51 protein-coding genes, 2 tRNA genes and 1 pseudogene (1 of these 54 running past the window's edge) are annotated in these 57671 nt (G+C 45.5%); 38 read left to right on the forward strand and 16 right to left on the reverse strand.

Going from position 1 to position 57671, the window contains the following annotated elements; all coding sequences use genetic code 11:
• The 4 genes and pseudogenes from F4V45_RS09675 to F4V45_RS09315 all read left to right on the forward strand — a co-directional run.
• Positions 1–797: pseudogene (locus F4V45_RS09675) on the forward strand (hypothetical protein); the annotation flags it as partial.
• A 13-nt stretch (positions 798–810) separates the two neighbouring features.
• Complete coding sequence (locus F4V45_RS02635) at positions 811–1902, forward strand: hypothetical protein (protein ID WP_150336942.1); 1092 nt, start codon at positions 811–813, stop codon at positions 1900–1902.
• A gap of 68 nt (positions 1903–1970) precedes the next feature.
• Positions 1971–3092 (forward strand): N-methyl-L-tryptophan oxidase, encoded by a 1122-nt coding sequence (gene solA / locus F4V45_RS02640; protein ID WP_150336943.1) that lies wholly within the window; start codon positions 1971–1973, stop codon positions 3090–3092.
• Positions 3093–3166: 74 nt separating this feature from the next.
• On the forward strand, positions 3167–9226 hold the full coding sequence (locus F4V45_RS09315) for a type ISP restriction/modification enzyme (RefSeq protein ID WP_170235136.1): 6060 nt from the start codon (positions 3167–3169) through the stop codon (positions 9224–9226).
• 248 nt (positions 9227–9474) lie between these two features.
• Here F4V45_RS09315 and F4V45_RS02660 read toward each other — a convergent pair whose 3' ends face one another.
• The 3 genes from F4V45_RS02660 to F4V45_RS02670 all read right to left on the reverse strand — a co-directional run bounded on the left by F4V45_RS02660 (position 9475) and on the right by F4V45_RS02670 (position 13238).
• Entirely contained in the window at positions 9475–10113 is a 639-nt protein-coding gene (locus F4V45_RS02660; RefSeq protein ID WP_150336944.1) for a uracil-DNA glycosylase family protein, read from the reverse strand.
• On the reverse strand, positions 10113–11525 hold the full coding sequence (aspA, locus tag F4V45_RS02665; RefSeq protein ID WP_150336945.1) for an aspartate ammonia-lyase: 1413 nt from the start codon (positions 11523–11525) through the stop codon (positions 10113–10115). The genes F4V45_RS02660 and aspA overlap by 1 nt, the downstream gene beginning before the upstream one ends.
• Positions 11526–11693: 168 nt before the next feature.
• Positions 11694–13238 carry a flagellin B gene (locus tag F4V45_RS02670; protein WP_150336946.1) on the reverse strand — a complete coding sequence of 515 codons (1545 nt, stop codon included), beginning with the start codon at positions 13236–13238 and terminating at the stop codon, positions 11694–11696.
• Between the two features lie 163 nt (positions 13239–13401).
• On the opposite strand from F4V45_RS02670, the gene trpC reads away from it, so the two are divergent.
• The 6 genes from trpC (at position 13402) to F4V45_RS02700 (ending at position 18691) form a co-directional block, all read left to right on the forward strand.
• Positions 13402–14178 (forward strand): indole-3-glycerol phosphate synthase TrpC, encoded by a 777-nt coding sequence (gene trpC / locus F4V45_RS02675; RefSeq protein ID WP_150336947.1) that lies wholly within the window; start codon positions 13402–13404, stop codon positions 14176–14178.
• Between the two features lie 86 nt (positions 14179–14264).
• The gene (gene tgt / locus F4V45_RS02680; RefSeq protein WP_150336948.1) at positions 14265–15380 is read left to right on the forward strand and encodes a tRNA guanosine(34) transglycosylase Tgt; all 1116 of its coding nucleotides are present in this window, start codon (positions 14265–14267) and stop codon (positions 15378–15380) included.
• 28 nt (positions 15381–15408) lie between these two features.
• Complete coding sequence (locus F4V45_RS02685; protein ID WP_023929459.1) at positions 15409–15795, forward strand: group III truncated hemoglobin; 387 nt, start codon at positions 15409–15411, stop codon at positions 15793–15795.
• 9 nt (positions 15796–15804) lie between these two features.
• Positions 15805–17028 carry a DegT/DnrJ/EryC1/StrS family aminotransferase gene (locus F4V45_RS02690; RefSeq protein WP_150336949.1) on the forward strand — a complete coding sequence of 408 codons (1224 nt, stop codon included), beginning with the start codon at positions 15805–15807 and terminating at the stop codon, positions 17026–17028.
• A 9-nt stretch (positions 17029–17037) separates the two neighbouring features.
• A complete protein-coding gene (locus F4V45_RS02695) occupies positions 17038–18180 on the forward strand; it encodes a DUF354 domain-containing protein (RefSeq protein ID WP_150336950.1) in 1143 nt (380 codons plus the stop codon).
• Positions 18181–18325: 145 nt separating this feature from the next.
• Complete coding sequence (locus tag F4V45_RS02700) at positions 18326–18691, forward strand: hypothetical protein (protein ID WP_150336951.1); 366 nt, start codon at positions 18326–18328, stop codon at positions 18689–18691.
• 124 nt (positions 18692–18815) lie between these two features.
• On the opposite strand, the gene F4V45_RS02705 is transcribed toward F4V45_RS02700, so the two are convergent.
• From F4V45_RS02705 to lnt, 5 genes are read right to left on the reverse strand one after another with little or no spacing between them, the layout of a single operon-like run.
• Positions 18816–20903: an NAD(P)H-hydrate epimerase gene (locus F4V45_RS02705; RefSeq protein ID WP_150336952.1), complete on the reverse strand. Its 2088-nt coding sequence runs from the start codon at positions 20901–20903 to the stop codon at positions 18816–18818.
• A gap of 3 nt (positions 20904–20906) precedes the next feature.
• Entirely contained in the window at positions 20907–21842 is a 936-nt protein-coding gene (locus F4V45_RS02710) for a D-2-hydroxyacid dehydrogenase (RefSeq protein WP_150336953.1), read from the reverse strand.
• An 18-nt stretch (positions 21843–21860) separates the two neighbouring features.
• Positions 21861–22448, reverse strand: coding sequence for a queuosine precursor transporter (locus F4V45_RS02715; RefSeq protein ID WP_023929465.1), 588 nt, complete (start codon positions 22446–22448; stop codon positions 21861–21863).
• A gap of 18 nt (positions 22449–22466) precedes the next feature.
• Complete coding sequence (locus tag F4V45_RS02720) at positions 22467–23114, reverse strand: ABC transporter ATP-binding protein (RefSeq protein WP_150336954.1); 648 nt, start codon at positions 23112–23114, stop codon at positions 22467–22469.
• 1 nt (position 23115) lies between these two features.
• Positions 23116–24615, reverse strand: coding sequence for an apolipoprotein N-acyltransferase (lnt, locus tag F4V45_RS02725; protein ID WP_150336955.1), 1500 nt, complete (start codon positions 24613–24615; stop codon positions 23116–23118).
• Positions 24616–24693: 78 nt separating this feature from the next.
• Between lnt and F4V45_RS02730 the strand changes: the two genes are divergently transcribed.
• From F4V45_RS02730 to F4V45_RS02790, 13 genes are all read left to right on the forward strand, one after another.
• Positions 24694–25290: a CvpA family protein gene (locus tag F4V45_RS02730; protein WP_150336956.1), complete on the forward strand. Its 597-nt coding sequence runs from the start codon at positions 24694–24696 to the stop codon at positions 25288–25290.
• Between the two features lie 19 nt (positions 25291–25309).
• Complete coding sequence (gene lysS, locus F4V45_RS02735) at positions 25310–26893, forward strand: lysine--tRNA ligase (RefSeq protein ID WP_150336997.1); 1584 nt, start codon at positions 25310–25312, stop codon at positions 26891–26893.
• A 23-nt stretch (positions 26894–26916) separates the two neighbouring features.
• Positions 26917–28167 (forward strand): serine hydroxymethyltransferase, encoded by a 1251-nt coding sequence (locus tag F4V45_RS02740; protein WP_150336998.1) that lies wholly within the window; start codon positions 26917–26919, stop codon positions 28165–28167.
• A 9-nt stretch (positions 28168–28176) separates the two neighbouring features.
• Positions 28177–28719: a DUF1882 domain-containing protein gene (locus F4V45_RS02745; protein WP_023929472.1), complete on the forward strand. Its 543-nt coding sequence runs from the start codon at positions 28177–28179 to the stop codon at positions 28717–28719.
• 15 nt (positions 28720–28734) lie between these two features.
• Entirely contained in the window at positions 28735–29598 is an 864-nt protein-coding gene (locus tag F4V45_RS02750) for an SPOR domain-containing protein (protein WP_150336957.1), read from the forward strand.
• Between the two features lie 43 nt (positions 29599–29641).
• A tRNA-Glu gene (locus F4V45_RS02755) sits at positions 29642–29717 on the forward strand.
• A 157-nt stretch (positions 29718–29874) separates the two neighbouring features.
• On the forward strand, positions 29875–30324 hold the full coding sequence (gene flgB, locus F4V45_RS02760; protein WP_150336958.1) for a flagellar basal body rod protein FlgB: 450 nt from the start codon (positions 29875–29877) through the stop codon (positions 30322–30324).
• 10 nt (positions 30325–30334) lie between these two features.
• Positions 30335–30829: a flagellar basal body rod protein FlgC gene (gene flgC, locus F4V45_RS02765; RefSeq protein WP_023929475.1), complete on the forward strand. Its 495-nt coding sequence runs from the start codon at positions 30335–30337 to the stop codon at positions 30827–30829.
• A 78-nt stretch (positions 30830–30907) separates the two neighbouring features.
• Positions 30908–31222, forward strand: coding sequence for a flagellar hook-basal body complex protein FliE (gene fliE / locus F4V45_RS02770; protein WP_150336959.1), 315 nt, complete (start codon positions 30908–30910; stop codon positions 31220–31222).
• Between the two features lie 19 nt (positions 31223–31241).
• Entirely contained in the window at positions 31242–33014 is a 1773-nt protein-coding gene (locus F4V45_RS02775; protein WP_150336960.1) for a peptidoglycan D,D-transpeptidase FtsI family protein, read from the forward strand.
• A complete protein-coding gene (locus tag F4V45_RS02780) occupies positions 33011–33787 on the forward strand; it encodes a hypothetical protein (protein ID WP_150336961.1) in 777 nt (258 codons plus the stop codon). Before F4V45_RS02775 ends, F4V45_RS02780 begins: the two co-directional genes overlap by 4 nt.
• Before the next feature lie 9 nt (positions 33788–33796).
• Entirely contained in the window at positions 33797–34210 is a 414-nt protein-coding gene (locus F4V45_RS02785) for a type II secretion system protein (RefSeq protein ID WP_150336962.1), read from the forward strand.
• A 165-nt stretch (positions 34211–34375) separates the two neighbouring features.
• The gene (locus F4V45_RS02790; protein ID WP_150336963.1) at positions 34376–36601 is read left to right on the forward strand and encodes a TonB-dependent receptor; all 2226 of its coding nucleotides are present in this window, start codon (positions 34376–34378) and stop codon (positions 36599–36601) included.
• Positions 36602–36679: 78 nt separating this feature from the next.
• Here F4V45_RS02790 and F4V45_RS02795 read toward each other — a convergent pair whose 3' ends face one another.
• Positions 36680–37591 carry an NAD(P)H-dependent glycerol-3-phosphate dehydrogenase gene (locus F4V45_RS02795; protein WP_150336964.1) on the reverse strand — a complete coding sequence of 304 codons (912 nt, stop codon included), beginning with the start codon at positions 37589–37591 and terminating at the stop codon, positions 36680–36682.
• Between the two features lie 176 nt (positions 37592–37767).
• Here F4V45_RS02795 and argF point away from each other — a divergent pair, with 176 nt between their 5' ends.
• The 11 genes from argF to F4V45_RS02850 all read left to right on the forward strand — a co-directional run bounded on the left by argF (position 37768) and on the right by F4V45_RS02850 (position 45996).
• Positions 37768–38787 carry an ornithine carbamoyltransferase gene (gene argF / locus F4V45_RS02800; protein WP_150336965.1) on the forward strand — a complete coding sequence of 340 codons (1020 nt, stop codon included), beginning with the start codon at positions 37768–37770 and terminating at the stop codon, positions 38785–38787.
• A complete protein-coding gene (locus F4V45_RS02805; protein ID WP_150336966.1) occupies positions 38763–39209 on the forward strand; it encodes a DUF2603 domain-containing protein in 447 nt (148 codons plus the stop codon). The genes argF and F4V45_RS02805 overlap by 25 nt, the downstream gene beginning before the upstream one ends.
• The gene (gene hemN / locus F4V45_RS02810; RefSeq protein ID WP_150336967.1) at positions 39206–40603 is read left to right on the forward strand and encodes an oxygen-independent coproporphyrinogen III oxidase; all 1398 of its coding nucleotides are present in this window, start codon (positions 39206–39208) and stop codon (positions 40601–40603) included. Before F4V45_RS02805 ends, hemN begins: the two co-directional genes overlap by 4 nt.
• Positions 40600–42081: a (Fe-S)-binding protein gene (locus F4V45_RS02815; protein WP_150336968.1), complete on the forward strand. Its 1482-nt coding sequence runs from the start codon at positions 40600–40602 to the stop codon at positions 42079–42081. The genes hemN and F4V45_RS02815 overlap by 4 nt, the downstream gene beginning before the upstream one ends.
• Positions 42082–42337: 256 nt before the next feature.
• Complete coding sequence (locus F4V45_RS02820; protein WP_150336999.1) at positions 42338–43255, forward strand: DNA adenine methylase; 918 nt, start codon at positions 42338–42340, stop codon at positions 43253–43255.
• A gap of 1 nt (position 43256) precedes the next feature.
• On the forward strand, positions 43257–43862 hold the full coding sequence (locus tag F4V45_RS02825; protein WP_150336969.1) for a GIY-YIG nuclease family protein: 606 nt from the start codon (positions 43257–43259) through the stop codon (positions 43860–43862).
• 149 nt (positions 43863–44011) lie between these two features.
• Positions 44012–44263 carry a hypothetical protein gene (locus F4V45_RS02830; protein WP_150336970.1) on the forward strand — a complete coding sequence of 84 codons (252 nt, stop codon included), beginning with the start codon at positions 44012–44014 and terminating at the stop codon, positions 44261–44263.
• Positions 44260–44529: a type II toxin-antitoxin system YafQ family toxin gene (locus F4V45_RS02835; RefSeq protein ID WP_150336971.1), complete on the forward strand. Its 270-nt coding sequence runs from the start codon at positions 44260–44262 to the stop codon at positions 44527–44529. Before F4V45_RS02830 ends, F4V45_RS02835 begins: the two co-directional genes overlap by 4 nt.
• Positions 44530–44549: 20 nt before the next feature.
• Positions 44550–44744: a hypothetical protein gene (locus tag F4V45_RS02840; RefSeq protein ID WP_150336972.1), complete on the forward strand. Its 195-nt coding sequence runs from the start codon at positions 44550–44552 to the stop codon at positions 44742–44744.
• Complete coding sequence (locus F4V45_RS02845) at positions 44741–45124, forward strand: type II toxin-antitoxin system death-on-curing family toxin (RefSeq protein WP_150336973.1); 384 nt, start codon at positions 44741–44743, stop codon at positions 45122–45124. The genes F4V45_RS02840 and F4V45_RS02845 overlap by 4 nt, the downstream gene beginning before the upstream one ends.
• Positions 45121–45996, forward strand: a complete 876-nt coding sequence (locus tag F4V45_RS02850; protein WP_150336974.1) for a hypothetical protein — start codon at positions 45121–45123, stop codon at positions 45994–45996. The genes F4V45_RS02845 and F4V45_RS02850 overlap by 4 nt, the downstream gene beginning before the upstream one ends.
• A 47-nt stretch (positions 45997–46043) precedes the next feature.
• On the opposite strand, the gene F4V45_RS02855 is transcribed toward F4V45_RS02850, so the two are convergent.
• Positions 46044–46730 carry a 16S rRNA (uracil(1498)-N(3))-methyltransferase gene (locus F4V45_RS02855; protein ID WP_150336975.1) on the reverse strand — a complete coding sequence of 229 codons (687 nt, stop codon included), beginning with the start codon at positions 46728–46730 and terminating at the stop codon, positions 46044–46046.
• Positions 46730–47149 (reverse strand): hypothetical protein, encoded by a 420-nt coding sequence (locus F4V45_RS02860; RefSeq protein ID WP_150336976.1) that lies wholly within the window; start codon positions 47147–47149, stop codon positions 46730–46732. The genes F4V45_RS02855 and F4V45_RS02860 overlap by 1 nt, the downstream gene beginning before the upstream one ends.
• A 91-nt stretch (positions 47150–47240) precedes the next feature.
• Here F4V45_RS02860 and hemH point away from each other — a divergent pair, with 91 nt between their 5' ends.
• The 4 genes from hemH to F4V45_RS02880 are packed head-to-tail and all read left to right on the forward strand — an operon-like array spanning position 47241 to position 53447.
• Entirely contained in the window at positions 47241–48227 is a 987-nt protein-coding gene (gene hemH / locus F4V45_RS02865; protein ID WP_150336977.1) for a ferrochelatase, read from the forward strand.
• Between the two features lie 9 nt (positions 48228–48236).
• A complete protein-coding gene (locus tag F4V45_RS02870) occupies positions 48237–48821 on the forward strand; it encodes a SoxW family protein (protein ID WP_150336978.1) in 585 nt (194 codons plus the stop codon).
• Positions 48822–48841: 20 nt separating this feature from the next.
• Complete coding sequence (gene ccsA / locus F4V45_RS02875) at positions 48842–51928, forward strand: cytochrome c biogenesis protein (protein ID WP_150336979.1); 3087 nt, start codon at positions 48842–48844, stop codon at positions 51926–51928.
• A gap of 1 nt (position 51929) precedes the next feature.
• A complete protein-coding gene (locus tag F4V45_RS02880) occupies positions 51930–53447 on the forward strand; it encodes a hypothetical protein (protein WP_150336980.1) in 1518 nt (505 codons plus the stop codon).
• Between the two features lie 4 nt (positions 53448–53451).
• Here the strand turns inward: F4V45_RS02880 and F4V45_RS02885 are convergent.
• The 5 genes from F4V45_RS02885 to prpC all read right to left on the reverse strand — a co-directional run.
• Positions 53452–53542, reverse strand: a tRNA-Ser gene (locus tag F4V45_RS02885).
• 49 nt (positions 53543–53591) lie between these two features.
• Entirely contained in the window at positions 53592–54749 is a 1158-nt protein-coding gene (gene carA, locus F4V45_RS02890; RefSeq protein ID WP_150336981.1) for a glutamine-hydrolyzing carbamoyl-phosphate synthase small subunit, read from the reverse strand.
• An 18-nt stretch (positions 54750–54767) separates the two neighbouring features.
• Positions 54768–55319, reverse strand: a complete 552-nt coding sequence (locus F4V45_RS02895) for a DUF507 family protein (RefSeq protein WP_150336982.1) — start codon at positions 55317–55319, stop codon at positions 54768–54770.
• 146 nt (positions 55320–55465) lie between these two features.
• On the reverse strand, positions 55466–56920 hold the full coding sequence (gene prpD, locus F4V45_RS02900) for a 2-methylcitrate dehydratase (protein WP_150336983.1): 1455 nt from the start codon (positions 56918–56920) through the stop codon (positions 55466–55468).
• Between the two features lie 397 nt (positions 56921–57317).
• On the reverse strand, positions 57318–57671 hold the final stretch of the coding sequence (gene prpC, locus F4V45_RS02905) for a bifunctional 2-methylcitrate synthase/citrate synthase (protein ID WP_150336984.1). It continues 801 nt past the right edge of the window; only the last 354 of its 1155 coding nucleotides appear in the window; its start codon lies beyond the right edge, outside the window; the stop codon is at positions 57318–57320.

A 57671-nucleotide genomic window follows, 5' to 3' on the forward strand; every position in this document is an offset into this window, starting at 1 on the left:
TTACTTTAAGAAATCTTTTTATAGTCGCATTTTTAAGCGGAGTATGGCACGGAGCTGGGTGGGGCTTTGTGATATGGGGGAGTTTGCACGGGGTGGCAATGGTGGTGCATAGAATTTATATGCTTTTTTATAAAAAGCTAGATTCTAAGAGTGGGGATTCGGTCTTGGGTAGTCATTCCGCAGATTTTAGGGATTTGGAGACAACCGCAGACCTCAAGTCTAGCTCTGCCCCCAAATCCCCAAAAAACTACGAAAGCCCCACCGCAATTCCTAGAATCCGTGAAAAAGAAAGCCAAGCTGAGTGTGAAAAATCCGCCCAAATCCTAGAATCCCAGATCAACTCGCCTAAAATTGCTCAAAACAAGGGGTGGTATCTACGCTTTATGCAAACTAGAATCTATATCCTGCTTTGCTGGATTCTTACTTTTAATTTTATCAATATCGCTTGGGTGTTTTTTAGGGCAGAAAATCTACAAGGAGCGGTGAATTTATTACAGGGTATGTTTTTTGGCTCTTTGGTGCTGCCTAAAAGCCTAGAATCTCGCCTAGGATTCTTGCAGGGCTATGAGTTTGGCGCGTGGCTTGAGCGCATACAGGGAAGCTCTAGCACAATACTATGGATATTTCTAGCATTTATCCTAGCTCTAGGGTGTCAAAATAGCGTGCAGCTTACAGACTCTCTTGGCAAAAGGGCGGTAAATATCAAGCTAGCCTTAGCAGGAGTGGCGTTTGTATGGGTGATGTGTGTTAGCCTTGAGAGTAGCTATGTGCCTAAGTTTTTATACTTCAACTTCTAGCTAAAGGATAGCAATGAAAACATTTGGCAAGAGACAAGTGGCAGTGTATTTTGGCTCAGTGTTTTTAAGCGCGCTAGGGCTTACCCTAGTGGTGTGGGTATGCACTAGCAGCCCATCTATCCAGCCTATTTTCGCCCATACAGAGCTTTGGCTCAAATACACCTACGCCATAAAAGATACCATAAACGCACGCCCCACGCAAAGACAAAGGATCATAGTCATCGGCGGCTCTAGCAATCTCTTTGGCTTTAATGGCGCGATGATAGAGGCAAACACAAGCTACACCTTTATCAACTACGGCACACACGGCGGGCTTCCTGCAAACTACCACTTCGACAGGATTATGCAGCGCGCAAGGAGCAGGGACATCATCTTTGTATCGCTAAATTTTGACATTTATGGGCAGGGCAAGCCCACGCAAGACTTCTGGTATATCACCAATATGCTCTCGTGGGACAAAGAGTATCAGCGATACATTAGCACCCTAGACAAGCTCCAAGCCTACGCGCAGCTAAAGATTCTCCCAACCCTTGTGCCGCTAATCCACAGGCAGCTAGTAAGCCAAGCAGAGCTAGAGCAGTTTATACACAAGCAGATCCTAAAGCCAGATCCCACCCGATCGCCCATATCCTGCCAGAATCCAAACTTCCAAGGCTATAGCTACAAGTCTCTAAGCCCTACGGGGGATTTTTGCTCACAGAGTGGCTCACTGGTGCTAGACTCTACAAGCCCCTACTTAAGCAAGTATCTGCAGGTATCGGGCTTTTTTATTAGCGAGTATAAAAGGCTAGAGTCTTTTGCCAAGGCGCGCGATATCAAGCTTTTCCTCCTCTATCCACCCACAATGGAGAACCCACTCTTTAGCCTAGAAGACAAAGAAACCCACGCAAAAATGCACAACCTATCCTCCCAGCTAGCTGCGCATAATATCCACTTCGTGGGGGATTTTAGAGACTTTCACTATGAGAGAAAATATTTTTATGACACCCCATATCATCTTAATAGCGATGGAGCAAACCTGCGTAGTGCGAGCTTTATCAAGCTGCTATTACAACTAGAGAAGCAAGGACTCATCACGCCAAAATCCCCACCCAAGCCCAAATAGATTCTACAAGCTAGAATCTAAGCGCATATATCTGCTAGAATCTAGCATTTACATTTAGGGAGTGAGCGATGAAATATGATGTTGTAATTATTGGCAGTGGGAGTGTGGGGAGCTTTGCTGGGTATTATGCAAGTAAGCAGGGGCTAAAAGTCTGCCTACTTGATAACTTCCTGCCACCACACTCAAATGGCTCCTACCACGGCGACACGAGGATCTTCCGCATAGCCTATGGCGAGGGAGAGAAGTATATCCCGCTATTGCAGCGCGCGTTTAGGCTTTGGGGGGAGTTTGAGCAAGCAAGTGGGCAGAGAATCTTTGAGCGATGTGGAGTGCTAAACATCGGCGACCCTGCTAGCGAGTTTATGCGCAATGTCGCTAAAAGCAGCAAAGACTTCGCCCTAAATACAACGCCCCTTAGCCCTAAAGATCTTAGCCAGCTCTATGGGATCAATGTGCCCAGCGATTTTGTGGGGATTTTGGAGAGGGAGACTGGGTTTGTCTATAGTGATAGAAGTGTGGAGTCTGCTATAAGGCTTGCTTGCGAGCTTGGGGCGCACTTGCTTGTAGCACAAATCACGCGCATAGACAAAAGAGATGGGATCTACCATATCCACACAGATTCTAGCCAGATCCTAGCAGATAAGATTCTACTAAGTGCGGGGAGCTTTGCTAGTGAGATCCTTAGCGTATGTGAGCTTGATCTACCAAAAATCCCTGTAAAGCCAAAGCGCAAAATGCTTAATTGGTTTGACTCTAGCTCCTATCAGCTGCGTGATGCTATGCCGGCGTTTATTATGGAGTTTAATGGGGATCATTTCTATGGATTCCCAGACTTTGGCTCTGGGGTCAAAATCGGGCTTAATGTCTTTGGGCAGGATATTACCACGCGTGATGAGCTTGGGAGCTTTGGCGATATAGATAGCGATAAGCGTGCCATTAGTGAGCATATCCGCGAGTTTATGCCTCATCTAGGCGAGCTAAGTAAAGGAGCAGTATGCACCTATGCGATGACTCCAGATGAAGGCTTTGTCATCGAGTTTATCGACTCTTGTATGCTGTATCTTGGCGGGCTTAGCCACGGCTTCAAGTTTGCTCCAGCACTTGGGGAGCTAGGCATTAGCGCGCTGCAAAGCGGCGAGCTACCTAGCGAGATTTGCCGGCATTTCTCTCTAGCGCGCTTTGATAGCTAGAATCTTGCTTAACATAAAGCTATAATACCCGCACCAAATCAAGTAGAATCAAGCCAAATCAACAAGGAGAGATAATGTATTTTGAAGACATCATTAGCCAGATTTTTCAAGAGGACAGCCCGCACGCACAAGGCAGCAAGTTTGAAAAGCTTGTGAAAAAAATCGTGCAAATCGCCAGAGACCTGCCCCATACATTTGATGAAGTGTATTTATGGAGCGAGTTTAATGGCAAGTTTCAGCTAAAGCAAGGGGATTTTGGTATCGACATAATGGCAAAAAGCGGCGATGAGTGGGTGGCGATCCAGTGCAAAGCCTATCAAAAAGACACCCTAGAGCTAGAAGATTTGAAAAACTTCTTAGGCTGCCAAACGCTTCAAAGCAGCGATGGCACGCAGCATTTCCCCATAGTCCAGCACTATCTTTTCCACACCTGCAAAACCATAAGCAAAAATGTCCAAAAAGCCCTACTACAATGCCAAAATGCCCAGAGTGAGCCAGCCATAGCGTATGGATTCTATGAAATTAGTGAGCTTGGGATTGATTGGGGGAGCTGTAAAAATGGCGATATAGAGTCCCTACGCACAAGTGGCAAAAAGCAGCTGCGCCCCCACCAGAAAGAAGCCCTTGAGAAAATCCACAGCCACTTTATAGAGCAGGGTAATGCTAGGGGCAAGGTCATTATGGCGTGCGGCACGGGCAAAAGCCTGCTAGCTATCCGCACCATAGATAGCCTAGTGGATTCTGGTGAAATCGCGCTTTTCTTAGCACCAAGCCTAGCCCTAATTGATCAAATGATAAAAGAGTTTCGCAAGGAGTCCATCTCCCCTAGCTACAAACTCTTTGCCGTGTGTAGTGATAGCAAAGTCGGTGCAGAAAAAGGCAGCGAAGATCTCAACGCACAAGAGCTATCACTCGCGCCTACAACTGATCCAAATATGCTAGCACACGCGATAAATGCGATAATTTCTGGGGGGGGGGGGAGCAATGCGCATAGCCTAGAATCTAGCCCCAAAATTGTCATTTTCTCCACCTACCAAAGCCTAGATGTCATCATAGACTCCCAAAAGCTCTTCAACAAACCCCTTAAAATCATCATAAATGATGAAGCCCACCGCACCGCCGGTGTGCAAAAGCTCGATGAGACCGGCAATGTCAAAGAAATCAGCGTATGGCAGAAAACCCACGACAACGACCTGCTAAACGCCACCTACCGCCTCTACCTTACCGCTACGCCACGCATCTTCAGCGACAAGGCGAAAGACAAGCTCGCCAAAGCACGCAAAAACGACAATGCAAGCGAGCTGCTGCTCTTCTCAATGGATGATAAAAAGCTCTTTGGCAAGGAGATTTACTCTCTTAGATTCTCCCAAGCTATCGATCTTGGGCTTTTGAGCGATTTTCGTGTCATCATAAGCTATATCAACGAGAAATACCTAGCCGACTATACCAATAAGCTCACCCAAGCCCAAGAAAGCTCTAGCCTAACCCTAGAAAACGCAGGCAAAATGGTCGCTTTCACCAACGCTATGAAAAAGCGCAATGTAAGCTTCATCGATGAGCGCGGCAAGCAAGAGTCCTATACAGATACCAATCCTATGCGCAAGGCTCTGGCATTCCACTCAAGGATTAGCGACTCTACGAGAATGGCTGGGTATTTCAATGGCGAAAAAAGCGTGATTGATAGAGACATAGTTTTCACCCATATTGATGGCAAGGATAATGCCAGCACCAAGTCGCATAAGCTCGCTTGGCTTAGTGAAGCCCCTAAGGAAGAAGCGCGCGTGCTAAGCAATGCTAAATGCTTGACAGAGGGCATTGATGTGCCTAGTCTTGATGCGGTGTGCTTCTTTGACAAGCGGGACTCTGTGGTCGATGTAGTCCAAGCGGTAGGGCGAGCGATACGCAAGAGTGATGGCAAGAAATACGGCTATATCATTTTGCCTTTAGTGCTAAGTGATGAAGAGATCAAAAGCTATGACAAAACCCTTAAAGGCGATAAATTCAAAATCGTATGGCAGACGCTTAAAGCCCTTAGAAGCCACGATGAGCGGCTAATCGATGAAGCTAGGATCAACGAAGTAGTAAGCATTGCAGGTGGTGGTGGTGGTGAAGTGCCCTTGCCGCAAACAGAGCTTTTCACCCTAAGCGAGCTCTTTAATGAGATGAAAAACGCCGTGCCCAAAAACCTAGGCGACCTGCAGTATTGGGAAAACTACGCAAGCAAAGTCGGCGATATTATGCAAGCTCTCATACTGCGCATACAAGCCCTGCTAGATTCTAGCCCCGCTATACAGAAGCTCTTTAGCACCTTTTGCAAAGCCTTGCAGGGCAACCTAAACGCTAGCTTTAATGAAAACGAAGCCATAGCCCTAGTAGCCCAGCACATCATCACAAAGCCTATTTTTGAGTGTATATTCCCAAGTCTTGACTTCACCACATTTGACAAAGTCTCTGCCGAGCTAGAGAAGCTCCACACCAAGCTCCTAGAGCAAGGGCTAAACGCCGAGACAAAGACACTAGAGAAGTTCTACACCTCCGTGCGCCAGAGTGCCGAGTATGCCAAAAGCGACAAAAGTAAGCAAAGCCTTATCAAAAACCTATACGACACATTATTTAAGCAAGCGTTCAAAAAGACGCAAGAAAAGCTAGGCATAGTCTATACTCCCATTGAAGGCGTGGATTTTATCATTCATTCAACGCAATACCTTTTGCAAAAGCACTTTGGCAAATCTTTGAGCGATGAGCATATCCACATAGCAGACCCATTTACCGGCACAGGCACATTTATCACCCGCACGATACAAAGCGGCTATTTAGACTCTAGGCTAGAATCTAAATTTGCCAAAGAGCTGTGGGCAAATGAGATTACACTGCTGGGGTATTACATTGCGCAGATTAACATCGCCACCACTTACCACGAAAGACTCATTGCTTTGGGGGATTCAGCTTCGGGTAATCATTCCGCAGATTTTGGAGATTTGGAGGCAACCGCAGACTCTTGCTCTGCCCCCAAATCCCCAAAAAACTACGAAAGCCCCACCGCAAATCTTAGAATCCTTGAAGAAGAAAAACAGGCTTCAAAGTCATTGCGAGGCGATACAATCGCCGAAGCAATCCACAAATCCACGCAAGTGGATTCTAGTGCAAAAATGGATTGCCACGATTCTGCTAGCGCAGAATCTCGCAATGACAAAAATCTAAGCGAGCAAGCAAAGGATTCTAGGATTTGCGAAAATGCCCAAAGTGTAGCCAACTCACAGGCGGAAGCAAAAGCAGATTCTAAGATTTTGAGTGAGCGTGCAGAATCCGCACAATCCAAACAAGCACAAAGGCGGCAGGATTTTTGTGATAAAAATGGGGCTTTGCAAGGGCAGACTTGGGAGTTACCTAAAGCGGTAATGACCGCAGGCTCGCCGCAGCAATCGCCATTTTTAGCCAAAAAGCCAACGCCAGAGATAAAGCTTTTTGATAATCTATTATTTACTGATACTTTCAACACCTACGCCCCAGACTCCAAAGGCTTCAAAGGCAAGCAAGAAGACCCCAAACTCTTTGATAGCGAGTATTTAGAGAAAAACTACGCCAAAATCCAAGAGTTTAAAAACACCGAGTTTAAAATCTTCCTTACCAATCCCCCTTACTCCGCTGGGCAAAAAAGCGGCAACGACAACAACAAAAACGAAAGCTACCCCTTTATGGATAGCCGTATAGCAGAGTCCTATGTCGCCTTAACCAAAGCCCAGAAGTTTAAATACGACTCTTTCAAATACGCTATCCGCTTTATGAGCGATAGGATAGGAGAGAGCGGGGGGATTATAGGCTTTATCACTAATGGGAGCTTTATAGATGGGAAAAGCGATGATGGTTTGCGCGCGTGCTTGGCAGATGAGTTTGACTATATCTATATCATCAATCTACGCGGTGATATAAACAAGAATATGCAGGATAAAAATAGCGGCGAGGGGCAAAACTTCTTTGGTAACGCTTCTAAAACCCCTGTGGCGATATGCTTTTTTGTCAAACTAGATTCTAGTATGGATTGCCACGCAACCGCTACCGCGCTTGCTCGCAATGACGATAAAAAAGTGGATTCTAGTGGCAAAACTCGCAATGACAGAAATCTAAGCGACTCTGCAAAGGATTCTAGGATTTGCGATGAGAAATCGGGGCTTTGCGAATCGACACAAGGGCGCGCACTTGGCGTGCGTAACCGCAGTGGCGATGAAGCAATCGCCGATTTATCGCGCAAAGCCGAATCCACCAGCAAAAAGCCAAAACCAAAACCAAGCAAAGCCAAAATATATTACTACGACATCGGCGACAACCTCTCCACCCAGCAAAAGCGCAACATCATAGCCAACCTCCACAGCATACAATCCCTAGAATCTCAAGGGCTTTTCACTCTCATCACGCCAAACAAAGACTATGACTGGATAAACCAGCGCGATTATAGCTTTATGGCTTTTATGCCAATGGCAAATAAAAAGCTTAAAGAAGTCCCCCTACAAGCAATCCCACAGCTAAAAAATAGAGACAAAATCGATGCCGAAGTCTTTGCAGAAAATTATGTGGATATGTTTGAAATGTTTTCTATGGGCGTGGTGAGCAATAGAGATAGCTGGGTCTATAACTTCTCTGCTAAAAGCCTAGAATCCACTATGACAAGAATGATAGACAACTACAATGCCCAAGTAGAGAAGCACAAAGCAGATTCTACCTATCAGCCCATAATCGATGACACTAAAATCAAATGGACACGCTCCCTAGAATCTAGCTTTAAAAAAGGCTTGATATTTGACTTTAATGAAGCAGGGGAGATTATAGAGTGTGCTTACCGCCCCTTTACCAAATGCCACCTCTATCTGGCAAAGCATTTCAATGAAATGCTTTGCCAAATGCCACAGCTTTTCCCCGCGCCACGCACACAAGAGATAGAAATTTTGGACTGCGAAGCGGGCTTTAGCAAGAGTGCCAGAGACTTCTATGCCACTCATCGCTACTTGCCAAATATGGCGATATGTATTTTTGGTGGTGAAAATAGCAATTTTACTGCGTTAATGACAAAAATAATAAGGAGCAATGACGCACAAACCCAAACCCAATGCTTCCCGCTCTACTACTATGAGCGAGTAGAATCTAGCGTAGAAAATGGGCAGATGACTATGGACTATGACTTGGTAGAATCTATGGATTGCCACGATTCTGCTAGTGCAGAATCGCGCAATGACAAAAATCTAAGCGAGCAAGCAAAGGATTCTAGGATTTGCGATGAGAAATCGGGGCTTTCAAGCGATTGGCAAGGGAGTTACCTTAGCGGTAATGACCGCCGACAATCGCGCAGAATCCACGATTTATCGCGCAAAGCCGAATCCACCAGCAAGGCTACTGCCTACTATAAACGCAAAGACGCTATCCGCGATGAAGCCCTAGCATTTTTCCAAGCCGCTTATAATGACAGCACGATAAACAAAGAGGCGATGTTTTACTATATCTATGCCATTTTGAACCACAAAGATTACATCGCCAAATACAAAGACAATCTCTCCAAAATGCTCCCTAGAATCCCGCTTATGCAGGACTTCTGGGGCTTTGTGGCAAGCGGCAGGGCATTAGCACAGCTGCATTTAGACTATGAGAGCTTCTGCGATGTAGCGTCTATGAGCGTGGCTTGCGGTGCGTTTGCCTGCCTAAAGGGTGATAGAGACACCGCGAGCAAGGATCAAGGCAGCTTGTTTGAGCAAGAGAGCAGGGAAAAGGCTAGGCAGGACATAGCCCAGCTAGGTGATGGCGACTTCACGCTAATCAAGCCCATACACTTCCTAGCCAAAGGCTATAAACACACCATAATCTTTAACGACAAGCTAAGCATAGTCAATATCCCTGCCGCCGCCCACCGCTACCAAGTCAATGGCAAAAGTGCCATAGAGTGGATACTCGATCGCTACAAAATCAGCACCGATAAAGCAAGCGGCATAGTCAATGACCCAAATCTCTATGAAAGCACAAGCGGGGCATTATCTGGGCTAAAGGGCGGGCGATATGTCTGCGCACTGCTGCTATCCATCATCGAAATGAGCGCACGCACAAGCGAGGTCCTAGAATCTATGCCAGAGTATAAGCTGCTAGAGAGCTAGGCGAAAGAGCTTCCACTAGAATCCACTTTTTGTGGTTTGGGCGTTGGCTTTTTGCGATAAATCGTGGATTCTGCGCGATTGTCGGCAGTCATTACCGCCTAGGTAACTCCCTTGCCAATCGCTTGAAAACCCCGATTTCTCATCAAAAATCCTTTCGCCTATTTACTTGGTTACAAATCACAATTTCTGCTTTTGCGTTTTTTCAAAAATGGATTCTAGGAGTGAAGTAACTTTTAGGGCAAACGATTCTAAGGCTTGCAAAAGCCTAGCAGCAAGCGAAAATGCTCTAAAGACTCTTTCTTCAAGCTTGGGTTGCGCAGAAGGGCTGCGATAGAGTGTGTGGCGATAGCCTTCTTGCCAAAGGCATCAAGCAGCGCGCCCTTATGGCTAGAATCTAGCCCTAGCAAAGACTCTAGCACCACCTCGCCAAAAAGCACGAGACAAGAAGCATTTAGGGCTTGGATTTGGCTAATGAGATAGGGCTTGCATAGCTCGATCTCTTGGGGGCTTGGGGGGTATGGGGCGCATTTAAGCAGCGATAGCACGCTAAAGTGCTGAAGATTAAAGACTCTTTGGGCGATGTTGGTGAGCATTTGTGAAGCTTTAGAATCTACAAGCCCAGACTCATCGCCCATAGCAAGCTCCACGACAAACACAAGCGGTGAAGCTTGGATATAGCCCACTTGCGGGTGCGCGCCCTTGCTCCTTGGGCAGAGCTTGCAGTGGGCGATCGTGCTAGCAAGCGAGCTTTGGCGAGAGTCTATAAGCCCTTGCGCATTCGCAGATACTCTTTGCAAAGGCTGGACAAACTCCACCCCGCAAGCTCGCGCGAGATAGAGCTCATAGAGCTGTCGCTTGAGATCTAGGCTTGTAGCACTCTGGGGCATTAGCTTTTGGTATTTTGATACATATGGGGATTGAGCATATTCTCTAGGGTGAAGATTTCATCAAGCTTTTCCTTGCTTAAAAGCTTTCGCTCTAGGGCGATGTCATAGACTGACTTGCCTGTTTGCAAGGACTCTTTGGCAATGCTTGCAGAATTTTCATAGCCGATGTAGGGATTAAGCGCGGTAACAATGCCGATAGAGTTAAACACAAAATCCTTGCAAACTTGCTCATTTGCCGTGATACCATCGACACATTTATGCGCTAGCGTTACGATCGCGCGAGAGAGCATTTTAATAGAGCTAAATAGCCCATAAGCGATCACTGGCTCAAAGACATTGAGCTGGAGCTGCCCGCCCTCTGCTGCCATAGTGATTGTCATATCATTGCCAATGACGCTAAAGCACACTTGATTCACCACTTCTGGGATCACGGGATTGACTTTACCCGGCATTATGGAGCTACCGGGCTGCATTTTGGGGAGATTGATTTCATTAAGCCCGGCGCGAGGACCTGAGCTTAGCAGGCGCAAGTCGTTGCAGATTTTAGAGAGCTTGACACTCACGCGCTTTAGCACGCCGCTGATTTGCACATAGCCGCCTGTGCCTTGCGTGGCTTCGATTAAGTCCGTGGCGGTGATAAATGGGCGTCCGGTAACTTCTTGGAGCTTTTGCTCTACGATATTGCGATAATCTGGGTGGGAGTTAATGCCTGTGCCAATGGCTGTGCCGCCTAGGTTTATCACGCGGATAAGGCTTCTGGCATCAAGGATTCGCTCAATATCAATACGCACCATAGAAGCATACGCGCTAAACTCCTGCCCAAGCGTCATAGGCACGGCGTCTTGCAGCTGTGTGCGCCCCATTTTTAGCACATTTTTAAACTCCTCTCCCTTGCGCTTAAAGCTCTCTTCTAGCACCGCCATAGACTCACTAAGCATACTAAGCCGCTCATACAACGCCACGCGCAGTGCGGTGGGGTAAGCGTCATTGGTGGATTGAGAGAGATTGACATGGTCATTTGGGTGGCAGTATTGATACTCGCCCTTTTTATGCCCCAAAATCTCTAGCGCGACATTGGCGATGACTTCATTAGCATTCATATTGGTGCTAGTGCCAGCACCACCTTGGATCATATCCACGACAAATTGGTCGTGGAACTCCCCTGCGATGATTTTGTCGCACGCTTTGATAATGGCATCTTTGATACTAGAATCCAGCAAGCCTAGCTCGTGGTTTGCCAGCGCGGCTGCCTTTTTGACTTGGGCAAGGGCTGTGATAAACACAGGAAAATCGCTTAGCCGCTGCCCTGTGATGTTGAAGTTTTCTAGTGCGCGGAAAGTTTGCACGCCATAATACACACTCTCATCAATCTCAAGCTCACCGATGAAGTCGTGCTCTACTCGCTTTTTCATTTTAACTCCTTACAATATGGCATTTAAGCCCTGCATATTGGCAGAAGTTTGCTTAAGGTTTGATTGTATTGCGTTGTGTTGATTGTGCTGCGTGTATTATGGGGCTTTGTGGAGACTTAAGTGATAGTAGAGTAGCGCGCCTTTTAAGCGCATCGCAATAGTAAAGGACTATTGCAAGAGCCTAAGGACATTTTGCTGCACAGCGTTTGCTTGTGCCATAGCGAAGCTTCCGCTTTGTGCCAAAATGTTAAATTTAGAGAAGTTTGCTGACTCGCTAGCGAAATCCACTTCACGGATTTGCGATTCTGCGGCTTTGACATTGACTTGGGTAACAGAGACATTGTTGATAGTCGCTACTAGCTGCATTTGCACAGATCCAATGTCTGCGCGCACTTTATCAAGCTGTGTCCTAGCAGAATCTGCCATATCCATTACAAGCATAGCACCCTTCAAGCTTGTAACCCCAGCCCCGATACCTTTCCAGTTTAAATCGCTTTGCGCGGTGTTGGCGTTTGCCCCATAGGCACTTGCGACATTTGCCCCAAAAATCCCGCGTAGCTCGCGCAAGTTTGCGGTGTATTCTGCGATACCTTGTGCGGAGTGGAATCCTATGTGGCTGTAATTTACCCCACTCACAAGAATATCTCTAGCATCCGTGCGGATAAGCGTGAGCCGCCCAACGATAGCGTGATTGACCCCAGAGATACCATTAAAATCCCCACCGCCAAAGACTTGCGCCGCTTCGCCACCACCTTGGATTTGGATCGCGCGCCCATCTGGAGAGCTTAGGTTTAGCCGCCCTGTGATGTCAAGGTAGGCATACACACCTGTGCGCTCTTTGACACTATTGATCGCGTTAATGAGCCGTCCATCAGAGTCGTTTTTGCGCACATCGTTGATATTCCCAATGGTTGTGCCGTTAATCACCAAATCTCGCACCGTGCCAGACATCACCGGCAGTGAGCTTGTGGCTTGGACATTATAAGAAGCGCGGATTCCCAAAGTATCAGAAAACTTATTGATAATCTCACTTAGCGCGCCCACACCTGTGCCCGCTGAAGTGGAGATTTTGGCTGCTTCTAGCTGGAAAGAGTTCACCCCATCAGTCTGCAAGAAATTTAGACTTACTTCCGAGAGATTAAGCCCCCCAGCACTCGCTAGCATTCCCTCTCCTAAGATTGAAGAAGACTCCATACGCACGTGCCCGATTTTGTTGGAGTTGGTAGGACCGATAGAGGCTTTAACTGTGGTGTTTGAGTAAGCACCGATTTGGAACTCTTTGTTAGAGAAAGAGCCAGAGAGCATTTGCTGTCCGTTGAAGCTGGTGGTATTAGCGATATTATCAAGCTCTTCTAGCAAGCGTTGTATATCGCTCTGCAAGGCGCGGCGAGACTCTAGCGTCTGCCCATCTTGCGCGGCTTGGATAGCCTTTGTCTTAATCGTGTCTAAAATCTTTAGCTGCTCGTCCATCGCTTTATCTGCGACTTGGATCATACCAATGGCGTCATTAGCGTTGCGAATCGCCTGCCCCAAGCTCTCGCTTTGAGATCGCAAGCTATCGGCAATCGCCATACCAGAAGCGTCATCGGCAGCCTTATTGACCCGTAGCCCAGAGCTTAGCTTCTCTAATGACTGCCCAAGCTCTCTATTTACCTGCACTCCTGTGGTGTGCGCTGTCAAGGCGGCAATGTTTGTGTTTATCCTAAAGCTCATAATGCATCCTTTGCAATGTGATTGTGCAAAGGGTTAAGCAATCATTGTTCCAAAATTAAAAGTAAATGAAAATTTGCCGATTAGGGTGGGCTATGAGCAGGTGATAAAGATTGTGCTAGAATCCGCTTTTAGATTCTAGGTAAAGGGGCAGCAAAGGAGCGATATGATACTTGCACAAATTATAGAGAGCACTAAGGAGCGCGTAGCACAATGCAAAAAGCAGCTCCCACTAGAAGCCTTGCGTGAGCAGGCTGAAGCCCTGCATAAAGCCAAGCCCTATACAAGGAGCTTTGAAAATGCCCTGCGCACTGATGGCTTAAGTGTGATTTGCGAGATTAAGAAAGCTTCTCCATCAAAGGGCATTATCAATGCCTCTTTTCCCTACCTTGACATCGCTAGAGCATATAAGAGAGCTGGGGCAAATGCGATCTCCTGTCTCACAGAGCCGCACTACTTCCTAGGCAGTGATGAGATTTTCACACAAGTAAGAGAGATTTGCGCGCTTCCTATGCTCCGCAAGGACTTCACAATCGACCCATATATGATCTATCAGGCAAAGGCTATGGGCGCAGATGCCGTGCTGCTTATTGTGAGCGCGCTAGATTCTATGGAGCTTAGGGATTTCTACGCGCTGGCAGAGTCGCTTGGGCTTTGCGCTTTGGTAGAGACACACACAGAGCAAGAGATTAAGCAAGCCTTAGAGCTTGATGCGCGGATTATCGGCGTGAATAATAGAGACTTGCGCAGCTTTAGCGTAGATTTGCAGACAAGCCTAAATCTGCGCCCACTCGTGCCAGAATCTAAAGTCTTTGTCAGTGAGAGCGGGATAGGGAGTGTGAGCGACTTGCGCACTTTGCTAGAATCTAAAGTCGATGCTGTGCTTATAGGTGAGTGGTTTATGCGGCAAGGAGCAAGCGCGCTTAAAGAGCTTTATACCTAGAGACAAGCTGGGCGTGTGTCTTGCAAGCGGGAGTTTAGATTCTATAATGTATAATCTAGCTTAGTTAATCATTAAGGGCGTGGGAGATGTTTGAGCTTTTGCACACTGATGGCAGCGCGCGTGCAGGCAGGCTGAATCTAGCGCACTCTATCGTGCCTACGCCTGTGTTTATGCCAGTGGGCACGCAAGCTTGTGTCAAGGGGCTTGATGCCACAGATTTGCAAGAGATTCTACAAGCAAAGCTAATCCTAGCCAACACCTACCACACTTATTTGCGCCCGGGTGCGGAGATTATGAAAGAGTTTGGCGGGGTGCATAACTTTAGCGGATTTAATGGAAGCTTCTTAAGCGACTCTGGCGGATTCCAAGCCTTTAGCCTTGGCGCAAATGTGAAGAAAACAGATGAAGGCGTGTGGTTTTGCTCGCATATTGATGGAAGCAAGCATCTCTTCACCCCAGAATCCGTGCTTGATATGCAATACGCGCTTAATAGCGACATTATGATGGTGCTAGATGATCTAATAGCCCTGCCAGCCACACAGCAGCGACTAGCCCAAAGCGTAGAGACCACGACAAAATGGGCAAAACGCTCCATTGACTACCATAACGCGCAAAAATCCCAAGGCAAAGCTAGCACAAATCATCTCTTTGGCATTGTGCAAGGTGGGGTGAGTGAGCAGTTTCGCTCACAAAGCGCGCTAGAGCTTAGAGAGCTAGAGTTTGATGGCTACGCGCTAGGCGGGCTTGCAGTAGGCGAGAGTGCGGAGGAGATGTATGCCACCATAGCGCATACCGCACCCCTGCTCCCAGAATCTAAGCCCCGCTACCTTATGGGCGTAGGCACGCCAGAAAATATCATCGAGTCTATCGATAGGGGGGTGGATATGTTTGATTGCGTAATGCCTTGCAGAAATGCGCGAAATGGCACGCTTTTCACACACTTTGGCAAGCTTAATATCAAAAACACCAAGCACAAGCACGACCAAAGCCCGCTTGATCCACTATGCACCTGCTACACTTGCGCGCGCTACTCTCGCGCCTATTTGCACCACCTAAACAAAGCCCAAGAGCTCACCTACCACCGCCTAGCCACCTTGCACAATCTTAGCTACTATATGACTTTGGTGCGTGGTGCTAGAGAGGCGATTTTGCAAGATAGGTGGCAGAGCTTTAAAGCAGAGTTCTACGCCAAAAGAGCCTAGAATCCACACCACAATAAAGGACAAGCAAATGAGTAAATACCAAGAAATCACGCGAGAGGGTTTAGATAAGCTTATGGATAGCTTCTATGCCAAAGTGCGCGCAGATAAGGGCGAGCTAGGAGAAATTTTCCGCGATAAAATTGGCACAGATGATGAGAGCTGGGAGAAGCATAAGCAAAAAATCGGCGCATTTTGGGGCGGTGTGTTTCTAGGCGAGCAGGAGTATCGCGGTGCGCCTTTGCGCGCGCATTTAGATCTGCCACCATTCCCACGAGAGCTTTTTAGTGTCTGGCTCAATCTCTTTGCGCAATCTGTGCAGCAGATCTTTGAAGCACCTTGCGCACGGCAGATTCTACAAAGAGCGCAAGCAATCGCAGAGCGTTTTCAGTATGTCTTATACGATATGCCACACTAAGGAGTTGTAATGCAAAAGGTAGAGCAAGTCGCATTTTTGGATCTAAAGGCGCAGTTTAGCGATATGGAGAGAGAAATTCTAGCAGGGGTGCAAGAAGTATGCCAGAGCGCAGAGTTTGTGCTAGGGAGTGCGGTTGGCGAGTTTGAGCAGAGCTTTAGCGATTATATATTCTCCTATGAGAGTGAGCCAGAGCTTAGTATGGAGCAAGCCCTAGAGCAGCGCATACAAAGCCTAAGCAACAGCACCCACTCCAATCGCTGTGTAGGCGTGGGCAATGGCACAGACGCGCTAGAAATCGCCATAGCAGCACTTGACCTTCCGCCAAAGAGTGAGATCATAGTCCCGGCGAACGCGTATTTCGCCTGTGTGGAAGCAGTGCTTAATGCAGGTATGAGAGCGGTGGTGGTGGATTGTGAAGAAGATGGGAGCTTTACGCCTAAGGATTCTATGCTTACGCCACAAACTCGCGCGATTTTATGTGTGCATTTATATGGAGCTATGCAAAATATAAGCGCGTTTGAAGCCTATGCGCAAAAGCACTCATTAAAGCTCATTGAAGACTGCGCACAAGCACACGGCGCAAGTGATGAAAAGGGGCGCAGAGCCGGGAGTATCGGCGATATTGCTTGCTTTAGCTTCTATCCAGGGAAGAATCTAGGCTGCTATGGCGATGGCGGCGCAGTGGTCTCAAAAGATTTAGCCCTAGTGCAAAAAGCACGCGAGCTAGCAAACCACGGGCAGAAATTTGCCAATGGTATCTGGGAGAAGAATACCCACCTATCCCTAGGGCGCAACTCTAGGCTTGATAGTATCCAAGCAAAAATCCTGCACCTAAAGCTTGCTTCACTTGATCGCCACAATGCCCACCGCCAGCGATGTGCTAGAGAGTATTGCACGCAGCTTGAGCGATTTTCCTATCTTAAGCTGCCTAGCGTGTTTGCCCAAAGTGTGTGGCATTTGTTTGTAGTTGAGTGCTGCGGGAGGGCAGAATCTAAGCGCGATGAGCTGCTAGCATTCTTGCGCCAAAGGGGGGTAGAGTGCGGCGTGCATTATCCTAATGCGCTAAGTGAGATTGCCATCTTGCAAGCTTGTGGTGATGTGGCTATCCACAATGCTCCTAATGCCAAGCATCGCGCAAGCACGATCCTAAGCCTGCCCATTGGCGAGCATTTAGACTTTTCACACATTGCCTATATCGCGCAAGTTTTAGCAGAGTTTGAGCAGACATTATAAAGAGCAGTAATGCTATGGCTTGATATTACAGACCCCAAATACGCGCTGTTTTTTTCAGCACTTTTTCCAAGGCTTTTGGAGCTAGATTCTATCCTAATCACCACAAGAGAGTCCCCTAACTACACAGAATGCGCGCAAATCCTCTCTAAGGTAGAATCTAGCTGTGCTAAAGCGCGCTTGCAAGTTTGCAGTGTGGGGGGCTATGGCGGGGCTGATAAGCTTGGCAAATACCGCGCAAGAGTGCAAAGAGAGCAGGAGTTTCTATCGCTTTTTAGCAAGATTGGGGAGCTGCCTAGGGTATTTATGAGTGGGGCGAGTGTGGAGGGGGCGCAGTGCGCCTTTGGGCTAGGGATCCCTATCGTGCATTTTGCTGATACGCCCATCGCCGGGCACGCTTATGATCCTAAAGACATCACCGCTCTAGCGCGCCTAAGCCTACCGCTCTCAAGCGTGCTTTTCCACCCATTTGTAATCCCTTCATCTGTCTTTAGTGGCTTTGGACTAGAATCTAGCAATGTTTATAGCTATGATTTTATCGATATAGCACTCTGGCTAGATTCTAGCTCGCTGCTCTCTAGCTCAAATCTGCCAAGCTTCATCACACAAAGCGCACTGCCTAACGGCGTTCCCCTTATCATCGCGCGTGAAGAAGAGTATAAAGCCCACTATGTCAAGGCGCAATATCGCCTATGGTATGAGAGCGTGCATACCCTTGCTAAAGAGAGTGTGCGCTTACTGATTATCCCCCGCTATGGCAAAGCCCAGCTTGAAGCGGAGTTTGGTGCTTATAGCAATGTCCAAATCGCCCAAGAGATAATCGCCCCGCACGATTTATACGCGCACGCTAGCTTGCTGCTAGGAGGTGGGGGGACTATGAATCTTGAAGCCTGCTTCCTAGGGATTCCAACTATTTCTACCCGCTCGCTTTTGCTTTATCACGACTGCTATTTATTAGAGCATAAGCTTATGTGCCACGCAAAAAGTGTAGAAGAAGTGATGAGTGCCTTTTATGCCTACCGCGACAGCGGCTTTGTCCGTAAAGATAGCAAAGCTCTCTTCATCAAGCCAAACGCCCCAGAAAGCACCCTAAAAGACGCCCTAGAAAGCTCTCTGCACTCCATAGTCCAAACCATCGCCACTAGATTCTACTAGCCCATATCAAAAGCGCATTTAGATTCTAGCCTAGCTAGAATCTAGCCACAATTAAGCAGATTCTAATGGGGGGGGGGGGGCATAATACCGCGCCTAGAATCAACCTTATAGGCTATGGTTTTAGAGTAATTTACTGGAGTTTTATATGAAAAAGTCTTTGTTGTTTGGGATTGTTGTGGGGGCTTTGTTTTTTGCCGGGTGCTCGCAAAATGTAGCGAGATTTTCTGTGGCTTCTACGGGGAATCTACCTTTGCAAAATGTCAAAAAGGGCGATTATGTCAAGGGGAAAGATTGTATTTGGTATTTGTTTGGCTGGCCCCTTGGCAATACACAAAACCGCGTAAGTGGAGCTGTGGCAAAGGCTCTTGAAGTCGCCGCTAAAAAAGACAAAGAAGGCGTAGGCGCGAGTGATGCACTTGTCAATGTCGATGTAAGCGCGTCATTTTGGACACTACTTATCATCGGCAAAGGCTGCTACACAGCTAAAGGTCAGCCTATCACCACGCACTAATGCTACTTAGCACCTGTGCAATCTGCTTCAATCTTGTAGTCCTTGCTTCTTGCTAGCAATAGCAAGAAGCGTTACTTCTCTGCTTTATCTCTTTAGATTCTAGTGTTTAGACTCTCTTGTGAAGTTATAGCGCGCCTAAATGCTCAATCAAGCGCAAAGGCGTTAGCGCGTAGGTGTTTTTCTCTTTAGTGGCAGCTTTGGCGTGGGCTAGTGAGCCATAAATCGCAGAATCTAGCGGGCTAAATCCTTGCGCCAAATAGCTTGCAATAACACCGCTAAGCACATCGCCACTGCCGCCTTTAGCAAGCGCACTTGTGCCTAAGGGGTTGATATAGAGCTTGCCATTATGGGCGATGATTGGGTTTGCCCCTTTAAGCAGAAGTGTAGGGGCTTTGTAGGCTTGGGTGAAGCACAGGGCTAGCTCGAAGCGATTGTGCGCGACTTCTGCTATATCACCATCAAAAAGTCCGCATAAATGCAACAGCGCGTGGAACTCTTTGGGGTGGGGAGTTAGGACAAGATTGTGCGCGGAAGTGGATTCTAGGAGGGGGAGCAAAGAGTGCTCATAAAACACATCTGCATCAAGCACGCACAATCTATCTCCAATGAAGCTAGGCTCAAGCAAGTATCCATAGCCACTGCCAAGCCCCATACCTAGGCATAGGACATTGGCGTTCTTGGGGATTGAGTGGGGATACATAAGCTCATTTTGGGTGGTGGTGTTATATAGCGATTGCGCTTGGTTTGGTCTGGGCGTTGGCTTTTGCGCGCTTTTGCGGGAGTCTGCGCTGGAGTCTCGGTCACTACCGCTTAGGTAGCTCCCTTCACCCCCAGCTTGACAACCCACAAAACCAGCGGCAGCGGTGCAAGGCGAAGCCGAAGCAGGTTTCTTTAGAAAATCATCGCAAAACAAGCAAAGCGAAGTTTCTTTAAAAAATCCTGCCGCCCGCGACTCGCTTAGAGTTGTAGCGTTTTCAAAAGTGGATTCTAGGGTTTGGGCTTCACTCTTACAATCCTGTGCCGAGTTGTTTAGATTTTGGGCGTTGCTAGAATCCACTTTTACTTCTGTCTGTGAGTCGCTCATATTTGGGGCGGTTTCACTAGCGGCGTTGTTTCCGTCATTGCAAGCAAGCGCGCTAGTGCTTGCGTGGCAATCCATAGCTTCAAGGCTAGAATCCGCTTTTTGATTATGGATCGCCACGCCGCTTTGCGCGGCTCGCGATGACGACTCTAGCGCGGTTTGTTTGTCTGCAAGGATTCTAGCTTTTTCACTCTGCTTTTGGCTTTCTTCCCTAAGGATTCTAGGAATTGCGGTATTGCTAGTGGGGCTTTTTGTGGATTTTGGGGCAGAGCTAGACTGATGGTCTGCGGTTGCCCTAAAATCCACAAAATCGCCGCTATGATTACCCAAGACCGAATCCCTGCTAACCACACTCACCAGCCCCGCCCCCATTCTCAGCCCACTCATCGCACTAAGCTCTGCCGCTCCAGCCTTCTCCCCAGAAATAACTGCAATATGCCCAAATGTGCCTTTGTGGCAGTTTTGCTTCGTGCGATGGGGTAAGCGCATATCGCTCTCTTCTAGGAGATAGAAGGGGCTTTGCACTTCAAAAAGCTCCCGCGACACACCTAGATCCCCCACGAGCACCTGCCCGACAATATCCTTTGCCATATCGCTAAAAAGCGCGACCTTTAGCGCACCCATACTAAGCGTATAATCCGCGCGAAAGGCGATTGAGCCAACGCACCCTTGCAGATTTAGCCCACTTGGGACATCACAGGCGATGTTTAGGCGCGCACAAGTATTCATCTGCTCCAAAAGCTTGATAAACTCCGCGCTTAGCTCCCCAGCAAACCCAGAACCAAAGAGACAATCTATAAGCACATCGCAAGGCAGAAGCTTTTTGACCCACTCGCAGCCTGCTACTTGCGCGCGCTCACTTTGGAGTTTGCATAAGCGAGATTTAGGCTCTTTTGCCTCATAGATTCTAGTGATATAGCTACCTTGAAGCTTGCGAGCTAGCGCGTAGCCATCTGCGCCATTATCTCCACTGCCACACACGATTGTAACCACGCTGCCTTTATGTGTAAGCTTATCAATAAGGCTAAGCAAAGCATTGGCGGCATTTTCCATAAGTAGCTCATCACTTAAGAGATACTTTGAGAGTGCGCGCTTATCAAGTGCTTGTGTCGTGGTATAGAGATAGCGCACAGCCTATGCCTTTAGAAACTCTTTGACATTATCAATGCTCATTTGCACCAAGGTTTTTAGCGAGTTTTGGTAGGCATAGGCGATATGGGGGCTTAGTAGCAAGCGATCTTGGATACTAGAATCTAAAAATGGGTGATCGCTTCTCATAGGCTCGGTATCGAGCACATCACACGCATAGTAGAGCTGCGCCCCGCTCTTTAGCCTAGCTGCCACAGCCTGCTCATCAACAATCCCCCCTCTGCCGACATTGATTAGCACGCAGTCTTTTTTGAGCATTGCAAGCTTGTGCGTATCGATTAGCCCCTTAGTAGCGGGATTTAGCGGGGCGTGGATAGAGATAATATCACTTTGGGCTAGCAGATCATCTAGGGCTAAATGCGGGTAGGCTTGCGCGGTATTCTTCCCGCTTGTTGAAGTGTAGCTAACTCTAGCTCCAAAGCTTGTAGCAAGCATAGCGACCCTCTGCCCAATCGCCCCTAGCCCGATAATCCCCCACGCGAGCCCATCAATATCTCTTCTCCCTTGCGCCAAATGTGTAAAGCAAGCACTTTTAGCCCACTGCCCCTGCTTGACATAGCCATCATAGTAGGGCATTTGACTTAACAGATTTAGCGCGAAAGTAAGCGTATGCTGCGCGACACTTAGCGTGGAGTAGCCAGCGGCGTTGCGCACGGGGATATTGCGCTCTTTGGCATACTCTACATCAACGATATTTGTGCCAGTAGCGGTTACGACAATGAGCTTGAGATTAGGCAGCTTAGAGAGTAGGGGCTTATCTAGCACGACTTTGTTGGTTAGGATTATGTCTGCATCTTTTACGCGCTCATAAGTCTCATCATAGCTTGTAAGTGGGTAGCTCATATAGCTGCCAAAGCTCTCTAGCTCACTAAAATCAGCGTCCGCACCAAGTGTGCTTACATCAAGATTGACAATGTTCATTTCTGCTCCTTTTAGATTCTAGGTAAGATTCTGCCATAGACGCTTTGCCCTAATGGCAAGGATATAAAATAATGGCGTGTTCATCACGCCTACAAAGGCTTTGATCATATAATCCGCTGCTGCCATATCCATACACTCGCTAAAGCTTTTCACCCCCCAAAATGCAAAGCTAAAGAAAATAAGTGTATCAAAAGCTTGCGCAAAAATTGTCGAAAAGCCATTCCTAAGCCACCAAAGCTTAGGGAAAAACCGCTTAAACGCATAAAAAATCGCCACATCAACAGGCTGGGAGATACAAAATGCCGCGATAGAAGCAAGCGCGATTTGCGAAGTAGCGGAGAGATATGAGGGGTAGAATGCAATGCAAATAGCTAGAGCGATGACTTTTGTAACATCTTGGCGGCGATACTTCTCACTTAGCACATCAAGGAGTAAAAAGCTAAAAGGATAGGTCAAAGCCCCAAAGGTCAAAGGCGTATCCCCCAAGTGAAACTGCACAGAGTAGTTTGCTGCGATGACAATTAGGCTTAGCAGACAGGCGGCGATAATAAGCACCTTTAAGGGCATTTTAGCAGGGGTGTTTAAAGTGGATTCTAGTGGTTTCATAGCTGTCCTTCAATGTATTTAATGAAGCTGCAATGGCTCTAAGCCGTGCTTTTGTATGCGATAGATTTTGGTACATTTTTGAGCGATAGACTCATCGTGTGTGGCGATGATGAGCGCGCCATTTTTGCTTGCTATATAAGCCAGCAAGGCGTCCATCACGCTATGAGCGGTAGCTTTGTCTAAATTGCCCGTAGGCTCATCGGCAAAGATTATAGTAGGCTGCTTCATTAGCACGCGTGCGATAGAGAGTCGCTGCTGCTGCCCGCCAGAGAGATCGGCGGAGTTTTGCTCCAAAGTATGGGCTATGCCAAAGTGCTCTAAAAGCTGCATATCAATGGGCTGCTTTGCCAAAATCGCGCCTATTTCTAAATTTTCCCTAGCACTAAAACCGCGGAAGAGATAGTGGGACTGAAAGATTATCCCAAGCTTTGTGCGCAAGAGACTAAGCCTTTGAGCCTCTTTAAGCGCGTAAATATCCTGCCCCAAAATCTCCACGCAGCCGCTATGTGGCTTTAGCATAGTAGAGAGATTTGCTAGTAGGGTGGATTTCCCCGAGCCAGAGACACCAAGGATAGCGACACTCTGCCCAGAATCCACTCGCAAATGGATATTCTCATAAAGTAGCGTATCAAAATGGTGCGATAGAGCTTTGGCTTGTAGTAGCATACTACTCCTTGTAGGATAGGATTCTAACAGCCCCTATGTCATCGACAAAGGGTGTGATAATGATAGAGCTAGAGTAATTTGCTGAATGCACAATCGTTGTGCTCTGTAATCTTGCGTAGTATTTTAGCAGCACACGCTGCAAAAATGGCTCGATACTTGGGTAAAACCACGCATTATTACTAATCATCACAAGATACTTAGGAGCATCGGCATAAATTGCTTTACTTGTGCCCTCATAGCAGATCGCATTGCGCCAGATTCTACCAAGTGCGCTAAAGTCTTGCGGATCTTTTGCTGCTTGTAGCCCATCTTCTATGCCAAAAAAGAGCTTATACAAAGGCTTTGCTAAGAAGTCTGGGAGCGGGATCTTCTCACCAAATGGGGCTAAAATGACTTTATGCAAGATTTGCAAGCTAGAGTTGCTAAAGACATAAGTGGAGTTATGCACCTGCTCACCTTGCGCGCTAAAAGCCCCAAGCACAATAGTAATATCCCTACTTTTTGCTAGAAGTGTTGCTAGCACTTGCTTTTGGAAGCTTAGCCTATCATTTAACACAAAGGGCAAAATCGTCTCTGGGAGAATGATCATCTGCTTAGATTCTGCTACGGCAGAATCTATCGCGCTAGCTATGCCTACAAGCACAGAGTCTATGGTGCTTTGCTCCCATTTGAGATCTTGGGGGATAGCACTTTGCATAATGGCAATATCCTTTGCAAGTGGCGTGATCTGCGCGCGCGCTTGGGTATGCGCGCTTGCCATAGATTCTACCCCCTGCCAATCTATGCACACAAGCAAGATAGCTACACTTCCTAGAATCCGTATTTTTCTAGCTCCACCACGATATAGCCCAAGTGCCAGCGCACACATAATGCCCACAAACGCTAAGTCCCCTACCCCAAACACACTATAAGCTAGCCACGCCTTAGGCACAAACCAATCAAACGAAAACGGCGCAAAAACCCCTAGCACAAATAGCGAGGCAATGCGATAGAGCTTGCTTGTAAAATAAAGCCCCAGATAAAACAAAGCCGCATAGATAAGCCCTATGCCTACACACACAAAGCCTAGCAAATATGGCGCGACAGAAAAGCGAAATGAAAGCCCAATCCAATAAAACAGCAAAAGCCCCGCAAAAAACCCAAAATACCCAATAATTGCACGAGGCACAAGCAGCCAAATACTAAAGCTTACTAGCACAAGCGCACTCATAAGCAAAGCACTAAGGGCTTGCGCTAGCAAACTAGAATCTAGCGTGAAAAATCCTGCCACAAGCACAAAGACATAGAGCCACGCACAAAACCCAAGCGCATAAAGCAAGCCAAGCATAAGGCGTGCGAAAAAAAGAGTGCCAGAATCTTTGCTAAAAATTTTGCGCATTCTCACGCGTGCGTTGGAGTTAAGGGCGTGAGATTTTAGCGTGGTAATCGTGTGAAAAAAATGGGAGAAAAGGTGGGGAGAAAAGGTGAATTCTAGCAAGCCTTGTGTAGAAGCTTTTTTCAAAATATTTACCTTGATTTTATGTATCTTTGGCTACAATGGTAGCCTTTTTAAGCTAAATTTTCCGTAAAAAGAGTGGTGATGAATTATATCGATGTCGCGCTGATTGTTATTATTGTCGTAATTGGATTTCGCGGGTTTGCTTCTGGGTTTGTCGCGGAGTTTTGTAGCTTAGTGGGAGTGCTACTTGGTGTATATTTAGGCTCGGTATTTGCTAGCCCTATGGGCAATGCGCTGAAAAATGTCTATAACTTTGGCAGCACTACGATCCACACGACTTTGGGATTTATCATCGTGCTACTTGTGTGCTGGGCACTCTTTGTGCTACTTGGGGTTGTGCTAGCTAGCAAGCTTGTGTTTTTGCGTTTAGATTTTCTTAACAAGGGCTTGGGCTTTGTGTTTGCTTCGGTTAAGGTGTTTTTCATCTTTAGCTTTATCGCCTATGCCGTATCGCAAATCAACTTTATCCGCGAGAATTTCGCACAAAGTGCTAGAGAAAAGAGCCAAATGTATGTCAATATGATCAATGTCGCGCAAAAGATTATGCACCTACCGGTGGTAGATGGGGCACTGCAAAATCTAAGCAATATAAGCCAAGGCAAAGCAAGTGCAGAGAGCTTTGCGCAAGGGGTTGAAGAGCTCAAGCAAGCTGCGCAGCAAAGCGTAAGTGGCAAGTAGCTATCTGTGTGGTTGTGCTATGTTTGATAATACCTACATCGCTCAAAGAGTCCAAAAAGCCAGTGCGCTAAGAGAGCTGGGGCTCAACCCTTACTCCAACGCACTTACGCGCACAATGAGCAATGCTGCATTTTTGCAACGCTACGCGCATTTGCTAGATTCTAGCCAAGCCCTAGAATCTAGCAAATCACCAGAATCTACAACACCAAAGCCCAATGCCACGCAAAAGAGCGAGCTAGAATCTAACACGACAGAGTCGCAGCCACTAGAGTCGATTGTAGGGCGTGTGAAGTTTATCCGCATTATGGGCAAAGCCTGCTTTATCAAAATCCAAGATGAAAGCGCGATCCTGCAAGCCTACTTGTCCAAAAACGAGCTAAGTGAGCAGGAGTTTTTAGTTGTTAAGAAGCTGCTTGAAGTAGGCGATATTGTCAATATCACAGGCTATGCTTTTGTTACCAAAACAGGCGAGCTAAGTATCCACGCTAGTGCGTGCAAGATTCTCACCAAGTCCATTATCCCGCTCCCAGAGAAATTCCACGGACTTACCGATATTGAAGCGCGCTATCGCCAGCGGTATGTGGATTTGATTATGAATCCTAGTGTGAAAAAGACTTTTATTTTACGATCGCGCATTGTCGCGCTTGTGCGGAGATTTTTCGAAGAAAGGGGGTTTTTAGAAGTGGAGACGCCAATGCTCCACCCAATCCCCGGAGGCGCAAATGCCAAGCCTTTTGTAACCCATCATAATGCCTTGAATGTAGATCGCTACTTGCGTATCGCACCAGAGCTGTATCTAAAACGGCTCATTGTAGGTGGGTTTGAAGCGGTTTTTGAGCTTAATCGCAACTTCCGCAATGAAGGTATGGATCACTCCCACAACCCAGAGTTTAGTATGATTGAATTTTACTGGGCATATCGCACTTATGAGGAGCTCATCGCGCTTACAAAGGAGTTTTTCACCTACTTGCTAGAGAAGCTTGCTCTCCCTACGAAGCTACCTTGGGGCGATGTGGAAGTGGATTTTAGCAAATGGAGCGTGCTAAGCTACAAAGAGAGCTTGTGCTCCATTGGCAATATCCCAGAGTCCGCGCTAGAGAATGCCAAGAGCCTAGAGTCCTACCTCTTGCAAAAGGGTGTAAAGCTAGAATCTAACCTCAACTATGGCAAGCTGCAAGATGCCGCCTTTAGCGAGTTTGTAGAATCTAAGCTCATCAATCCTACCTTCATCACACAATACCCCATAGATATAAGCCCTCTAGCTAGACGCAATGATGAAGATCCAAATATTGCCGATCGATTTGAGCTCTTTATCGGTGGCAAGGAAATTGCCAATGGATTTAGCGAGCTAAATGACCCGCTTGACCAATATGAGCGATTCCTTGCCCAAGTGCGCCAAAAAGACGCGGGCGATGAAGAAGCCCAATATATGGACGAAGACTTTGTCAATGCACTAGGCTATGGTATGCCGCCAACTGCTGGGCAAGGCATAGGGATCGACCGACTTGTAATGCTGCTGACAAACAACAAAAGCATTAAAGATGTGCTGCTTTTCCCCGCGATGAAGCCCCAAGCAAAGGCTACTGACACAGAATCTAGCTAAACCACTTACCATAAGGAGTTATGATGAGCTATGAGATAGAGCGAGTTGATGCAGAGATTTATAATCTTATCAACGCGGAGCTTACGCGCCAAAATGAGCATTTAGAGATGATTGCTAGTGAGAACTACACCTTTCCAGCAGTTATGGAGGCTATGGGCAGTGTGCTGACAAACAAATATGCCGAGGGCTATCCAAATAAGCGATATTACGGGGGCTGTGAATTTGTCGATGCAGTAGAGTCCATAGCCATTGAGCGAGCTAAAAAGCTCTTTGGTGCGAAGTTTGCCAATGTGCAGCCACACTCTGGTAGCCAAGCAAATGGCGCAGTCTATAATGCACTACTTAAGCCTTATGACAAGATTCTAGGTATGGATCTAAGCCACGGCGGGCATCTTACGCACGGCGCGAAAGTGAGCATTACAGGGCAGGTTTATCAAAGCTTTTTTTATGGTGTGGAGCTAGATGGCAGGATTGATTACGACAAGCTACGCCAAAGCGCGCTACTTGTGAAGCCAAAGATTTTGGTATGTGGGTTTTCTGCCTATACAAGAGAGCTAGATTTTGCCAAGTTTAGGGAGATCGCTGATGAAGTGGGCGCGATTTTAATGGCAGATATTGCTCATATCGCCGGACTTGTCTGCGCAGATGAATACCCCAATCCTTTCCCCCACTGCGATGTAGTAACCTCCACGACACACAAAACCCTACGCGGTCCTAGAGGGGGACTTATCTTAACAAATGATGAAGACATTGCCAATAAGATCAACAAAAGCGTATTTCCGGGCTTGCAAGGCGGACCGCTTATGCATATCATCGCAGGCAAGGCAGTAGGCTTTAAAGAGAACCTAAAGCCTGAGTGGAAAACTTATGCCAAGCAGGTCAAAGCAAACATTAGCAAAATGGCTGAAGTGCTTGTAAATAGGGGGTATGATTTGGTGAGTGGGGGGAGTGATAATCATCTTATTTTACTAAGCTTCTTATCAAAAGATTTTAGCGGGAAAGACGCAGACATCGCACTAGGCAATGCCGGAATCACGGTAAATAAAAACACCGTGCCGGGAGAAAAAAGAAGCCCATTTGTAACAAGCGGTATCCGCATAGGCTCTCCAGCACTGACAGCTAGGGGTATGAAAGAAGCGGAGTTTGAGTGGATAGCGCACAAAATCGCTGATATTTTGGATAATATTACTGATACAAAACTCCAAGAGAGCATAAAAGCGGAAATCAAGGAGCTAAATAGAGGGTTTGTGGTCTATCAAAAGCCCATTTTTTAAGGACGCAATATGACGGAAATGGAATTAAAGCTCATTAAAATGCACAGCGCGTTTTACTTCAAGAAGCTTGATGGTCTTGGTCAAAAGGTGCATTATAATGGGCGTTTGCTATTTGATAAATTCCAGCGCGTCAATAGTATGCTCACAAGCCAAATTATTAGAGATCACTTCGCGCGCAAGATTACCGTAGCCCATAGCTTGATTTTGCCCGGTGATAAGGTAGAAAATATCGTATTTGACTATAATGGCAGAAGCCCTGATCGCTTCTACCACAAAGCCCAGCTACTCTTGCGCGATGAAGGCTTTATCAACTTCACTGCATACAACACAAAAACCCCGGGGCATTTACATTTATATATCCATAAAGGACACACCGATTTGAGCGAAGGACAGAGACTTGCGCGCACGCTTTCACTAAAACTTGGGCAGAAAATGCCGCTTGAATGGCGTGTCTTCCCTAATATTGATTTACCAAGAGACTTTAATATACTCGTTGTGCCCTATGAGGTTTATGCCAAGGAGCGTGGAGCTTCGTGGGCTAGACATATGTAGATAAGGAGAGCATAGATGGAAGAAAGAAAAGAATTAAGCGAAATCTTACTGGGCAATAGCAAGCAGTCTTCAAGTGGGAAAAAGGCTGTATTTGTCGTCATAGCAGCTATTGTTATTATTGTAGTGGTTGCGTTTTTGGTGTGGAAGTTTCTCATCACCAAAGAAGAGCCACTAGCTAGCCCAAGCGAAATTGTCGATACAAGTGCGATGAAGCCAGCAGATGATTTGTTTAGCAGTAATTTTGGCACGCTAGATTTTGGGCAAGATACTAATAGCAATGTGCCCGGATCTGTTGATACATATGGTATGCCATCTATGCCACAAGACTTGAATCTAGGCTTTGAGCAAGAGCCTATCAATGCCCCTGATGACAAAGCTAACGGCACTGATATTGATAGCGCGCTTGATAACATTGAAGGAGCGATTACTCAAGCTCCTAAAGCCGCGCCCAAGGTAGAATCTAGCCCCAAGCCCCAAGCCCCAAAACAAGCAGAAAAGCCAAAGCAAGAAGCACCAGTGAAAAAAGCTCCAGAAGCTCCTAAGCCAGCGGCTAAGCCTGTCGCAGAGACACCCAAGGTAGAATCTAGCCCCAAGCCCCAAGCTCCTAAGCCTGCTGCACCAAGCACGCCGGCTCAATCTAATGGATCTGCGCCTACACAAGGATTCTATTGGCAAGTTGGTGCGTTTGAAAAAGAGCCAAATGCAGAGTTTTTAACACTGATTAAGAAGTATTCTTACAGAATCCAGCATATAGTCTTGGACAATAAGTCAAACACGCGCTATCTCTTAGGACCATACAAGAGCAGAGCCCAAGCTCCAAGTCGCGAAGAAATAGCAAAAATTTTTAAAGAAAATCCAACGCCCGTTGAAGTCCCATAATTTTGGGCTTTGGATTCTACTCTTCTATAAATACTTTTCATAAGACCCTTTCATCTAGCGGTCAAGGATACTGCCCTTTCTAGGCAGTCACGGAAGTTCGAATCTTTCAAGGGTCGCCATTACTGCAGTTTCATATTAAAACTTCAAGCCAAACTCTACCAAGTTAGATCTCAATTTAGCTCTTAGATTCTCTAGTGTATAGAATCTAAACCACTCAATTATGGAATCTAATTTGCTTATAGTGTGATGTAAGTCGAAGTTACTTAAGGAGTATCAATGATTTCTTTTGCAGCAGAGTCTAAAGTCTATTCTCTAGCATATAAAGCATTGGATTTCCGCTCTTTGCGGCAAGATTTGATAGCGGGTAATATCGCTAATCAAAATACGCCATTTTACCGCCCAAGAGATATAGAATTTACACAAATGCTGGCACTAGAGCAAGCAGAGATTCTTGAGCATAAAAAGCCACCGATCTTACACATAGCACGGACAGAATCTAAACATTTTAGCCTAGATGATAGCCGCACTTCACGCCATATCCACAAGCCTGATATGTTCTTCCGCGATGGACACTTGGCAAGAAATGATGGCAATAGCGTGGATTTAGACATTGAAACAACAGAGCTTGGGAAAAACTCCGTTGTCTATCAAGGGCTAACCACCGCGCTCAAAAAGCACAAAGGCATTTTAAATTACGCTATCGAAGCTGGCAAAAATATTTCATAAGGAGTAAGCGATGAACTTTTTCAACTCATTTGATATTAGCGGCTATGGACTATCAGCCCAAAGAATCCGCGCCAACCTAATCTCTGCCAACATCGCTAATGCAAACACCACACGCACCGATGAGGGCGGACCTTATAGACGACAAATGCTCTCATTTCGTGCATTTGACTTCAACAAAGCCCTCAACCAAAAGCTTGAGAAAAACTCCAATGGCATAGAGTATGAAGATCCACTTAATGAAGGAGATTTAGGTAAAACTCCAAAGCCTGCTATAATGGGCGTTTATATCGATAAAATTGTGCGCGATGATCGTGCGCCGATTATGAAATATGAGCCAAACCACCCTGATGCAAACTCTGAAGGCTATGTAGCATACCCCAACATCAATCCCGTTGTAGAAATGGCAGATCTCATTGAAGCCACAAGGGCTTATCAAGCCAATGTCGCAGCATTTCAAAGCGCGAAAACTATGGCTGGGAATGCGATTTTGATGATGCAAGCATAATGACAAGATATGTAGAGTAATTGAGCAAAGTTACAAAAAACCGATATAATACACACGATAATAAGCACGGAGAATACAATGGATGAGATTAAAACAATCGGCTTAAATCAAGCACTTTCTACCACAAGCTCTACAAAATCTCCCCGTGTCGCTGGTGACCAGAGCGCATCAAATGGGGAGTTTTCAAAACTTTTGAAAAAGTCCATTGATGAGCTTAATCAAGTCCAAGAAACATCTGACAAAGCCCTTGCTGATATGGCAAGCGGGCAGCTCAAAGATCTTCATCAAGCAGCCATTGCCATAGGCAAGGCAGAGACAAGCATGAAACTTATGCTAGAAGTGCGCAATAAGGCTTTGAGCGCATATAAAGAGATCTTGCGCACCCAAGTGTAGCTGATTTAGATTCTCGCGTATGCAGCTAGAAAAATCTCGTAGGATTCTTGTTTTTTTTCTGCTACTTTTGGTGGGGTTTGTTGTCTTTTTGGCTGTTGTGTATTTTAAGGTGGTTTTACCCCGCAAAATGCCCACCTTAATCATCACCAAGTCTGATATTGCCGTGCGCGGGAGTATTTATACCAAAGATAGCTATTCTCTTGCACGGAGCAAAAAGCTCTACAAGCTAAGCTTCAATCCACGCTCAATAGACCCGGACAAAAAAGAGCTTTTTATCAAGCTCCTAGAAATATATAGCCACATACCAAAATCTAAGATTTTAGAAGCCTTTGCCCAAGCAAGCTATACTACACTCTCTTACGCCATAAGCCCTAACACCGCTGCTAATCTCAAAGCTCTTAACGCCAAGCTGCTAGCTTATGATGTCTTCAAAGAATATGAAGATGATAATGGCAAGCTTGTGCAAAAAATCGGGCTTAGCATCGAAGTAAGTGGGATAGATAGGGAATATCCCTATGCAGACTTGCTAGAGCCCATTGTAGGCTATACAAGAAAGGATCAGGAGTTTGGGCTAACGATCCCAAAAGGTGTCGATGGGATCGAAAAGTCGCAAGACTCTATCCTTAAGGCAGTAAGCCACGGGAAAATATCAGGCAGGCGCGATATAGGGTTTAATATCATTCAAAGCAAGGGCGCGCTGCAACAAAGGCGCTATGATGGCTTTGATGTGGTGCTAGGCATTCCGCTTAAATTCCAGCAAAAGGTAGAATCTATCCTAGATGATGCCATTAGAGAATTTGACTCAGATGAAGTGATCGCCGGCGTGCTACACCCAAAAACCGGGCAGATTCTAGCCCTAGCTACCTCTAAACGCTTTAACCCAAAAGCTATACGCAAGCAAGACTACACGAGCCTAAAAATCCGCGCGATAGAGTCCTTTGAGCCCGGCAGCACGATTAAACCCCTAGTTTATGCCCTATTACTAGAAAAAAAGCTCATCAACCCCCTAAGCCCTATTGATTTAAACGATGGCTACTATCGCGTGGGGCGATATATCATCAAAGATGACTCCATAATGCCCAAAAACCCGACAATAGAAGATGTCCTACTACGATCGAGCAATGTAGGAATGGTCAAGCTCTCAATGCTACTTAGTGGGAGAGAGTTTTATGATGGGTTAAAAGCATTTGGGCTAGCGCAGATTACGGGGATCGATCTGCCTTATGAAAAAGATGGCATAATCCCCTCCGTGCGCGAGCTAAGTCAAGAATCCTCCGCGGCAAAGGCTTCGGTGTCTTATGGCTATCGCGTGCGCGTTACCTTTATGCAGCTTTTGCGCTCTTATGGGGCGTTTGTTAATGGTGGGTATTTGGTTACACCCCATATTACACAGCATTTTATCGCTCAAGATGGCTCCATCTATGTCCCCAATCTACAAGCCCCTAAGCACGCGATCTCTAGCACCACCGCACAAAAAATGCAAGAAATGCTTATCAAAGTTGTAGATTCTGGCACGGGCAAGGCAGCGAGAGTGGAGGAGATCATAGTCGGTGGGAAAACAGGCACAGCACGCGTAGTTTCATCATCTGGGGGATATGGTGAGACTTATAATGGCTCATTTTTTGGCTTTGCAAAAGATGATGAAAACGCTTATGTCATAGGCGTGGTAACCTTTGGCTCATCTGGGCAGCATTATTATGGCTCGCAAACTTCAGCACCCGTCTTTCAAAAAATCGCTAAAGAGCTTATCGCTCAAGGATATCTTAAACCAATCAAAAAGGATAAAAAATGATCCAGCACATTCGCTCACTACACGGACGCATTTTACACTTGCTTGCTTGTAGCGCGCTTTGTTTAGGTAGCTATGCAAACGCACTAGATTCTAAGCAGCTAGAATCCACTTTGAAAGCGCAAAGACTCTCTGCCAAGGTCGCACTCACACAGGACTCTAGCTTGCAGGGATTCTCCTTTGTCGTGGTAGAGCAAGGTGGATTTTGGATACCGCTGCTAGCAAATGATAGCGGCAGAGTCGTCCTAGGCATATCGCCAAATTTGATATTTACCACAGATGAGAAGTTTGAAGCAAAGCTTGCAGCACTTTTACAAAAAGTAAGCGCAAACAATAAGCAAGTTGCCGATAAGGGCGTGCTCAAGGTATTTAAACAACACACAAATAGCACGATCACCATCGCTAATGAAGCAGCTAAATATAAAACCTACATAGTGCTTGACCCCAACTGCCCATACTGCAGAGATGAAGTAGAAAAGCTTGAAGAGTATGCCAAGGATTCTACGCTTGAGATTATGGTTGTGGGCATTATCCAACAAAGCTCCATAAACAAAGCAGCAGCATTTGCCAAGCTTATCCAAAATGCTAAGACAAAGAATGAGCAAATCGCGGTGCTAAAAAGAGTGTTTGACAAGAGCTTTGACCCAAGTAGCGTGCGCTTTGCTAAAGAGACAGAGCAAGGAGACATTAGTGCTACTCTTGTAGCAACGGGTCTAGAGCTGCAAAAGGCAGGCTTGCAAGGTGTGCCCTATATCATCAAAGAGCCTATAAAGTAGATTCTATCTATGCGCTTAAGGGCGTTTAGTATGATTGAGCTAGTGTTTGTGATCGCAGTGATTGGCGTGCTAAGTGCCGCATTTATCAAGCAGCTAGATTTGGGCAAGAAAGCCTGCTACACCAAGCTAGCCCACACGCTGGCTTCTATACAAGAGCAGCTATCTATCGTGTATGCACGCCATAGCCTGCTAGCTACTATGCCCACAGAGACTGAAGTGCGCGCAATTATCCAAGCCCACGCACTAGAATCCCCGCAGTGTCGCATAGGCTTTGTGCGCAATCGCTTCCGTGCAGAAGTGGCAGGCGTGGGGACAAGCTTCACGCTAGAGCCGAGTGATTTTAGTATCCAGCCATCATTTAAATGCGCATTTTCTAATAATATTGTCTGCAGAGAAATCCTACTACGCATCAAAAAACTATAGCTAATTGACCCTAAAAGCTAGAATCTAGGTGCTTATGTGCAAGCTAGCATTGCAGATTCTACTTGATCTTTGCCCTATAAATATTATTTATATAATAATCTTAATACTAAGGTAAGAATAAAATTTATATAATCACATCAATATACAATGTAGTTAAGGATCAAGATGACAAAACCTGCGCGTGTGCTTTCTTGTATTGTGCTAGTAAGTGGGCTTAGCGCACAAGCCTTGCGTGCCACATCTCTACAAGAGCAAAAGACGCTTCAAGCAGTTACTACCATTGCCACAAAGCTTCCCACCCCCATAGAGCAAGCCCCGGGCAATACCACTATTATTGAGAAAAAAGACATTGCTATCCGCCCAAACTACCGCTTCACCGATACGCTGCGCGGCTATGAGAGCGTGCTTCAGCCTAAAGGTAGAGGTATGGAGACCTTTGATGGCGCGATGATTCGGGGCATTAGCAATGGTGCGCTGCTTATGGTAGATGGCGTGATTTTAAACGACATCAACAACAACACCAAAATGCTCACCACTATGCGCGCGCACGACTTAGAGCGCGTGGAAATTACGCGCGGAGCTAGCTCGGCTCTGTATGGTTCAGGCGCACTTAGCGGGGCTATCAACTTCATCACGGCTATGCCAGATTCACTCTCTGTGTATGGTAGCCTAGGCTATGGGAATCCATTTAGCCACAATGGCGCGCCAGAGAATCTCACAAATTGGTATCTAAGCGTGGGGGATAGCTTTTTTGACAAATCCTTGCGTGTGAAAGCCACTTATGGCGGGAGCTTCTCTAGCGGCTATGCAGCGGATAATGCGTGGGTCAATACAAGTGGTGATAATGGCATAAGCGGCTTAAGCGGCAGCGTCCCATCGCACAAAACCGATGGCACGCCGATTGTGCTTGTGGGCGATATGGGACACCAGCGATACGCCACACACGATGCTAGACTCAAAGCCCAAGCAGATATTGGCAGTAGTGGCGTGCTAGATGCGTGGGTGCAATACTCCAACTACAACTATATCCACCACCGCCAGCAAAGCTTTTTGCGCGATGAGCTTGGCGGCGTAGCGTGGGGCGATGCCACAAGCCCAAGCAGCACACAAGGCAGCGCACCTTATGCGTTTGTGGGCGGTATGGGCAATGAAATTTATAATCAAGTCATCTCTGCCCTAAGCTACACACACTACTTTGGCAGCAATGAGTGGCGCACAAGCCTAAATCACACCTACGGCAATGATATTTGGGCTGGTCCTAGCGGAGGGGCTTCGCCCTTTGGCGGAGCTGGGAGCAAGCAAGATCACCACTACAACACGCTAAACTTTGAAAGCTCTTTTACTCTGCGTTTGTCTCAAGCCCATAGCCTGCTTTTTGGCGTGCAGGAGCGATATAGCGGCTATAAGCAAAATGCCTATACTCTTAGCGATTGGCGCGAGTTTGCTTCTAGCACCGCACTTAGCAAGACAATCACCGGGACGCATAATTTCCTAGGCGCATTTGTGCATTATCAGGCAAAGTGGAGCAAATACCTTAGCACCGGGCTTAGTGGGCGGTGGGATTTGTGGCAGGGCTTTAACTACACAGACACCACCAAGCCCAATGCCCCAAATGCTACACATAATCAGTTCTCCCCCAAGCTCTCACTAAATTTCACGCCCTTTTCTAGCAGCTATGCCACGACAATCATCAAGGCTTCAGGGGGCAGCTCATTTCGCGCCCCTACTTTCAACCAAAAATTCCGCGACTATATCCGCAACGATGGCGTCCAAACTTCTGGCAACCCACACCTAAAGCCAGAAGAGCTATATAGCTATGATGTAGGGCTAGAGCAGTCCCTATACCCAGAATCCACTTTTGCCGCGCAACTCAAGCTCTACTACTTTGATAGCTTTTTCACCAATGCCATAACCACCATAGGCAAAAATTTAGAAAACGCCCAAAGAGCACGCATAAATGGCATAGAGCTATCATATAGGCAAAAGCTTTTTGGCTATGGAGGGCTGTTTGCAAGCTATACGCTCTACAATGCCAAGCTCACCCAAGATCTCGTATCAGGCGGCAGCGTAATCGCTGCGGGCAATCGCCTGCCCGGAGTCCCAGAGCATTCTGGCTATGTGCAGCTCTACTATGATGATGGCAAAGCCTTTGGCAGCCTAGGCTGTGAGATGGCAAGCAAGCGGTATAAGGACTTGGACAATGCAAGCCAGAAGGTATGGGGCGTGTATTCTAGTAGTGATGCCTACTATTTGCTTGATATGCGGCTAGGGTATAGAATGAAATATCTTGAGCTAAGTGCTAACTTTACCAATTTGCTTGACTACAAATACTACTCCTACTACCGCGCACCGGGCAGGGCATTCTACCTAGAAGTAGCAAGTAGATTCTAGGCTGGTTTATTGCATTTGCAAAGGCAAAATATCTTCGTTTGGATTCTAGGCTTATTGCCTGTCCAAGACTAAACGCTACTAGTCTCTTTGCGCCATAAGAGCTAGAATCCCCTTCTTGCACGCCTTGCCATCTAAAATCTGCACCACTTCATTGACAATGGGCGTGTAGATGTTTTTGCGCGTGGCAATTGTATGGATAGCGCGCGCCGTGCGCACTCCCTCAGCTACTTCGCCTATCTCTTCTAGCACGCTTTGCAACGCCCTACCCTGCGCAAGCCCCAGCCCTACGCGATAATTGCGCGAGAGTGTCGAGCCAGCTGTCAAAAACAAATCCCCAGAGCCAGATAGCCCCAAAAATGTCTCTGTCTTTGCCCCAAACACCTGCCCAAATCGCTCCATCTCCACAAGCCCACGCGCAAGCAAGGCGGCTTTAGCATTGTTGCCAAGCATTAGACCATCGCTTATCCCCCCAGCAATGGCTATGACATTTTTATACGCTCCTGCGATCTCTGCGCCTACTAAATCATCTCCCACATAAGTTTTCATAAATGCGGGAAAAAGCGTGCTAAAACTCTGGGCAGTGAGTGGATCTTGCGCGTGGATCGCTATGGCGCAAGGTAGGCATTGGCGCACTTCTTTGGCAAAGCTTGGACCACTTAGCGCGCAAATCTTACTAGAATCCACAAATTCCGCCGCGATTTGATGCACAAATGCCCCGCTCTCTTCTTCTATGCCTTTTGAAGCAAAGAGATAGCGCGCATTTGGATTCCTTGGGATTGTGGCAAGAAAGTCGCGCAAATATGCCACGCTAATAGCAACTACTACAAGATCTTGCGCGCAAGCCTCTTCTAAGCCAACTTGCCTAATCGCAAAAGGCGCGCCCCAAGCACTATCTAGCTCACGGCGCGAAAAAATCTGCACTTCTTGCTTATGTGCCAAAGCAAAAGCAAGCGCACTCCCCCACGCTCCACCACCACATACACTAATCATTGATCCACCTAAATTATGTTAATTTTATGTGTATTATAAACAAATTATCAACACTTGTGTAAAGTTGCAAGCCTAGACTAAGCCATTTGGCGATAGCAAACTAAGCAGTATTTTAGTGATTATTAAGTATATTTGAACCTTTACACATAAATTTAGCCAAGCTTCAGGGGATCTATATGCGGCATTTTCTCACGCTCAAAGACTTTAGCAAAGCAGAGCTCTATGAAATTATCGCACTAGCTTTCGTGCATAAAAGAGCGAAATCCAACTTTAAGGACTTTGTGCCAGCACATTTGCAAAAGGCTAGCTTACGCGATAAAAATGTCGCTCTAATTTTTGAGAAGCCCTCCACGCGCACGCGCGTAAGCTTTGAGGCAGGTATCAACCAGCTAGGAGGCAGGGCGATTGTGCTTATGGGCAAAGATACGCAAATCGGGCGTGGAGAGCCAATTAGCGATACAGCAAGAGTGCTTAGCGGTATGGTAGATATGGTGATGGTGCGCACATTCTACCAAGAGACTTTAGAAGAGCTTGCGCGCTTTAGCACAATCCCTGTGATAAATGGGCTCACAGACTCCTACCACCCAGCCCAAGTGCTAGCAGATGTGCTCACAATGATTGAGTGTGGATTCTACCTTGATGATTTTTCACACTACTATGCCAATTTCACAAAAAAGAATCCAAACGCCCCTAAGCTCCCATCTCGTGTAGATTCTCCCATAGTCGCCTATATCGGCGATGGGAACAATATGGCACACTCGTGGCTTAATTGCGCGGCGATTTTGGGGCTAGATTTTAGGCTTGCTACGCCTAAGGGCTATGAAGCAGAATCTAGCGTGCTAGCTTGTGCAAAAGAGCTTGCCAAGCACTCACAAGCTACAATCACTTGCACAAATGATCCAATCCAAGCAGCCACAAATGCGCATATCATCATCACCGATACTTGGATATCAATGGGACAAGAGGAGCAAAAGCAGCGCAAGCTCCAAGAGTTTGCAGGGTTTTGTGTCGATAGCACGCTTATGGGCTACGCGGATTCTAGGGCGATATTCTTACACTGCTTGCCAGCATATCGCGGCTATGAGGTAAGCGATGAAGTCATTGAGAGTGCGCAGAGCCAAGTGTGGCTAGAGGCGCACAATCGACTCTATATCCAGCAAGGAATTATGCTATGGCTACTAGCTCAAAACAACTAAACACAGCGCAGATTTTCCACTCTAATAATCTTGCTAAAGCAAGCAAAATCTCTAGCACACAGATATTGCTCAATTTAGAAAAAGGTGAGTTTAATCCACAAGAAGCGTGGTTTATCGAAGATGATGATGGGCAAGAGTATGTCGTAATGCCGCAAAACATTTTAAAGCATATCATCGGCATTATCCGCACTGCCCACGAAGAGAAGCTCTACCTAGAGCTCTCGCGCGATATTAGTCAAAATATCCCCATAGACTTTGATGATGTGATGGCAGTGGCTCTTGAAAATATAGAGTCCAAACGCCTGTCCGATGGCTCTTTGCCTAAAATCAATACCAAATCCCTAGTAAAGACAATCAAAAAGCAATATCCCAATCTCTTCCTCTCACTATCAGAGCGATTTCTCTCAAAAGGTATGCGATGAAAGTAGATTCTAGCACTTCTATAGACTTTGCGTTTTTGGCGCGCTACTCCACACAAGCACCGCGCTACACTAGCTACCCAACAGCCGTAGAATTCACGCAAGACTTCAGCTATGAAGATCTAAAGCAAGCCTTTATAAGGAATGATGAGAAAGCCAAGCAGGATTCTACCCCACTCTCACTCTATGTGCATTTGCCATTTTGCCGCAGTGCTTGCTACTTTTGTGGCTGCAATGTCATCTACACCAGCAAAGAGGACAAAAAGGAGCGGTATATAGAGTATTTGCAAAAAGAGCTAGCGATTTTATCAAGCCTGCTAGATACTAAGCGCGAAGTGGTGCAGCTGCACTTTGGCGGAGGGACGCCGAGCTTTTTTGACGAGAAGCAATTAGCACGAGTGATAGAGCTTGTGCGCAAAAGCTTTCCAAATTTTGCCAGCAGTGCTGAAGTAAGCTGCGAGATCGATCCTAGGTATTTCACTGATGGGCAAATGCAAGCACTGCGCGCAGGTGGGTTTAACCGCCTAAGCTTTGGCGTGCAAGACTTTGATGAAAGAGTGCAAGAAGCGGTGCATAGATTCCAAAGTGTAGAGCTTGTGCAAAGAGCTGTAACAATCGCTAGAAATGCCGGCATTAACTCTATCAATTTTGATCTCATCTATGGCTTGCCTTATCAAAGTGTGGAGAGCTTTATGCAAACACTACAAAAGGTAGTAAGCCTAAATCCAGACCGCCTAGCGATCTTCAACTACGCCCATATCCCGTGGATGAAAAAAACTATGCGCAAAATCGATGAAAGCACGCTACCAAGCCCAAAGACTAAGCTTGAGATCCTAAAATCTACCATTGACTTTCTCGCGCAAAAGGACTATGCGATGATCGGTATGGATCACTTTGCCAAAAAGAGTGATGAGCTCTATCTCGCGCTAGAGTCGCGCTCTTTACGCCGCAATTTTCAAGGCTACACGACACGCGGATTTTCACAAACTATTGGCATAGGGCTGACTTCTATCGGCGAGGGCTATGATTACTATGCGCAAAATACCAAAGACCTAGCCGTGTATGAAAAAGCCATTGATGAAGGCAGGCTGCCACTTGAGAGAGGCATTAGCCTAAGCCAAGAAGACATACTGCGCAAAAGTGTCATTATGGAGCTTATGAATAATCTATGCCTAGAGTTTGCCCCCTTTAAGCAGCAGTGGGGGCTTGATTTTACCGCGCATTTTGCCACAGAGCTTGCAAGCCTACAAGAATACATCGATCTAGGCATTTTGATCCATAATGAAAAGGGGCTTTACACCACGCCCACAGGGGCTATGCTTATCCGCAATATCGCTATGGTGTTTGACACCTACTTGGCTAAATCTCAAAAGCGCGCATTCAGCAAAACAATATGATAGATTTTAAAGCAATCGCCCAAGCGTGTGTGAAATGCGGGAAATGTATCCCCACTTGCACGATTTATCAAATCCATAGAGAAGAAGTAACTTCGCCTAGGGGGTATTTAGATCTAGTGGGGGCGTATGCTAGAGGGGAGCTGACGCTTGATAAGCTTACAAAGGAGTATTTTGAGTCCTGCTTCTTATGCACTACTTGCGTGCAGGCTTGTCCATCAAACCTTAGTGTTGATGTAGCCATTGAGCAAATCCGCATAGACATAGCCAAGCAGTATGGGATCGCGTGGTATAAAAGGGCGTATTTTTTCTTGCTTAGACATCGCAAGCTTATGGATATGGTCTTTCGCGTGGTGGCTTTCATCTCGCCTTGTCTTTTTAAGCAAGGAACGCAAGGCAATACCCTGCCCTTTAGCAAGCGTGTAGTCTTCCCCTTTAGCAAAAAAAGCTTCCTTAACACTTATAGCGGGCTTATCCCAGCCACCACGCCCAAATCCCAGAATCTAGCGCATAATAAAGTGGCGATTTTTATCGGCTGCTTGGCAAACTATAATTACCAAAATGTCGGCACAAGCTTGCTAAAAATCCTAGATAAACTAGGGATTGACGCGCTTGTGCCAAAGCAGGAGTGCTGCGGTGCGCCGGCGTTTTTCACCGGGGATATTGCCAGCGTGCTAGAGCTAATTAAGCGCAATATCGAGTATTTTGAGAGCTTTATCGATGAAGTTGATGCGATCTTAATCCCAGAGGCGACTTGCGCAGCTATGCTTATGCACGATTGGGAGAACGCCCTAAAGCGCGATGAGCAAGCCAGCACGCTGATCCCGCGCCTACGCAAGCTTACAAGCAAAATGGCTATGGCAAGCCAGTGGCTCTATCACCACACCACTCTTGCCACCCTACTAGAATCCTTGGGGGATTCGGCTTTGGGTGAGCATTCCGCAGATTTTGGGGATTTTATGGCAACCGCAGACCTCAAGTCTTGCTCTACCATAAAATCCCCAAAAAACTACGAAAGCCCCACCGCAATTCCTAGAATCCTTGAAGAAGCAAAATGGGCTGGGCGTGAAAACGCCGCCCCCCTAGAATCCACTTTTGAAAAAGTGGATTCTAGCAATCGCCCCACCATCACCTACCACGACCCTTGCCACGCCAAGAAGGTGCTAAAAATCCACCGCGAGCCTAGAGCCCTGCTAGCAAAATCTCATCGCATTATAGAGATGAGCGAGCCAGATAGATGCTGTGGCTTTGGCGGGGTGAGTATGCAAAGTGATCGCTACAAGCTAACACTACAAGCCGGCGCACCAAAGGCACAGATGATAGCTAGCACGCAAGCCCAAATTGTTAGCGCAGAGTGCAGCGCGTGTAGAATGCAGCTTACCAACTCCCTAGCCCAAGCGCAAGTAAAAACAAAGTTTATGCACCCCCTAGAGCTAATCGCTAGCGATTTAGACTCTTGCACTTTAGCCCCCCAGCTCTAACCCCAAAGAGCCGACCCACACCAAAGGACCCCAATGTATCCCCTAAATCTCCCAGAAGAAGAGCTTAAAAACAAATAGGGCGGATTGATTTTTGTATGAAAGTTTTACCATTCAAAATTGATTTCACTTATAAATTAAGTTTATAATGCCTACAATGATAGAATTTGACATAAGATAAAAAATAAAAAGGATAATTTTGACACAAAAAATCAATCAATGCAATTTATTTATTCCTTATGACTCAACAAAAAGGGATATGTTTCTACATAAACTCAAGGGCAAAAATTTAGCCTATAAACGCTATACAAAAAGCCCCTTGCGTTATGGTGGGGGTAAATCTTTGGCTGTGGGGTTAATTTTAGAACAGATTCCTAGTGATACAAAAAGACTTATTAGCCCATTTATCGGCGGTGGGAGCGTGGAAGTAGCAGCAGCTTTAGAGCTTAATATTGAAGTTTTAGCTTTTGATATATTTGATATTTTGGTGAATTTTTGGCAAATTTTATGTAAAGATTCTAACGCACTTTATAATGAGCTTGTAAAGCTTAAACCCACAAAAGAAAATTACGCAAAAATCAAAAATGAGCTAGGTTTATTTTGGAATGAAAGACATAAAAACCCTAACAATAAACCTAAGATAGAGCTAGATTCTCTAACCCTTGCAAGAGATTATTATTTTAATTTTAATCTAAGTTATGGACCCGGATTTTTAGGTTGGATGAGCAAAATCTATGAAGACAAAAATCGCTATTTAAAAGCCTTAGAAAAAATTAGAGATTTTAAAACGCATAATCTTAAAGTAGAAATGGCGAGTTTTGAAGCGGTGTTTGAAAAATATCCTACTGATTTTTTCTATTGCGACCCACCATATTTTTTAGAGGGAGATTCTAAAATGTTTAAAGGAATCTATCCTATGCGAAATTTCCCTATTCATCACAATAGCTTTAATCACGAGCTTTTGGCAAAATGTCTTAAAAACCATAAAGGCAAGTTTGTTTTAAGTTATAATGATTGTGAGTTTGTGCGAGAAGCTTATAAGGATTTTAAAATCTTAAAACCAAAATGGCAATATACAATGGGACAAGGCGAAACAAGAATAGGTAAAAATCGCATTGAAAGGGGCGATATAGACAACACCAAGCAAAGCCACGAGCTTTTGATTATAAAGGAGTGAAATGAAAATAGAACAAGTAAAAACTGCATTTAAAATCGCTGATGTGGAATTTGTAAGTGATAGCACAAAGCTTAATTTTAATTACTTAAAAGATTTAAAAGATGAAAATGGCAAGGTGCTATCACAAAAAATTTTAAGAGAAAATGTAGCTAGAGTGTATCTCATTGTGGTAGATGGTGAGATTAAAAAAATCGGTGGAAGCCAAGCAACAGGTGGAATCAAAAGCACTTTAGAAATTTACAGAGACGGTGGAGTAAATGGGCGACCAAGTATTAGAAGTTTTGGTGTTTGGTATTTTCTCTATCATACGATTTTACAGGGCAAGAAAATAGAATTTTATATGATTTACCAAGAGAATTTTGAAAAAGAAGTGAAAGGATTATTTGGCTTAAAAAAGGTCAAAAATGTTTCCATTTCTTATAAATTTATAGAGCAGTGTTGCGTGGAAGATTATTTAAGTGTGGAAAGCGAACACCCAGAGTGGAATGTGCAAGAGCAAGGAGCAGACTGGCCGCTTGAAATAAAAAACCAACACGCAGAACTTCAAGCCAACGCACAGAGTAGAGAAAAGAAAATTAAACGCAAGGAAGTGAGATTGGAAAGTTAATTTTATCGCTCCAGCCTACACCTTTGATAATGTCAAGGGAAACTTCCCCATAGGCTTTTTAGTATGGGATTTAAGCTAAAAGGAATAGCAATAAGCTAAAGCACAAATATTTTTGCTAGAATCCAAAAAAATACATTAAGGAGTAGAAAATGACTTTGATACTAGAAAATGTAGATACAAGCATCTTGCGTGTTATAGAATCTTTACAAGGATTAAATAAAGACTTGCAAATAGAAGTGCAAGATGAATGCCCTATGTGTAAAGCCCACGACTACACGCCAAGCAAAAAGGCAGCAAAAAAGCTAAAAAAATCGCTTAAAGAGATTGAGAAAAAACGCGCAAAAGGCACGCTAAAATCTTTTAATAGCATAGAGGAGCTAAAAGCGGAGCTTCTATCGTGAAATACACAATCACTTATACAAAAGCTTTTAAAAAAGACTTTAAAAAATTAAGCCCAAAAGACCAAGAGCATACGCTAGAGATTCTCACACGCCTTGCTAATGGTGAGAGTCTAGAGCCAAAATACAAAGACCACGCACTTAAAGGAGAGTATGTAAATTGTAGGGACTGCCATATCCGCCCTGATTTAGTGCTGATTTATCGTTACAATGATGACTTTTTAGAACTAGTGGCAATGCGTATTAGTAGCCATAGCGAAGTGTTTTGATTTGATAAAAGGAGCAGAAAATGACTTTGATATTAGAAAATGTAGATTCTAAACTTTTGCAAGTGATTGAAAGCCTAAAAGGCTTAAAAAGTGATTTAAAGATTATCAAAGAGCCAGAATCTAAAAGCGATTTTGAAAGTGTAAGAGAGCAGTTAAAAAACAAGTTACAAGACCCAGAGATTCGCTCAGTATTTGAAAGGCTAAAAGATAAATGAGATATTTAAGCTTACAAGAAGTGCAAAAAATCCACGATGATATGCTAAGTGAAATAGGCGGACTAAAAGGGGCAAACCCTAAGCAAATCGCCCTTTTAGATTCTGCCCTGACACAAATCCAAAATGATGGCTACTACCCAAGCTTTATAGATAAGCTTACCCATTTAATGTTTGCCTGTGTGAAGTTCCACCCCTTTGCAGATGGGAATAAACGCACCGCATTGCTCATCGGCGATGCGTTTATAATGCTAAATCACAAAGCCACGCCAAAGGACTTTTACCAAAAGCTAGAAGATGTTATTGTGAGCGTAGCAAGTGATGAGATAAGTAAAGATGAGTTAGGGCAGATTCTAAGCGATATGCTAAAAGGCGTTAGATGAAAAAGAGCATAACCCTAGATATTTTTGATGAAAAGGGGGCGAGTTTAGGGAAAAAGCGATTCTATACAACGCTAGATGGTAAGGAAAGCATTAACAAATGGCTAAAAACTTTTAAGCCGACAGCGGATTCTACTTTAGGTATTTTAATGGCTGACTCCCCAGATTTTCAACACAATAATCATATAGCAATATTAAATTTTATGCCAACAAACAATCAAATGAAAAATACCATAACACCAAACAATCTTATCCCAACAAGTATTTATCTCTCCGTCCGCCATTGTATCAAAGCCACTTGGATAAATGATAGAGATCAATTCCTAGCCCCAAATAAAAAATGGGAGAAGGACACAGAGTTTCATAGCGACTGCCTAGCTTTTATGCTATTTCACGGACAAAATAGAATTACTGCTAAAGAGGGCATAAACCACTTTATCCCCTTTAGTGAAAAAGATATAGACGCAGCCGAAGCCTTTGAATCTCACTTTATGCAAGACTTTTTGCAAGGCAAAATCAAGCAAGATTCTAAAAGCACTGATAGTAAAAGCTTGTTTAAAGATGAGCTAGACTTTATTCCCACAAAGCCACTAATTTTTAGCGATGAAGCAAAGGAAGTGCTACAAGCAGGAAAAGAGCTTTTTAAACACTATCACACACAAGCAAAAGATTCTAAAGACTATAACGCAAACGCCGCACTCTATGACATTAAAGCCCACTTTCAAGGCTTTAATGACAAAGGCAAAATGAATCCACCCCAAAAAGCTAAAGATGAAGCCTATAAGGACAAACTAGGGGAGCTTAACTACACCCTAAAAAACTTAGCCAAAAGAATAGAATCTAAAGTCTATGAATATGAATTTTTGCTCCCATAAAGCTTTGCGATAGCCACAAGCAATATTTAAAGCCTAGCACTACTAGCCTACAAAGCCTTTGCCAGCAAGGTGAGCGCGGCGGTTTGTGAGCGCAAAATCAAGCCTGTGTCAAATGCCACGATCTCCCGCCCAGCAAAAAGCTCTCGCTCCCTTTGGCTAAAGCCCCCTTCAGCCCCAATTAGCACCCCAGAATCTAGCTTTATACCAGCCCCATCGCCAAGCTCACTGCTAATAATTTTGCCACCAAAATCTAGCACCAACGCCCTAGGATACTTCTCTAGCGCGCTCTGTGTATCCGCTAGAATCTCCACTTCACACATATCACTCCGCCCGCACTGCTCACACGAGCTAATGAGAATCCTTCTCACTCGCTCTTCATCAATACTCTGCCCCCTTTGAGAAAAGTCCGCCCAGAAAAGACTAAGCCTACTAAGCCCTAGCTCATTAAGCGAGGGGAGAGCTTTTTCGATAGTCTTGCTTTGTGTAATTGCCCAGATGATATGCGTGTGCTTGCGTGGCGCATTGGGCGCGATCTGGCTAGATTCTAGCCTAAGCCCAGCACATCGCTTGCTAATAGCCTCTACCTTGTAGGTATAAAGTCTATCATCACGCAAGTTTCTTAGGGCAAGAGTGCTAGTAGCCTTGCTTCGGCGCGCGCTAAAGATGTGCGTAAAGCTCTCGCCTTCAAGCACAAGAGATTGCGCCCCAGCTTCAGCGTGGAAGACAAATTGCATTACACAATGATCCTAAGGCTAAAAAGCAGCACCAAGCATAGCTCTATGCTATAAACCCACTTACAAAATGTAATATACTTGCGCATTAGCCTTTCATCAGTCCTAGCTAGTTTAAGCCTTTTTAGGCGCACCATCTCCACAGCAAAAATCAGCACCATAAGCGCGATCATTAGCCCGATCTGCCAAGTCATATACCACTGCCTACTTGCTAAAATAAACACCCCGCTAAAGCTCCCCACTGCCACAAGTAGAAAAATAATAGGCATAACAAACCATAGCTTGATAATCACCTTTTGATAAGTCTTGTAAGTAAAAAGCGTATAGAGATTGATAAGAAATGGGATAGGGAAAAACGCCATAAAAAATGCGTGGAAAAACACCATATCATTAAATGCCTTTGCGACCATATCAACTTCCATCTACACTCCTACTCCATAAATATGCTTGTGTTAATTTTAGCATATTATTATTTCAGTCCCTTTATAAGAATAGCGACAAGGACCGCCCCAGATGACCCAAGCTACCCCACATAAACGCGCTGTCATTTTGCTCAATATGGGTGGTCCTACGAGTATCGCTGGGGTGGAGAGCTTTTTGCGCAATCTTTTTAGCGATCCGCTCATTTTGCGTATCAAAAATCGCTTTATCCGCAAAATGGTAGGCTCATTTATCATCAATAAACGCCTAGAAAAAGCCAAGCAAAATTACCGCGCAATCGGTGGCTGCTCCCCCTTGCCAGCACACACCTTTGCCCTATGCAAGCAGCTTGAAAAGCTAGATTCTAGCCTTGCTGCCACCTATGTTATGCGCTATACGCCACCCCTAGCCCTTGATGTTTTGCGCTCTTTGCGGGACTCTGGGGTTGATGATATTGTGCTTTTTAGTATGTATCCGCAGTTTTCTACCACTACGACTAAATCCTCTCTCCTTGATATACACACCCACTTGCAAGCTCTCTCTTATAAGCCTAGAATCAGCGTCATTGAAGACTTCCACGATTATGCGCCATTTTATGAGCTAATCGCTGATACCATTACTACTACACTTGGGATGCGCAAGGCGCAAGACTTCACGCTCATTCTCTCTGCCCACTCTCTCCCGCAAAAGATAGTTGATGAAGGCGACCCCTACCCCAAGCAGTGTCAAAAGGGCGTAGAAATCCTGCGCGAGATATTTGCACAAAGAGGCGTAGAGTTTGCCAATATCACGCTAGCCTATCAATCAAAAGTCGGTCCTATGCGCTGGCTTGAGCCTTTCACAAGCGACATTATCGCAAATGCCAGCGGGCAGAGCCTAATCATCTACCCCCTAGCTTTCACCATAGATAATGCCGAGACTATCTATGAGCTGGGCATTGAGTATAAAGAGCTAGCAGAGCAAAGCGGCGTGAAAGAGTATCTCCTGTGTCCTTGTATGAACGATAGCCTACCCTTTGCTAAGATGATCCACACACTCCTACAAGAAAAAGCCCTAGATTCTAGCTCCACTCCATCATAAAGGACACCTATGCCACGCACACAATCACTCCTACTCCATATAGTCTGCGCTATCGCTTTGTGTGGCGCGCTTGGTGGCTGCAAGGATAGTGAAGATCCTACCCTGCAAGCAAATGAGCTTGATAAAAAGACTTACGCAGGCTTGGAAGATGTGTTTTTAGACACTGGCGTGATTGAAACTAAGGGCAAGTATATGCTCCTAGTCTTTGGGGCAAATGGCTGCACCTACTGCGAGAATCTAAAAGATGACATCAAAGCCCAGCCAAATCTACGCGAAAAGCTAAAAGACTTTAGTGCCTACTATATCAACACAAGTTATAGCAAGCTCCATACATTCCGCATAGGCGAGGGCGCAATGCTCCAAGAGCACTCAATCCCCACGCGCAAGCTCGCGCAAATCTACCGCATAGGACCCACGCCGACCCTTGTCTTTGCCACCAAAGATGGCAAGACAATCCTAACCTACCCAAGCTATCTCCCGCCAAAGCAGTTTAGTGCGCTGCTAGATTTTATCGCGCAAGGCTCGTGGCAAAAGGCAAATGGCGATGAGAAGCAAATTGCCACAATGCTACAACAACACTTGCAAGCACTCTAGCACTTGCTATGTAAAGGAATATGATGAAAGATTCTACCCACTCTAGTCCCACTGCAATCCCAAAGCTCCTTGCAACAATGGCTAAGGCTTTTTACTCATTTAAAGTTATTTTACCTATGATATTTTTCTACGCATTTTCGTGTGCGATTGCCACATTTATAGAGAATGATTATGGCTCAAGCGCGGCACAAGCGATTGTTTATGGCTCGTGGTGGTTTATGCTGCTGCATATTTATCTTGCCATTGCCTTAGTGGCTAGCTTTATCCACTCCTGCGCCTATAAACGCAAAAAATACGCTTCTATGCTTTTGCATAGCTCATTTGTCGTCATTATTATCGGGGCTGGGGTTACAAGATACTTTGGCACAGAAGGAATGATGTGGATACAAGAGGGCAAAAGCACGAACTTCTACTACTCTAATGATAACTACATCAATATCGCCGCACTTGATGATACTTGGCAAAAAGACTACGCCTACATTCCAGCAAATATTAGCGTGTTTAAAGGGCTGTTTGCTTCCTCTAGTATCAATGATAGTGCGATGATTTTTGGCAAGCCTGTGGAAATTATCTCTAAAGAAATAGCCCTACTCCCCAATACTAATGCAAAAAACGCCCCAATGCTCTTGCAGCTGCTTGTCTCCTACAATGGTGAGACAAAGTCTATCACGCTTACCGGGGGCAATGGATTCTCCAATGAGCAAGCAGCAGCGCGTGAAGAAATCGGCGGTATGAAGATGAGCTTCCATTGGGGGTCTAGGCGCGTGGAGCTACCATTTGCCCTGCGGCTGCTAGAGTTTGAGAAAAAGACTTATGCCGGCACGGATAATCCATCTTCTTATGCTTCAGAAGTAGAAGTGCTAGATGGGCAAGGTGCTATCATTAAGCCTTTTAGGATTTTTATGAATAATGTCCTAGATTTTGGTGGCTATCGATTCTACCAGAGTGATTACTACTTCAATGAAGAGGACAACAACTACACAAGCGTGCTCTCTGTCAATCACGATCCGGGCAAAACACCCACCTACATAGGCTACACAATGCTAATTATCGGGGCATTGTGGCTACTCTTTGACAAAAATGGTCGCTTTATGCAGCTAGCGCGCTTTGTCTCTAGCCAGAATCTCGCGCAAAAAAGCGTGCTTTCCCTTATGCTTGCTCTAGGAGTGTTTTACAGCCCAAATCTCCACGCCCAAGATCCAAATATCAAAACTCACGGCAGCAATGGCACACCACTTGTAGAGACAAGCCAACCCCACCCAACTACACAAGATTCTAGCAAGACAAAAGAGCAAGACGCCACACTGCCTGATAATCTCACACAATTTCTTACCAATCACAACCACCTCTCCAGCGAGCAAATAGAATCCTTTAGGCGTGCGTGGGACGATTTACGCAAGCTCCCAGACACCATTGACCCAGCACATAGACAAGAGCGGCTAGCACTTTTGCGCGATAATGCTAAAGAGTTTGCCTCCCGCCTTAGTAGAATCCAAATCCAAGACTACGCCGGTAGAATCCAGCCCCTTGATACAATGGCTATGCACATTATGCACAAAATTTCTAGGGCAAATGGCTTTGAAGGACTTAGCAATACCCAAGCCATAATGGGTGCTATGATCTTCCCAAATGACTTTGCAAGCGCGAAGCTTATCCGCACTAAAACCCCAAAGCTACGCACAATCCTAGAAGTGCCAAAAAATGAAGCCTATGTGTCCTTTATGGACATATATGATAAGCAAACAGGAGAATCTAAGCTGCACAACTACTTCGCTGATGCCCAGCACAAAGGCGAGAGCCAATGGAATGAATTTGACAAAGATGTGCGCAAAGTAACAGAGAGCTATGAGATTTTCAAAAGTGTGCAAAACCTCATCTTCTTGCGGATTTTCCCAGACCCCAAAACAAAGCGGTGGTTTTCTGTAACAGAGCTCACCTATCTCTACCTACAAGGGCAGATTCCAAAGCAGCAGTATGAAGAGATGATGCACACGATGGATTCTATGATGAACGCACTTTTTATGGGTATGATTCTTGGCGTTACTACAAACTCGTGGGAGCTTGGGATCTCCGCACTAAAAAGCCTAGAATCTTACCAAGAGCAAAATGGCGGGCAGGATTATGTCAGTCCTAGTCGTATAAAGTGGGAGATCGCTCTAAACCACTACAACATCTTTGAAGTGCTAACACTGCCTTATGTGCTCTTAGGGCTAGTTGGGCTTGTCATTGTGCTTATTTATATCTACAAAGATCGCGCTGTGCCCAAAAGAGTCTATCAGGTATTTTTCACGCTCATTGCGCTGTGTGTTGTCGCACACACGCTTGGGCTTATCGTGCGCTGGTATGTCTCTGGACACTCCCCTTGGAGCAATGCGTATGAGTCTATGATTTATATCGCGTGGGCTTCTGGGGTCGCTGGGGTGGTGTTTTTCCCACGATTTATGCTAGCCCTTTGTGCGACAAGCTTTTTCTCTGGGGCGAGTTTGCTTGTCGCCCATCTGGGCTATATGGATCCACAGATCCAAGATCTAGTCCCTGTTCTACAATCTTATTGGCTTAATATCCATGTTTCTGTGATTACAGCAAGCTATGGATTCTTAGGGCTTTGCTTTGTGCTTGGAGCTTTTACGCTCGTGCTTTTTATCTTACGCAAAGCACATAAGCCAAATATCGATAAAGCCATTATTTCCATTAACGCAATCAATGAAATGACGATGATGCTTGGGATCTTTATGCTAACCATTGGGAATTTTTTGGGCGCGATTTGGGCAAATGAGTCTTGGGGGCGATATTGGGGCTGGGACCCTAAAGAAACTTGGGCACTTATTACCATTGGAATCTATGCAATTGTTTTACACTTACGATTTATGAAATTCACTAATATGCCCTTTTTGTTTGCTGCAAGCAGTGTGGTGGCATTTTATAGCGTGCTAATGACATATTTTGGTGTGAATTATTATCTAGCGGGCAAGCACTCTTACGCTGGAGGCGATCCTATCCCTGTGCCGTGGGAGATGTATGGATTTATCATCATTACACTAGCACTGATTATTACCGCTAGTTTTAAAAAGACCCTACCCACACCAGATATTACTAAACAGGGGTAATATGTATCGCGCGCTTACTTGGGTGGGGGTGTTTGCTTTATGTAGCACCCTAGCTCTTGGTGGGCTACTTTTTACCAAAATTGGCAACACGATCTTGCTCCCCTTTGCTCAAAGCGCGCTCAATCACTTCCTGCCATTTCAAGTGCAGCTACAAAGCCTTGCTATCTCTCTAGGCTCTATGCGCACAGACTTTACGATCAACAAAACCCTTGCTATCGCGCTAGAAGGCGAGTATTCCCTAAGTGGTAGCATTGATATGACCGCTAGAATCCATACGCTAGATTCTAGCGGTGATGTTGATAGCTCTGCGCCACTTGGCTATCTCTCACTTCAAGGTAGCGCGACAAATTACACTATACAATCTCTCCCAATGCCCAACAATCTCAAAGCACCCTCCAGCACATTTAAGCTATTTGCTCGTATGAAGCTGCTGCGCATACAAGGATACACGATCGAGCTGCGCGCTGTGCCTATGGAGCAAGTGGCGCAGTTTTTTGACATAGATATTGACACACAAGGCACACTCTCTATCTCCGCTCAAGCAGAATCTAGCACCCTAGAGCTGCGCGCTCAAAGCGATGGGCTTGCTTTTGGCGCGCTAACTATACGCATTAACAATCTCTACTACAAGCGCGATAAAGCACACCAAGAGCTAGCTGGCACACTCACTCTCAATCAAGAGACCCTCTCCCTGCTTGGCACAAATGATGGTGAAGCACTACAAACAGCTATCTACTCTTCACGCCAAACACCTATCGCTTCTGCGCAAACACAGATTATCAACAAAACTCTAGCGTATAGCCTGCATATCACTGATCTCGCTACACTTGGCGGTGCATTTGGCTTTGACATAAATGGTGAGCTAGAGCTGCAAGGCAAAATTAGCGTAGATAATGAAATCGCCTTTAGTGCTGCTAGCTCATCTCTGGGCGGGGTAAGCGCACTTACTTTGGAAAAAAATACCCTAAAATTCAGTGGCGAAAATCTCTCGCTTATGCGTATCCTGCAGCTTGTAAAAGCTCCTACGATTTTAGATTCTACACTTACGATAACAAGTGTCTATAATCTCGCTTTTCACAAAGGCACAATCAATATTGAAGGGCAAAACTTTGCTATCTTGCTTGATGATCTTGGGGCTTATGGCTTGGAAGCATTTGACACACAAAACAATGCGCAAGATGCTTGGGGGGTCGGGTTTGAAAACGCTAGAGCGGATTCTACTATCTCGCTAGATGGGCAGCTAGAGCGCGCACAAATCAACGCACAAGCCACCATAAAAACACCCGATCAAAGCCTACACACAAGCAAGTGCATCATCAACCTAGCTACACAATCACTTGATGTGGAGTTTTTGGAGTCTTCAATCACACTACAAGGGAAGCTTAATCAAATGCAAGCACCGCCAACAAACAAAGAGCAAATAACGCAAGAGACACAAGAAGATCTGCAAGCAATCTATGAAAGCCAAGAAACAATGCAAGAAGAAACTGAACACATACAAGAAAATTTAGGAGTTTAGAAAGTGGCGGACAGAGAGGGATTTGAACCCTCGAGACCCGGTTAAGATCTGCACCCTTAGCAGGGGTGTGGTTTCAGCCACTCACCCATCTGTCCCTAAGCGAAATAAGGGGCTAATTGTAGAATAAAACTAATAAAACAAACCTTAACGGCTTGCCACCCGCCTTTGCTCATCGACAAGCTTGGCAAACTGCTCAAAAATATTGCGAGACTCTCTAGGCCCGGGGCTTGCCTCTGGGTGATGCTGCACAGAAAAAATCGGCGCATTTTTATACGCGACTCCTTCAATGGTATTATCAAAGAGATTTCTATGTGTTACAACAGCAATTTGCTCAATGGATTCTGGGACACAATAATTGTGGTTTTGCGATGTGATCTCCACAGAATCAGTTGTGAGATTTTTCACAGGGTGATTACCGCCGTGGTGTCCAAACTTTAGCTTATAGGTCTCATACCCGTGCGCAAGTGCTAGGAGCTGATGCCCTAGGCAAATGCCAAACATAGGGATTTTTGCTTCTATGAGCTGCTTGATCTCGCCCACTTCTTTGGCGAGTGTCTTAGGATCACCCGGACCATTTGACAAAAACACTCCATCAATCTCGCCTTGCGTAAATGCTTCTATAATCTCTTTAGCACAAAAATTATGCGGATAAACCACCGCCTCAAGCCCCACACTCACAAGCTCATTTAAGATATTTCGCTTGGCACCAAAGTCAATAACAGCCACTTTATAGCGTGTAGCAGGTGCGCTATAAGAAAAGCTAGAAAAATCAAAAGCACCATCTTTATGTGTAAAGTGCTTAGTCGTAGAAACAGCTTTAATATAATTTTGCTGCTCAATCGATGGAAATTCTCGCAAAATCTTAGCCAGCTCATCTCTATCGCTAATTTCACTAGAGACAACAATCATCATTGAGCCTTGCGTGCGGATCATTTTCACAAGGGCGCGTGTATCCACACCACAAATCCCAAGGATATTGCGCTTATCAAGGAAGTCTTTTAGGCTCTCTTGCGCGCGGAAACTTGAAACAATATCATTGTAATGTCGCACTATAACACCTGAAGCAAACACTGCCCTACTTTCACAATCTTGGTCATTCACGCCAACTATACCAATCTCGGGCATAGTAAAGACAATAAACTGCCCCGCATAGCTAGGATCTGTGATGATTTCTTGATAGCCACTTAGTGAAGTGTTAAATACGATCTCCCCCACCATTGTCCCACTTCCAGAAAATGTCTGTGCGCAAAAATACAAGCCATTAGCGCAATACACCCAAGCCGGTCTTATATCATCTGCCATATCATCCCCCTAGCTAGGCTACATAAAGCCTTTCTTACGCAGCTCTTCTTCATAGAGTTTGTCATAAATCAGCTCATACTCATCTGTCCCAACAAGTAGTTTTCTCTTGTAGTTTTTGATTTTTTCGACAATTTCATCTTGAATATCATCGTGCATTTTGGCAAAACTATCGATAGCTTTAAAAATGATGTTTTTAATTTGATTTTTATTGACATTAAATTGCACATACTTTTTCTCAAGCAATGTATCTAAAATCCTATGCGAAAGTGCATTATATCGATCGTCCCAAAAGAGCAAAAACCGCCGCTCATCAGCAATCTGCCGCTTAATCATACCAAAGAGCTTGCGCTCATCAACGCGCAAAAACTCAACTTCACTTTGATTTTTCTCGAGCAACTCTTGCGCCTTTTGATCGATAGCTAGCTCATCTTTCACATCTGCTTCAAGAATATCTTTTGCTACCTTTGCGACACTCTCAATAGGGACCTGTAAAGCAAGCAAGCTAGAGTTATATAAATCAAGTGCAATTTTATTGGCAATATACCCAATTTGATTAAGTCGTAAGCGCATAGTGCAACCTTGAATAAGAATGCGTTATTATAGCATTATTTACAATAATGAAAATATCTTGCCGCTAGAATGTAGCTTTGTAGGATTACTTTGGAGGGCTCTCACTAGGTAGAATCTAGGCTAGATTCTACCTAGGAAGCTAAAGGCTATAGAGCAAACAAATCGCTAAATTCATTAAATGCCATAGATTCTAGCTTGGCTCGATTTTCACACACTGCCTTAATCTGCTCGCATTTTTTGGGGCTAAGTTTTAGGGCGATATTGCGTTCAAACTTCGCCACAAGCACAGGGATACCCTCACTTCTTCGGCGTTTATGCCCGATAGGATACTCCACTTCCACCTTTTCACTCTTGCTGCCATCTTTGTAGAAAATCTGCACCGCATTGGCAATAGAGCGTTTATCTGCTTCTAAATACTCACGCGTATAGCGATCATCTACTTCTACTACCATTTTATCACGCAAGGCGTCAATGCGTGTATCACTCGCCACAGAGTCTTCATAATCTTCTGCGGTTAGTCGCCCAAACACAAGCGGCACAGCCACCATATACTGAATGCAGTGATCCCTATCAGCTGGGTTTGCAAGCTCGCCGACTTTGTTGATGATTCTGTGTCCAGATTCTTGCGTGGTAATCACAATCTTTTCAATAGAATCTAGCTTGTCTTTTACTTCATTATGCAGTTTCAAGGCACATTCTACGGCAGTTTGCGCGTGGAACTCCGCTGGGAAGCTGATTTTAAACAGCACATTTTCCATCACATAGCTGCCAAATTCTTGCGGGATAGTGAGCTTTTTACCTTTCATTTTTACATCTTCAAATCCCCAGAATTCCGCACTTAACGCACTTGGATAGCCCATTTCTCCGCTTATTGCTTTTAAAGCGAGATTTACGCCCCTTGAGCTTGCATCTCCTGCCGCCCAGCTTTTGCGTGAGCCTGTGTTTGGTGCGTGGCGATATGTCCGCAACGCCCCGCCATCAATGAAAGCGTGGCTTACTGCGTTTCGCACTTCTTCAAAGCTCCCACCAAGCATAGCGCACGCCACCGCAGTAGAAGCGATCCTAACAAGCAGCACGTGGTCTAGCCCTACTTTGTTAAAGCAGTTTTCTAACGCTAACACGCCTTGAATCTCGTGAGCTTTAATCATCGCACTTAGCACATCTTTGACTTTTAAAGGCTCTTTGCCTTCAGCGATATTTTTGCGGCTTAGATAGTCAGCTACCGCCCAAATCGCCCCTAGATTATCGCTTGGGTGTCCCCACTCTGCGGCTAGCCAAGTGTCATTAAAATCAAGCCACCTAACCATTGCTCCCACATTAAACGCCGCTCTCTCTGGCTCTAGCTGATAGCTAGTCCCCGGGATTTTCGCTCCTAAAGGGCGAAACTCTGCCCCCTCAACAACAGGTCCTAGAAGCTTTGTGCAAGCTGGAAAGTTTAGGGCTAAAAGTCCGCAACCTATGGTATCCATAAGGCAGTATCTTGCCGTCTCATAAGCTAAAGGGGAGTTAATCTTATACTCCAACGCATAACGCGCAATTTTTGTTAGCAGCTCATCAAATTCCGGTCGTTTGGTATCCAATGTTCCCATATCGGCACTCATTGTGTTCTCCTTGTAGTTAAAGTATAGTTGAAATTCGCCCTTGTCTGTCCATTTGCAAGATTTAGGGATTTTTACAATAGTCATTACCCTTAAGGTAACTCCCATTGTAAAAACCCCTAAAAACTCACAAAGCAACAGAGCAATGGCTAGAATTTGTGTTTTTATAAAATTCTAGAAACTAGATTCTAGATTCACCGCCGCTGATTGCCAAGCTAAATATTTGCTCAAGTTGCCACTTGTATGGCAGGGCTACACGCCCCAAGCGGCAAGATTTTTGAGCTAAAATGGGGCTTTGCAAGGCTTTGGCAAGGAGTTACCTAAGCGGTAATGACGCCGCCAAAGCCGCAGCAATCGCCGTTTTTAGCCAAAAAGCTAACGCGCAAAAGCACACAAAAGCTTAACGCTCACTTAGTGGCACAAACGCTTTGTTTTCTGGTCCTATATATTGCGAACTAGGTCTAATTAACTTATTATTCCCCCTTTGCTCAAAGATATGTGCCAGCCACCCTGCCGTGCGTGAAAAGATAAAAATCGGCGTGAAATAAAGCGTAGGGATTCCCATAAAATGATATGTGCTTGCACTATAAAAATCAAGATTTGGGAAAAGCTTCTTTTGCTCCCACATCACCTTTTCTATCGCTTCACTTATGGGGTATAGCCCCTTTGTGTCTTTCACATCATCACTCAATCTTTTACTCCACGCCTTAATCACCACATTGCGTGGGTCTTTCTCCACATATACGCGATGTCC

Source organism: Helicobacter canis (assembly GCF_008693005.1).
Lineage (GTDB): Bacteria > Campylobacterota > Campylobacteria > Campylobacterales > Helicobacteraceae > Helicobacter_B > Helicobacter_B canis.

Excerpts from the sequence above, each read along its gene's own strand:
- F4V45_RS02635 (WP_150336942.1), top strand. The coding sequence starts at position 811 with ATGAAAACATTTGGCAAGAGACAAGTGGCAGTGTATTTTGGCTCAGTG.
- solA (WP_150336943.1), top strand. The coding sequence starts at position 1,971 with ATGAAATATGATGTTGTAATTATTGGCAGTGGGAGTGTGGGGAGCTTT.
- F4V45_RS09315 (WP_170235136.1), top strand. The coding sequence starts at position 3,167 with ATGTATTTTGAAGACATCATTAGCCAGATTTTTCAAGAGGACAGCCCG.
- F4V45_RS02660 (WP_150336944.1), bottom strand. The coding sequence starts at position 10,113 with ATGCCCCAGAGTGCTACAAGCCTAGATCTCAAGCGACAGCTCTATGAG.
- aspA (WP_150336945.1), bottom strand. The coding sequence starts at position 11,525 with ATGAAAAAGCGAGTAGAGCACGACTTCATCGGTGAGCTTGAGATTGAT.
- F4V45_RS02670 (WP_150336946.1), bottom strand. The coding sequence starts at position 13,238 with ATGAGCTTTAGGATAAACACAAACATTGCCGCCTTGACAGCGCACACC.
- trpC (WP_150336947.1), top strand. The coding sequence starts at position 13,402 with ATGATACTTGCACAAATTATAGAGAGCACTAAGGAGCGCGTAGCACAA.
- tgt (WP_150336948.1), top strand. The coding sequence starts at position 14,265 with ATGTTTGAGCTTTTGCACACTGATGGCAGCGCGCGTGCAGGCAGGCTG.
- F4V45_RS02685 (WP_023929459.1), top strand. The coding sequence starts at position 15,409 with ATGAGTAAATACCAAGAAATCACGCGAGAGGGTTTAGATAAGCTTATG.
- F4V45_RS02690 (WP_150336949.1), top strand. The coding sequence starts at position 15,805 with ATGCAAAAGGTAGAGCAAGTCGCATTTTTGGATCTAAAGGCGCAGTTT.
- F4V45_RS02695 (WP_150336950.1), top strand. The coding sequence starts at position 17,038 with ATGCTATGGCTTGATATTACAGACCCCAAATACGCGCTGTTTTTTTCA.
- F4V45_RS02700 (WP_150336951.1), top strand. The coding sequence starts at position 18,326 with ATGAAAAAGTCTTTGTTGTTTGGGATTGTTGTGGGGGCTTTGTTTTTT.
- F4V45_RS02710 (WP_150336953.1), bottom strand. The coding sequence starts at position 21,842 with ATGAACATTGTCAATCTTGATGTAAGCACACTTGGTGCGGACGCTGAT.
- F4V45_RS02715 (WP_023929465.1), bottom strand. The coding sequence starts at position 22,448 with ATGAAACCACTAGAATCCACTTTAAACACCCCTGCTAAAATGCCCTTA.
- F4V45_RS02720 (WP_150336954.1), bottom strand. The coding sequence starts at position 23,114 with ATGCTACTACAAGCCAAAGCTCTATCGCACCATTTTGATACGCTACTT.
- F4V45_RS02730 (WP_150336956.1), top strand. The coding sequence starts at position 24,694 with ATGAATTATATCGATGTCGCGCTGATTGTTATTATTGTCGTAATTGGA.
- lysS (WP_150336997.1), top strand. The coding sequence starts at position 25,310 with ATGTTTGATAATACCTACATCGCTCAAAGAGTCCAAAAAGCCAGTGCG.
- F4V45_RS02740 (WP_150336998.1), top strand. The coding sequence starts at position 26,917 with ATGAGCTATGAGATAGAGCGAGTTGATGCAGAGATTTATAATCTTATC.
- F4V45_RS02745 (WP_023929472.1), top strand. The coding sequence starts at position 28,177 with ATGACGGAAATGGAATTAAAGCTCATTAAAATGCACAGCGCGTTTTAC.
- F4V45_RS02750 (WP_150336957.1), top strand. The coding sequence starts at position 28,735 with ATGGAAGAAAGAAAAGAATTAAGCGAAATCTTACTGGGCAATAGCAAG.
- flgB (WP_150336958.1), top strand. The coding sequence starts at position 29,875 with ATGATTTCTTTTGCAGCAGAGTCTAAAGTCTATTCTCTAGCATATAAA.
- flgC (WP_023929475.1), top strand. The coding sequence starts at position 30,335 with ATGAACTTTTTCAACTCATTTGATATTAGCGGCTATGGACTATCAGCC.
- fliE (WP_150336959.1), top strand. The coding sequence starts at position 30,908 with ATGGATGAGATTAAAACAATCGGCTTAAATCAAGCACTTTCTACCACA.
- F4V45_RS02775 (WP_150336960.1), top strand. The coding sequence starts at position 31,242 with ATGCAGCTAGAAAAATCTCGTAGGATTCTTGTTTTTTTTCTGCTACTT.
- F4V45_RS02780 (WP_150336961.1), top strand. The coding sequence starts at position 33,011 with ATGATCCAGCACATTCGCTCACTACACGGACGCATTTTACACTTGCTT.
- F4V45_RS02785 (WP_150336962.1), top strand. The coding sequence starts at position 33,797 with ATGCGCTTAAGGGCGTTTAGTATGATTGAGCTAGTGTTTGTGATCGCA.
- F4V45_RS02790 (WP_150336963.1), top strand. The coding sequence starts at position 34,376 with ATGACAAAACCTGCGCGTGTGCTTTCTTGTATTGTGCTAGTAAGTGGG.
- F4V45_RS02795 (WP_150336964.1), bottom strand. The coding sequence starts at position 37,591 with ATGATTAGTGTATGTGGTGGTGGAGCGTGGGGGAGTGCGCTTGCTTTT.
- argF (WP_150336965.1), top strand. The coding sequence starts at position 37,768 with ATGCGGCATTTTCTCACGCTCAAAGACTTTAGCAAAGCAGAGCTCTAT.
- F4V45_RS02805 (WP_150336966.1), top strand. The coding sequence starts at position 38,763 with ATGGCTACTAGCTCAAAACAACTAAACACAGCGCAGATTTTCCACTCT.
- hemN (WP_150336967.1), top strand. The coding sequence starts at position 39,206 with ATGAAAGTAGATTCTAGCACTTCTATAGACTTTGCGTTTTTGGCGCGC.
- F4V45_RS02815 (WP_150336968.1), top strand. The coding sequence starts at position 40,600 with ATGATAGATTTTAAAGCAATCGCCCAAGCGTGTGTGAAATGCGGGAAA.
- F4V45_RS02820 (WP_150336999.1), top strand. The coding sequence starts at position 42,338 with ATGTTTCTACATAAACTCAAGGGCAAAAATTTAGCCTATAAACGCTAT.
- F4V45_RS02825 (WP_150336969.1), top strand. The coding sequence starts at position 43,257 with ATGAAAATAGAACAAGTAAAAACTGCATTTAAAATCGCTGATGTGGAA.
- F4V45_RS02830 (WP_150336970.1), top strand. The coding sequence starts at position 44,012 with ATGACTTTGATACTAGAAAATGTAGATACAAGCATCTTGCGTGTTATA.
- F4V45_RS02840 (WP_150336972.1), top strand. The coding sequence starts at position 44,550 with ATGACTTTGATATTAGAAAATGTAGATTCTAAACTTTTGCAAGTGATT.
- F4V45_RS02845 (WP_150336973.1), top strand. The coding sequence starts at position 44,741 with ATGAGATATTTAAGCTTACAAGAAGTGCAAAAAATCCACGATGATATG.
- F4V45_RS02850 (WP_150336974.1), top strand. The coding sequence starts at position 45,121 with ATGAAAAAGAGCATAACCCTAGATATTTTTGATGAAAAGGGGGCGAGT.
- F4V45_RS02855 (WP_150336975.1), bottom strand. The coding sequence starts at position 46,730 with ATGCAATTTGTCTTCCACGCTGAAGCTGGGGCGCAATCTCTTGTGCTT.
- F4V45_RS02860 (WP_150336976.1), bottom strand. The coding sequence starts at position 47,149 with ATGGAAGTTGATATGGTCGCAAAGGCATTTAATGATATGGTGTTTTTC.
- hemH (WP_150336977.1), top strand. The coding sequence starts at position 47,241 with ATGACCCAAGCTACCCCACATAAACGCGCTGTCATTTTGCTCAATATG.
- F4V45_RS02870 (WP_150336978.1), top strand. The coding sequence starts at position 48,237 with ATGCCACGCACACAATCACTCCTACTCCATATAGTCTGCGCTATCGCT.
- ccsA (WP_150336979.1), top strand. The coding sequence starts at position 48,842 with ATGATGAAAGATTCTACCCACTCTAGTCCCACTGCAATCCCAAAGCTC.
- F4V45_RS02880 (WP_150336980.1), top strand. The coding sequence starts at position 51,930 with ATGTATCGCGCGCTTACTTGGGTGGGGGTGTTTGCTTTATGTAGCACC.
- carA (WP_150336981.1), bottom strand. The coding sequence starts at position 54,749 with ATGGCAGATGATATAAGACCGGCTTGGGTGTATTGCGCTAATGGCTTG.
- F4V45_RS02895 (WP_150336982.1), bottom strand. The coding sequence starts at position 55,319 with ATGCGCTTACGACTTAATCAAATTGGGTATATTGCCAATAAAATTGCA.
- prpD (WP_150336983.1), bottom strand. The coding sequence starts at position 56,920 with ATGAGTGCCGATATGGGAACATTGGATACCAAACGACCGGAATTTGAT.